This window comes from Pseudotabrizicola alkalilacus, from assembly GCF_003443995.1.
In the GTDB taxonomy this organism is placed as follows: domain Bacteria; phylum Pseudomonadota; class Alphaproteobacteria; order Rhodobacterales; family Rhodobacteraceae; genus Pseudotabrizicola; species Pseudotabrizicola alkalilacus.
Genome location: NZ_QWEY01000004.1, coordinates 222,901 through 280,155, shown reverse-complemented (window position 1 = coordinate 280,155; position 57,255 = coordinate 222,901). Strand labels below are relative to the sequence as shown.

At 62.2% G+C, this 57,255-nt stretch carries 51 protein-coding genes, 1 tRNA gene and 3 pseudogenes (2 of these 55 cut by a window edge); 30 read left to right on the top strand and 25 right to left on the bottom strand.

Translation table 11 applies throughout. The features are described from left to right. The 7 genes from D1012_RS10145 to D1012_RS10115 all read right to left on the bottom strand — a co-directional run. Window positions 1-73 carry the 5' portion of an ABC transporter substrate-binding protein gene (locus D1012_RS10145; protein WP_118151718.1) on the bottom strand. 1,208 nt of this gene lie to the left of the window's left edge, so only the first 73 of its 1,281 coding nucleotides appear in the window; it begins with the start codon at window positions 71-73; its stop codon lies off the left edge, out of view. 85 nt (window positions 74-158) lie between these two features. Further along, window positions 159-1,505 (bottom strand): hypothetical protein, encoded by a 1,347-nt coding sequence (locus D1012_RS10140; protein ID WP_118151716.1) that lies wholly within the window; start codon window positions 1,503-1,505, stop codon window positions 159-161. After that, on the bottom strand, window positions 1,502-2,098 hold the full coding sequence (locus D1012_RS10135) for an amino acid synthesis family protein (RefSeq protein ID WP_118151714.1): 597 nt from the start codon (window positions 2,096-2,098) through the stop codon (window positions 1,502-1,504). The genes D1012_RS10140 and D1012_RS10135 overlap by 4 nt, the downstream gene beginning before the upstream one ends. Then, window positions 2,091-2,927 (bottom strand): UPF0280 family protein, encoded by an 837-nt coding sequence (locus D1012_RS10130; RefSeq protein WP_118151712.1) that lies wholly within the window; start codon window positions 2,925-2,927, stop codon window positions 2,091-2,093. Before D1012_RS10130 ends, D1012_RS10135 begins: the two co-directional genes overlap by 8 nt. Then, the gene (locus tag D1012_RS10125) at window positions 2,924-4,366 is read right to left on the bottom strand and encodes a 6-hydroxynicotinate reductase (protein ID WP_118151710.1); all 1,443 of its coding nucleotides are present in this window, start codon (window positions 4,364-4,366) and stop codon (window positions 2,924-2,926) included. The genes D1012_RS10130 and D1012_RS10125 overlap by 4 nt, the downstream gene beginning before the upstream one ends. An 88-nt stretch (window positions 4,367-4,454) precedes the next feature. Beyond that, window positions 4,455-7,109: a molybdopterin-dependent oxidoreductase gene (locus tag D1012_RS10120; RefSeq protein WP_118151708.1), complete on the bottom strand. Its 2,655-nt coding sequence runs from the start codon at window positions 7,107-7,109 to the stop codon at window positions 4,455-4,457. Then, entirely contained in the window at window positions 7,106-7,933 is an 828-nt protein-coding gene (locus tag D1012_RS10115) for an FAD binding domain-containing protein (RefSeq protein ID WP_118151706.1), read from the bottom strand. The genes D1012_RS10120 and D1012_RS10115 overlap by 4 nt, the downstream gene beginning before the upstream one ends. 155 nt (window positions 7,934-8,088) lie before the next feature. Between D1012_RS10115 and D1012_RS10110 the strand changes: the two genes are divergently transcribed. The 5 genes from D1012_RS10110 (at window position 8,089) to purU (ending at window position 16,347) form a co-directional block, all read left to right on the top strand. After that, window positions 8,089-10,122, top strand: a complete 2,034-nt coding sequence (locus D1012_RS10110) for an NADH:flavin oxidoreductase (protein WP_118151703.1) — start codon at window positions 8,089-8,091, stop codon at window positions 10,120-10,122. 128 nt (window positions 10,123-10,250) lie between these two features. Next, complete coding sequence (locus D1012_RS10105) at window positions 10,251-10,868, top strand: TetR/AcrR family transcriptional regulator (protein ID WP_118151701.1); 618 nt, start codon at window positions 10,251-10,253, stop codon at window positions 10,866-10,868. Between the two features lie 4 nt (window positions 10,869-10,872). After that, window positions 10,873-12,048: an efflux RND transporter periplasmic adaptor subunit gene (locus tag D1012_RS10100; RefSeq protein WP_118151699.1), complete on the top strand. Its 1,176-nt coding sequence runs from the start codon at window positions 10,873-10,875 to the stop codon at window positions 12,046-12,048. A gap of 11 nt (window positions 12,049-12,059) precedes the next feature. Beyond that, window positions 12,060-15,332 carry an efflux RND transporter permease subunit gene (locus D1012_RS10095; protein WP_118151697.1) on the top strand — a complete coding sequence of 1,091 codons (3,273 nt, stop codon included), beginning with the start codon at window positions 12,060-12,062 and terminating at the stop codon, window positions 15,330-15,332. 130 nt (window positions 15,333-15,462) lie between these two features. Then, window positions 15,463-16,347 carry a formyltetrahydrofolate deformylase gene (gene purU / locus D1012_RS10090; RefSeq protein WP_118151695.1) on the top strand — a complete coding sequence of 295 codons (885 nt, stop codon included), beginning with the start codon at window positions 15,463-15,465 and terminating at the stop codon, window positions 16,345-16,347. A gap of 3 nt (window positions 16,348-16,350) precedes the next feature. Here the strand turns inward: purU and D1012_RS10085 are convergent, their stop codons facing one another. From D1012_RS10085 to ubiG, 3 genes are all read right to left on the bottom strand, one after another. Further along, complete coding sequence (locus D1012_RS10085; protein WP_118151693.1) at window positions 16,351-17,658, bottom strand: HlyD family type I secretion periplasmic adaptor subunit; 1,308 nt, start codon at window positions 17,656-17,658, stop codon at window positions 16,351-16,353. Next, complete coding sequence (locus D1012_RS10080; RefSeq protein WP_118151691.1) at window positions 17,655-19,406, bottom strand: type I secretion system permease/ATPase; 1,752 nt, start codon at window positions 19,404-19,406, stop codon at window positions 17,655-17,657. Before D1012_RS10080 ends, D1012_RS10085 begins: the two co-directional genes overlap by 4 nt. Before the next feature lie 99 nt (window positions 19,407-19,505). Then, window positions 19,506-20,246: a bifunctional 2-polyprenyl-6-hydroxyphenol methylase/3-demethylubiquinol 3-O-methyltransferase UbiG gene (gene ubiG / locus D1012_RS10075; RefSeq protein ID WP_118151689.1), complete on the bottom strand. Its 741-nt coding sequence runs from the start codon at window positions 20,244-20,246 to the stop codon at window positions 19,506-19,508. Between the two features lie 60 nt (window positions 20,247-20,306). Here ubiG and pip point away from each other — a divergent pair, with 60 nt between their 5' ends. Together pip and D1012_RS10065 are read left to right on the top strand one after the other, a co-directional pair. Continuing rightward, entirely contained in the window at window positions 20,307-21,275 is a 969-nt protein-coding gene (gene pip / locus D1012_RS10070; protein WP_118151844.1) for a prolyl aminopeptidase, read from the top strand. Next, on the top strand, window positions 21,275-22,252 hold the full coding sequence (locus D1012_RS10065) for a LysR family transcriptional regulator (protein WP_118151687.1): 978 nt from the start codon (window positions 21,275-21,277) through the stop codon (window positions 22,250-22,252). Before pip ends, D1012_RS10065 begins: the two co-directional genes overlap by 1 nt. 4 nt (window positions 22,253-22,256) lie before the next feature. On the opposite strand, the gene cuyB is transcribed toward D1012_RS10065, so the two are convergent. The 3 genes from cuyB to hisD are packed head-to-tail and all read right to left on the bottom strand — an operon-like array spanning window position 22,257 to window position 25,239. Next, a complete protein-coding gene (cuyB, locus tag D1012_RS10060) occupies window positions 22,257-22,919 on the bottom strand; it encodes a cysteate racemase (protein WP_118151685.1) in 663 nt (220 codons plus the stop codon). Then, window positions 22,916-23,917: a D-cysteate sulfo-lyase gene (gene cuyA, locus D1012_RS10055; RefSeq protein ID WP_118151683.1), complete on the bottom strand. Its 1,002-nt coding sequence runs from the start codon at window positions 23,915-23,917 to the stop codon at window positions 22,916-22,918. The genes cuyB and cuyA overlap by 4 nt, the downstream gene beginning before the upstream one ends. A gap of 32 nt (window positions 23,918-23,949) precedes the next feature. Next, window positions 23,950-25,239 carry a histidinol dehydrogenase gene (hisD, locus tag D1012_RS10050; RefSeq protein WP_118151681.1) on the bottom strand — a complete coding sequence of 430 codons (1,290 nt, stop codon included), beginning with the start codon at window positions 25,237-25,239 and terminating at the stop codon, window positions 23,950-23,952. A 278-nt stretch (window positions 25,240-25,517) separates the two neighbouring features. Between hisD and D1012_RS10045 the strand changes: the two genes are divergently transcribed. After that, window positions 25,518-27,809, top strand: a complete 2,292-nt coding sequence (locus D1012_RS10045; protein WP_118151679.1) for a DEAD/DEAH box helicase — start codon at window positions 25,518-25,520, stop codon at window positions 27,807-27,809. 55 nt (window positions 27,810-27,864) lie between these two features. Here the strand turns inward: D1012_RS10045 and D1012_RS10040 are convergent, their stop codons facing one another. The 3 genes from D1012_RS10040 to D1012_RS10030 form a co-directional block, all read right to left on the bottom strand. Beyond that, entirely contained in the window at window positions 27,865-28,635 is a 771-nt protein-coding gene (locus tag D1012_RS10040) for a 3'(2'),5'-bisphosphate nucleotidase CysQ (protein ID WP_118151677.1), read from the bottom strand. Continuing rightward, a complete protein-coding gene (locus tag D1012_RS10035) occupies window positions 28,622-29,962 on the bottom strand; it encodes a TldD/PmbA family protein (RefSeq protein WP_118151675.1) in 1,341 nt (446 codons plus the stop codon). Before D1012_RS10035 ends, D1012_RS10040 begins: the two co-directional genes overlap by 14 nt. A gap of 114 nt (window positions 29,963-30,076) precedes the next feature. Continuing rightward, window positions 30,077-31,510: a DUF2125 domain-containing protein gene (locus D1012_RS10030; RefSeq protein WP_158569303.1), complete on the bottom strand. Its 1,434-nt coding sequence runs from the start codon at window positions 31,508-31,510 to the stop codon at window positions 30,077-30,079. Between the two features lie 188 nt (window positions 31,511-31,698). Here D1012_RS10030 and D1012_RS10025 point away from each other — a divergent pair, with 188 nt between their 5' ends. After that, the gene (locus D1012_RS10025) at window positions 31,699-32,445 is read left to right on the top strand and encodes an SDR family oxidoreductase (RefSeq protein WP_118151671.1); all 747 of its coding nucleotides are present in this window, start codon (window positions 31,699-31,701) and stop codon (window positions 32,443-32,445) included. Further along, window positions 32,442-33,062 (top strand): enoyl-CoA hydratase/isomerase family protein, encoded by a 621-nt coding sequence (locus D1012_RS10020; protein WP_118151669.1) that lies wholly within the window; start codon window positions 32,442-32,444, stop codon window positions 33,060-33,062. The genes D1012_RS10025 and D1012_RS10020 overlap by 4 nt, the downstream gene beginning before the upstream one ends. On the opposite strand, the gene D1012_RS10015 is transcribed toward D1012_RS10020, so the two are convergent. Further along, a complete protein-coding gene (locus D1012_RS10015) occupies window positions 33,059-34,093 on the bottom strand; it encodes a LacI family DNA-binding transcriptional regulator (protein WP_267897827.1) in 1,035 nt (344 codons plus the stop codon). The two genes, D1012_RS10020 and D1012_RS10015, sit on opposite strands and share 4 nt — an antisense overlap. 274 nt (window positions 34,094-34,367) lie before the next feature. Between D1012_RS10015 and D1012_RS10010 the strand changes: the two genes are divergently transcribed. From D1012_RS10010 to D1012_RS10000, 3 genes are all read left to right on the top strand, one after another. Then, window positions 34,368-34,444, top strand: a tRNA-Arg gene (locus D1012_RS10010). A gap of 155 nt (window positions 34,445-34,599) precedes the next feature. Beyond that, the gene (locus tag D1012_RS10005) at window positions 34,600-35,460 is read left to right on the top strand and encodes a hypothetical protein (RefSeq protein ID WP_118151667.1); all 861 of its coding nucleotides are present in this window, start codon (window positions 34,600-34,602) and stop codon (window positions 35,458-35,460) included. 288 nt (window positions 35,461-35,748) lie between these two features. Then, entirely contained in the window at window positions 35,749-36,339 is a 591-nt protein-coding gene (locus D1012_RS10000) for a helix-turn-helix domain-containing protein (RefSeq protein WP_118151665.1), read from the top strand. Here D1012_RS10000 and D1012_RS09995 read toward each other — a convergent pair. Further along, the gene (locus tag D1012_RS09995) at window positions 36,336-36,485 is read right to left on the bottom strand and encodes a hypothetical protein (RefSeq protein ID WP_199489471.1); all 150 of its coding nucleotides are present in this window, start codon (window positions 36,483-36,485) and stop codon (window positions 36,336-36,338) included. The genes D1012_RS10000 and D1012_RS09995 overlap by 4 nt on opposite strands. Window positions 36,486-36,634: 149 nt before the next feature. On the opposite strand from D1012_RS09995, the gene D1012_RS09990 reads away from it, so the two are divergent. Further along, a protein-coding gene (locus D1012_RS09990) for an IS5 family transposase (protein WP_267897826.1) occupies window positions 36,635-37,404 on the top strand; the annotation gives its coding sequence in 2 pieces (ribosomal slippage) (window positions 36,635-36,971 and window positions 36,971-37,404; 771 coding nt in all). A gap of 262 nt (window positions 37,405-37,666) precedes the next feature. On the opposite strand, the gene D1012_RS09985 is transcribed toward D1012_RS09990, so the two are convergent. Together D1012_RS09985 and D1012_RS09980 are read right to left on the bottom strand one after the other, a co-directional pair. Beyond that, on the bottom strand, window positions 37,667-38,146 hold the full coding sequence (locus D1012_RS09985; protein ID WP_147335664.1) for a hypothetical protein: 480 nt from the start codon (window positions 38,144-38,146) through the stop codon (window positions 37,667-37,669). A gap of 90 nt (window positions 38,147-38,236) precedes the next feature. Beyond that, window positions 38,237-39,208 carry an IS481 family transposase gene (locus tag D1012_RS09980; RefSeq protein WP_118151661.1) on the bottom strand — a complete coding sequence of 324 codons (972 nt, stop codon included), beginning with the start codon at window positions 39,206-39,208 and terminating at the stop codon, window positions 38,237-38,239. Between the two features lie 213 nt (window positions 39,209-39,421). On the opposite strand from D1012_RS09980, the gene D1012_RS09975 reads away from it, so the two are divergent. The 6 genes from D1012_RS09975 (at window position 39,422) to D1012_RS09950 (ending at window position 46,041) form a co-directional block, all read left to right on the top strand. After that, entirely contained in the window at window positions 39,422-40,189 is a 768-nt protein-coding gene (locus tag D1012_RS09975) for a hypothetical protein (RefSeq protein ID WP_147335663.1), read from the top strand. 311 nt (window positions 40,190-40,500) lie between these two features. Beyond that, complete coding sequence (locus D1012_RS09970) at window positions 40,501-42,276, top strand: alginate export family protein (protein WP_118151657.1); 1,776 nt, start codon at window positions 40,501-40,503, stop codon at window positions 42,274-42,276. 29 nt (window positions 42,277-42,305) lie between these two features. Continuing rightward, the gene (locus tag D1012_RS09965) at window positions 42,306-43,343 is read left to right on the top strand and encodes an SDR family NAD(P)-dependent oxidoreductase (RefSeq protein ID WP_118151655.1); all 1,038 of its coding nucleotides are present in this window, start codon (window positions 42,306-42,308) and stop codon (window positions 43,341-43,343) included. Window positions 43,344-43,417: 74 nt separating this feature from the next. Then, window positions 43,418-43,813, top strand: a complete 396-nt coding sequence (locus D1012_RS09960; protein ID WP_158569301.1) for a DUF2541 family protein — start codon at window positions 43,418-43,420, stop codon at window positions 43,811-43,813. Continuing rightward, window positions 43,797-45,494 carry an alpha/beta hydrolase gene (locus D1012_RS09955; RefSeq protein ID WP_199489470.1) on the top strand — a complete coding sequence of 566 codons (1,698 nt, stop codon included), beginning with the start codon at window positions 43,797-43,799 and terminating at the stop codon, window positions 45,492-45,494. The genes D1012_RS09960 and D1012_RS09955 overlap by 17 nt, the downstream gene beginning before the upstream one ends. 31 nt (window positions 45,495-45,525) lie before the next feature. Next, window positions 45,526-46,041 carry an HdeD family acid-resistance protein gene (locus D1012_RS09950; protein ID WP_118151649.1) on the top strand — a complete coding sequence of 172 codons (516 nt, stop codon included), beginning with the start codon at window positions 45,526-45,528 and terminating at the stop codon, window positions 46,039-46,041. A gap of 33 nt (window positions 46,042-46,074) precedes the next feature. On the opposite strand, the gene D1012_RS22415 is transcribed toward D1012_RS09950, so the two are convergent. Next, window positions 46,075-46,383 carry a hypothetical protein gene (locus tag D1012_RS22415; RefSeq protein ID WP_147335661.1) on the bottom strand — a complete coding sequence of 103 codons (309 nt, stop codon included), beginning with the start codon at window positions 46,381-46,383 and terminating at the stop codon, window positions 46,075-46,077. A gap of 69 nt (window positions 46,384-46,452) precedes the next feature. Between D1012_RS22415 and D1012_RS09945 the strand changes: the two genes are divergently transcribed. From D1012_RS09945 to D1012_RS23215, 6 genes and pseudogenes are all read left to right on the top strand, one after another. After that, entirely contained in the window at window positions 46,453-48,075 is a 1,623-nt protein-coding gene (locus D1012_RS09945) for a hypothetical protein (RefSeq protein WP_147335660.1), read from the top strand. A 10-nt stretch (window positions 48,076-48,085) separates the two neighbouring features. Continuing rightward, entirely contained in the window at window positions 48,086-48,316 is a 231-nt protein-coding gene (locus D1012_RS09940; RefSeq protein WP_199489469.1) for a potassium channel family protein, read from the top strand. A 256-nt stretch (window positions 48,317-48,572) separates the two neighbouring features. Continuing rightward, window positions 48,573-49,352 (top strand): YbaY family lipoprotein, encoded by a 780-nt coding sequence (locus D1012_RS09935; protein WP_158569299.1) that lies wholly within the window; start codon window positions 48,573-48,575, stop codon window positions 49,350-49,352. A 130-nt stretch (window positions 49,353-49,482) separates the two neighbouring features. Continuing rightward, window positions 49,483-50,328 (top strand): annotated as a pseudogene (locus tag D1012_RS09930) (IS256 family transposase); the annotation flags it as partial. A gap of 177 nt (window positions 50,329-50,505) precedes the next feature. Then, window positions 50,506-51,561 carry an alpha/beta hydrolase gene (locus tag D1012_RS09925; protein ID WP_233517080.1) on the top strand — a complete coding sequence of 352 codons (1,056 nt, stop codon included), beginning with the start codon at window positions 50,506-50,508 and terminating at the stop codon, window positions 51,559-51,561. A gap of 119 nt (window positions 51,562-51,680) precedes the next feature. After that, on the top strand, window positions 51,681-52,136 hold the full coding sequence (locus tag D1012_RS23215; protein WP_354002033.1) for a DUF4399 domain-containing protein: 456 nt from the start codon (window positions 51,681-51,683) through the stop codon (window positions 52,134-52,136). Window positions 52,137-52,355: 219 nt separating this feature from the next. On the opposite strand, the gene D1012_RS09915 is transcribed toward D1012_RS23215, so the two are convergent. Genes D1012_RS09915 through D1012_RS09900 form a run of 4 tightly spaced genes read right to left on the bottom strand, consistent with a single transcriptional unit; the run spans window position 52,356 to window position 53,974 of the window. Further along, window positions 52,356-52,655 (bottom strand): HigA family addiction module antitoxin, encoded by a 300-nt coding sequence (locus D1012_RS09915; RefSeq protein ID WP_118151641.1) that lies wholly within the window; start codon window positions 52,653-52,655, stop codon window positions 52,356-52,358. 9 nt (window positions 52,656-52,664) lie between these two features. Beyond that, window positions 52,665-52,940, bottom strand: coding sequence for a type II toxin-antitoxin system RelE/ParE family toxin (locus D1012_RS09910; protein ID WP_118151639.1), 276 nt, complete (start codon window positions 52,938-52,940; stop codon window positions 52,665-52,667). Window positions 52,941-52,982: 42 nt separating this feature from the next. Next, the gene (locus tag D1012_RS09905) at window positions 52,983-53,540 is read right to left on the bottom strand and encodes a hypothetical protein (RefSeq protein WP_118151637.1); all 558 of its coding nucleotides are present in this window, start codon (window positions 53,538-53,540) and stop codon (window positions 52,983-52,985) included. Continuing rightward, window positions 53,540-53,974 carry a helix-turn-helix domain-containing protein gene (locus tag D1012_RS09900; protein WP_147335659.1) on the bottom strand — a complete coding sequence of 145 codons (435 nt, stop codon included), beginning with the start codon at window positions 53,972-53,974 and terminating at the stop codon, window positions 53,540-53,542. The genes D1012_RS09905 and D1012_RS09900 overlap by 1 nt, the downstream gene beginning before the upstream one ends. A gap of 175 nt (window positions 53,975-54,149) precedes the next feature. Here D1012_RS09900 and D1012_RS09895 point away from each other — a divergent pair, with 175 nt between their 5' ends. The 4 genes and pseudogenes from D1012_RS09895 to D1012_RS09880 all read left to right on the top strand — a co-directional run. Further along, the gene (locus D1012_RS09895; protein ID WP_118151633.1) at window positions 54,150-54,368 is read left to right on the top strand and encodes a hypothetical protein; all 219 of its coding nucleotides are present in this window, start codon (window positions 54,150-54,152) and stop codon (window positions 54,366-54,368) included. A 215-nt stretch (window positions 54,369-54,583) separates the two neighbouring features. Beyond that, window positions 54,584-55,690 carry a tyrosine-type recombinase/integrase gene (locus D1012_RS09890; RefSeq protein WP_118151630.1) on the top strand — a complete coding sequence of 369 codons (1,107 nt, stop codon included), beginning with the start codon at window positions 54,584-54,586 and terminating at the stop codon, window positions 55,688-55,690. A 113-nt stretch (window positions 55,691-55,803) separates the two neighbouring features. Then, window positions 55,804-57,032, top strand: a pseudogene (locus D1012_RS09885) (ABC transporter permease). Beyond that, window positions 57,020-57,255: pseudogene (locus tag D1012_RS09880) on the top strand (ABC transporter ATP-binding protein); it runs 222 nt beyond the window's last position. Before D1012_RS09885 ends, D1012_RS09880 begins: the two co-directional pseudogenes overlap by 13 nt.

Genomic DNA, 57,255 nt, shown 5'->3' with positions numbered 1-57,255 from the left:
TCAGCAGCCCGGCACCTGCACCCTTCAACAGCGCGCGCCGCGAGGGGGTCAGCCCGATCAGATCCTGTGCCATCAAATCTCTCCTCTGTGCCGGGCGTCATGCCAGGTTGCCTTTGCGTCACATTCTCCCCTGCAAGGCAGGTTTGTAAATGATTTTCTCAGCCGGTCCGGGCGGTTGACAGCAACCACAGGCCCAATACCGTATATCCCACCATCAGCACGGTCATCGGCAGATGCGCCATTGCCCGCATATCCCCCACCAGACGCAGCGACAGCAGCACCGCCAGCAGATGCGCGCCCAGAATGGCGGCAAATTGCGCGGCATAAATCATCGGCATGATGGTCTGATCGGTCAGAAAGCCAAATGACACATAAAACGGCGGCAGGCCCAGATAAGCATCACCGCGAAACCATGGGTCATTCAGCGCGGCCAGCGTGTATTGCCCCGCAGTCAGCAAGGTCACCAGATAATGCGCCGCATGATAGCCGGCCGCTATGGCCAGAAAGGACAGCATCACCGGCCCTGTCGCAAAGCGCGCGCCGCCAATCGCCCGGCCCATCCGGATCACCACCCAAAGCGCCACAATCGTCAGCGCCCATACCGCCAGCAAGCCCAGCGAATTGACCCCCATCACCGCTGACCGGCCGGTCGGTTCCAGCGGGTTTTCCCCGATCAGAGCGTGCCACCAGAACGTCTCCATCAGCCCGTCAAAGGTGAGCGCGGACAGCGCCAGCGTGATAAACGCCATCGCAGAGACGGAAAGCGGGGCCATACGCACCACCTGCGCCCCCGGCCAGCCGCGCATCAGCCGGGCACGACCGCCTTCCAGTTCCAGCCAGACCGGCGCAACCTTTGCCAGATAGCCCATCAGCACGGTCAGAAACTCACCCCGCTGTAACCAGTCTTCGCCTTCGGCCACGGCCAGCGAAAAAATGGCCAGCCAATAGATCAGCGCCGCCGTGGCCAGAACCGCCGGATCGTCGGGCGACATCGACACCAGTTGAAACCAGACAAACCCGGCGTAAAACATCACCGCAGGCCAATGCCCCAGCCGTGACAGACCGACCGACCCGGTCCGGCCCAGCAGTGTGCGAGTGATACGCACCGGGGCTGTCCACGGGTTGATCGAGCGCCACAGATTGCCCAGCAGCATCGACCCCAGCGGCACCGCAATCCACACGCCGGTCCAGAACACCAGTGTCATCAGGTTGTGCATCGGGTCACGAGCGCCGAACAACCCGACCAGCACCAAACCCAGAAAGCACAGAAACGACAGGTAGGACGAGACCGAAACCGGCACCCAGATCCGCCGTTCCAGCACCTGCACCGCCTCCAGTCGCGGCAGGCTGCGCGCCATCGCACCCATGAGCGCTGTCAAGGCCACGGTCACCGCCGCCCCGGCGATGTAATGCCCGGTTGGCAGCGTCAGGATCACCGAAGGCGGCAAAGCGCAGGCAAATGCCGCGCCGGGCAGGAGCGTAAGGGCCCCCGCAAGCGCCCTCATCTCAAGCCGTCCTCGCCTTTGACCTGATCCATCTCCAGCCCGCCGGACCGGCTGTGAACCCGTCCGCCGCGCGCCATGGCAAGGGCGAACAGCACCTCTCCGCTGCGCGGGGCATCCTCACAGGCGACGGTGATCACATCGAACCGCGACCGCACATAAGCGGCGTTCAGATGGCCCAGCGGAATATCCAGCGTGCTGCCCATGCCGCCCACTTTCATCGCCGAGGGCACGATGGCGCGGCATTCGCCCAGCCGTTCGCGCATGCCGTAGCCGCCCGCGACATGCCAGATCGCGCCATGCTCACTTTCCCCGGCCTCGCCCACGATGGCCCCTTTGCCATAGGCATCAATCCCGTCGCGCCCGCCCATCGCCGTGACCAGTCGGTCGGTCAGCAACAACGCCAGCGGCTTCAGTGCATCCGTCGCGGGCCCCAGATTTTCCTCATACCGCCCGGCAAAAGGATTGGCGCAAATGGCATAAACCGCGCCGCGCAGCACAGGCGTCGCAGCAAGGGGGCCGCCTTCGTGCAGGATTTCTTCGATCTGAATGGTGATCTTGCGGATGGTAAACTCAGGTGCGGCAACGTCAGACAAGGGCGGGCTCCTTCAGGGTCAGCGGGCCAAGTATCCGCATCTCAGGGTGCAGGAAAAGTGCTGCGGCTTCAATATGCCCGCGCGACCGAAAGCCCTGCGCCGCGCTTTCACCCGCCCGCAGGGCACGGTCAATGTCATCGGCGCTCAGCCCGGCAACCCCCACGGTCACCCGCCGCGTGCCCAGATCACTGTCGGCCTGCATGTCCACTGCCGGTCGGCGCATGATCCCCGGATGATCCGGCAGGTCTACAGCATTGGCAATCATTGTCGCCGCTGCATCTGCCATTGCCGCCGTTTTCGCCAGTACAGTGACTGAATCCGCAATCCCCAGTGACCAGCTCCGCCCGCGCCAGCCCGAGGTGGCGATCCCCCGCACCCTATCCTCTGCCCGCACCGTCACACGGTCTGGCAGTCCGGGCCGCGCGGCAATCGCGCAGGTCAGGCTTTGCTCCGGCATCAGATGCAGCGCAATGTCACCACCATTGTTGACATAAGCCCGTGTCACGCCGGGCACTGCCAGTTCGGCAAGCAGCGCATCGGCCACCGCCCCCGCCACTGCTGCCATCGGCGTGATGAAGCGGGGGGCAAAGGGTGCAACCGCCTGCGCCATCACCCGCCCGATTGCACCAATAGGCCGCCCGCCTTCGCCGCGCAAAACAGGCAGCTCCGCCGCCAATTCCGCCAGAACAGAGCCGAATCTGCACGCCGCGCGCCGCTCGCCCTCTGCCACAGCAGCCGGGTCGCCCCAGGCTTGTGCGATTATGTCGATCGGGCCGTGGTGCAGATGCAGCCGCCTATCCGGTAGCCGCACAATCGCCGCGCCGCTCATGGCGTCGCCCTTGGGTGGGGCAACACCTGCGCCTGCATCTGATACTCGCCGCCTTGTGCCCGGGTCTGGTCCAGATCCCGGATCGCGCCCTCGTGTCCGCCCATTGCCAGATAGGCGTCACGCGGCAGGGTAAACTCCAACGGTGCCACCAGCGCCGGGGTCGGCACATAGCCAAAGGCCCCCGCAGGCAGGCGCGTGACATCTACCATAAAGGTGATGCCCCCGCCAGGCCAGATATAGCACTCCGCGCCACCGCTGGTCAGCCGGGTCTGCCCGGATTGCACCGACCGGGTCAATCGCACCGGGTTTTGCGTCACGCCAGCCCGCAGCGACCCGCCTGCCCCACCCATGAACAACACGGTGCACAGCGAGGGCTCGCAATTCTCGTCGATCAGACCAACCGTTGCCCGCAATGCCTCGGGTAATGGCTGTTCCTGCGGGATCAGAGCCTCATCCAGCACATAATAGGCAAATTCTTCCCCGGTGGTCGAAACCATCAGCAGCGTCAGCCCCGGCCTTGCGCCGCGCCGCGCCTCCCATGGCCCCAGAATTTCCAGCGGGTCCGTCAGCCGGGTGCCACCCCAGCCCAGACCCGGCTCGGACACCCGGAAATAGCGCCCCGGTGTCGAGCGATGGCCCTTGATCCGGATGCCGGTCGGCTGCCAGCCCAGCACTTTGCCCGCCTGATGCTCGCTCACCACCCCTGTAATATGGTCATCGACCACCACCACCTCGTCCACCAGCCCGACCCACTGGCTGGCAAACATGCCGATGGTGGCCGAGCCGCAACCGACCCGCATTCGCCGTTCCGCCCTGCCATCGACAATGGGCGGCTTGCCCGCCTGCACCGTCACGTCAGAACCGCCGTCGATGGTCAGATCCACCGCCGCGCCATTGCAGAGCGCCAGAAGTGCGGCACAGGTCACGCGGCCTTCGGCCTTGCTGCCGCCGGTCAGGTGATGCACACCGCCCAGGCTGAGCATCTGGCTGCCATATTCTGCCGTGCTCACATGGCCCACCGGTTCCCCTTCGGCGCGGATGATGGCCCCTTCGACGCCCAGATGCCGGTCGGTGTCGATCTTAACCTTGACTCCGCAATAGGAAAAGATTGCCTCGGTTACCACAGTGACCATATCGGCCCCCTCCACGGTCGAGGACACGATAAACGGCGCAGGTTTGTAATCGGGATAGGTGGTGCCGGAGCCGATGCCGGTGATAAAGGTATCGGCCGGGAACGGCTCACCCTCCCACTCCCGCACGGCGAAGGGCACGATCCGCCCCCCCGCCTCGACCGTGCGCGACAACAGCACCACGGGATCGGTGCGCAGGATGCGCCCGTCGACATTGGCATAGCGGTCACAAGCACCGGTCTGGCCCGGTGCGATATAGCACATCACCGGGCAGGCATCGCAGCGAATCTTTTCAGCCTGCGCGGTCATGGGGTGGCCCTTGTGACAACGTGCGGACCGGGGGCCAGCCCCCGGACCCCCGGGATATTTATCGACAGAAAATGGATAAGAGGGTGCTTCATCTTAGGGCCTCCAGCAGTCTGTGCGGAAGGACTGGTACCTGTGTGAGCCTCACTCCCGTGGCGTGGCGGATCGCGTTCAGGATGGCGGGGGCGGTGGGGATCAGCACATGTTCGCCCAAACCCTTGGCCCCGAATGGTCCCTCGGGGTCGGGTACTTCGATCAGCAAGCTCTCAATCGGGGGCACATCGCCGATGGTGGGGATCAGGTAATCATGCAGGTTTTCGGTACGTCCGGGCAGGTATTCCTCCATCAGGGCCAGCCCAATGCCCTGCGCGATGCCGCCCTCGATCTGTCCGGTGGCAAGCTGCGGGTTGATGGCGCGGCCCACATCATGCGCGGCGGTGATCTTGAGCAGGCGCACCGTGCCAAGGGCTGGGTCCACCTCCAGCTCGACCATCTGCGCGCCGTAGCCATAGACCGCATAAGGCGTGCCCTGACCGTTTGCATCCAGCGCCGAGGTGGGCGGATCATAGGTTTCTTCTGCGGTCAGGGCATAGCCATGGGCATCGCGCGGAAGGGCGGCAAGATCAAGAGTGCGCCGCGTGCTGCCTTCGGTGATCGTCAGGGTCGTGCCATCAAGCGCCATATCTGCACCCTCACCCGCATTTGCCAATCGGAGCAGCCGGGCGCGCAGCGCCTCTGCCGCGGCCTTGGCCGCGCGGCCAGAGACAAAGGTTTGCCGGCTGGCCGAGGTTTTACCGGCATCCGGCGTCAGCGCGGTATCGGGGCCGATCAGGGTGAACAGCGCCAGTGGCAGGCCAAGCGCCTGCGCGGCAATCTGGGCAATCACCGTGTTTGACCCTTGGCCGATATCGGTGGCCCCCTGATGCAGCATCATCCGACCCTGATGCGACAGGCCGATCCGGATGGTGGAAGGGTTGGGCAGCGAAGTATTGCCACAGCCATACCAGCAGGAGGCCACCCCGACGCCCCGGCCCGGAACAGTCTCTGACAAGGCCCGTTTCCAATGCGGGCGCAGTGCGGTCAGACAATCATGAATGCCCACCGCCTGCATCGCCTGTCCCGTTGCGGTGGCATCGCCGTCGCGCAAAGCGTTCAGGATCCGGAATTCCAGCCGGTCAAGCCTCGCCTTTTCCGCAAGCTGGTCAAACAGCGTTTCCTGCCACAACGCGGCTTGCGGCACGCCAAAGCCGCGAAACGCCCCCGATACCGGGCCGTGGGTGTGGATAGCGCGCGCCCGTGCGGTCACATGGGGCGTGAGATAGGGGCCGGTCACATGCACCGGCACACGATTGGCCACCGTTGGCCCCCAGCTGGCATAAGCCCCGGTGTTGAACCGCCCGTCGAACACCAGACCCGTCAGACGACCCTGTGCATCGCACCCTATGCTGCCCTGCATTTCCGCAGGATGGCGTTTGGTGGTCGAAGTCATGCTGTCCCGGCGGGAATAGATCATCCGGCACGGCCGCCCGGTTTTCAGCGTGACCAGACCGATCAGCGGTTGCAGGCTGACATCCAGTTTCGAGCCAAAGCCGCCGCCCACGGCCGACGGGATGATCCGCACCCGTTCGGGAGGCAGGCCCAGAACCAGCGCGCAGTCGTCGCGGTCCATCACCGGGGCTTGCGTGCAGGCGCGGATGATCAGAGTGTCACCCTCCATCCAGGCGGCCCCGGCTTCGGGCTCGATATAGGCGTGTTCGACATAGCCGGTCTGCATGGTGCCGGTGACAACATGGGCCGATCCGGCCAGTGCTGTTGCAGCATCGCCCTTTGTCACGCGGCCCTCGATCAGCTGATTTGCGGCACGATCCGGGTGGATCAGTGGGGCGCCCGGTGCTTCGGCTTCTGCAGGAGTGGTCAGAGCCTCCAGCGGGTGCCATCTGATCGGAAAATCGGTCAGATCAGGCTCTGTTCCGGCCTCAAACGCCACCAGCGCAACACATTCGCCCCGAAACCGCGCCGGGCTTTCGGCAATGGCAGGCTGGTCGGCAAAGGCCGGGATCACACCAAAGGCGTTACGCCCCGGAATATCAGCGGCGGTAAAGATACCCGCCACACCGGGGCGCCGGGCGAACCCGGCCAGATCGCCAAAGCTGAACCGTGCATGCGCATGGGGCGCGCGCAAAGCCACAACCGTCAGCGCGCCATCTGGCCAATAATCCGCGCCGAAACTGTCGCCGCGCACCTTGGCCTGCCCATCAAGCCGTGTGACCGAGGCGCCGATGCCCTCTGCCGATGAAGTCTCTGGCGCGGCCGTATCGCAGATGGCAGCAATGATCTTGCGATAGCCGGTGCAGCGGCAAAGCACGCCGCCCAGAGCATCCTGCACCTCGCGTTCATCAGGTTCCGGCACCCGGCGTAAAAGATCCACGCCCGCCATCAGCATGCCGGGGGTGCAGATGCCGCATTGCGCAGCCCCGTGGCGCAGAAAGGCGGCGCGCAATCGGTCCAGATCCGCCGCGTCTGACTCAATCGTCTCGACCATGGCGCCAGATACGCGCGCCGCAGGCACCATGCAGGCACAGACCTGCGCGCCGTTCAGCAAAATGGTGCAGGCCCCACAATCGCCCGCGTCGCAGCCCACCTTGGTCCCCATCGCGCCGAGGTGGTCGCGCAAAACTTCGGTCAGCCGGGCCGTGGGCGCAGCGCTGGTGGTGACGGGTTGGCCGTTGAGTGTAAATCCGATCATGCCAGCGCCTCGCTTACGGCGCGGCGCACCAGTTCGGTGGCGGCGGAAAGGCGATAGGCGGCTGTAGCGCGCACGTCATCTATCGGTGACAAGGCGGCAGCAAGATCAGCGGCATGAATGCGCCCAGGCCCGTCTGAGGCAGTTGCGCCGATCAAAGCCGCCTCGACCACAGGCAATCGCTGCGCCACGCCAGAGCAGGCCCCGACAGCGACGGCAGCAGTGGTGATCTTGCCCGCTGTCACCTGCACCCGAGCGGCAACCATTGCAATCGAGATCACCAGATAGGCCCGTGCGCCCAGCTTCACAAAGGCGGATTGCCCCTGCAAGGCCGTCTGTGGAAGGATCACCGCCGTCAGCACCTCACCCGCCGCGCGCCGGGTCTGACGGGGGCCGGTCAGGAACTGCGCCAAGGGCATCTGGCGTCTGCCTGATGGCCCTGCCAGCTCCACCTCGGCATCCAATGCCAGCAGCGGCGGCACCCCGTCTGCAGCGGGGGATGCGTTGCACAGATTGCCACCGATGGTGCCCGCGTTCTGCACCTGACGCCCGCCCACCTGCCGCGCGGCTTGTTGCAGGCAGCGCAGCGCGGGAGGCAGATCAGCCTCGGCAATCGCGGTCCAGGTGGTGCAGGCCCCGATGCGAAGACCGTTGCCAGGCGTCATGCCAGAAAGCGCAGGAATGCCGGTCAGGTCCAGCACATCACCGTCAAGCTGCACACCGGCCGCCGGATAGAGATCAGTGCCGCCCGCCAGAATACGGCGCGGCGCTTGCGTGATCAGGCCGATTGCTTCGTCCAGTGTCTGTGGCCGCGCATAGCTGCGCATGTGTTTCCCCGTGTTCACTCAACGGCACAGTGCGTTTGCAGGGGCAGACCTGTCAACGCCGCTCCGACGGTCAGTTCAGACATCCAGCGGTCGCTTTCGGTTCAGCGCGCATGCCGCCGCAAACCTAGGCTGTGTGAAAACGCGAAAGGTGCCAGATGACCAACGATCCGCTGCTGCAACCCTATCAGCTGAAACATCTGACCCTGCGCAACCGGATCATGACCACCAGTCATGAACCGGCCTATCCCGAAGATGGCATGCCAAAAGACCGCTACCGGCTGTATCATCTGGAACGGGCGCGGGCGGGCGTGGCGCTGACCATGACCGCGGGATCGGCAGCGGTGTCAAAGGACAGCCCGCCGGTGTTCAACAACATCCTTGCCTACAAGGATGAGGTTGTGCCGTGGATGAAGCGTCTGACCGACGATTGCCACGAGGCGGGCGCGGCAGTGATGATTCAGCTGACCCATCTGGGCCGCCGGACAAGGTGGGACAAGGGCGACTGGCTGCCGGTGGTGGGGGCAGGGCCGTCACGTGAACCGGCGCACCGCGCCTTTCCCAAGGTGGCCGAGGATTGGGATATCGCGCGTATCATCTCTGATTACGCCGACGCGGCAGAGCGGATGCAGGCAGCCGGTCTCGATGGGGTAGAGTTCGAGTGTTACGGCCATCTGATGGACCAATTTATGTCTCCCTTTACCAACGCATTGTCTGCGCCCTATGGCGGCAGTCTGGAAAACCGGGCGCGGTTTGCGATGGATGTGCTGGCCGCCTGCCGCAAGAGGGTGGGGGAGCGGTTCCTGTTGGGGATCCGCTACACGGCAGATGAGGCGGAGCCGGGCGGGATTGACGCTGATGAGGGCATCGCCATCGGCAAGATGTTCCGCGACTCTGGGCTGGTCGATTTCCTGAACATCATCAAGGGGCGCATCCACACTGACCCGGCGATGACCGATGTGATCCCGATTCAGGGAATGAAGTCGGCACCGCACCTTGATTTTGCAGGGCGTGTGCGGGCCGAGGTTGGGTTGCCCACCTTTCACGCCGCGCGCATTCCCGATGTCGCCACGGCGCGCTATGCCGTGCAATCGGGGCAGCTGGATATGGTCGGCATGACACGGGCGCATATGGCCGACCCCCATATCGTGCGCAAGATTGTCGAAGGGCGCGAACAGGATATCCGCCCCTGTGTCGGCGCAACCTATTGCCTTGACCGGATCTATCAGGGGGGCATGGCGCTGTGTATCCACAATGCGGCAACGGGCCGTGAAGAGACAATGCCGCATGAGATTGCGCGAACCCCGACCCCGAAGCATGTGGTGATCATCGGTGCGGGCCCCGCCGGGCTGGAGGCGGCGCGGGTGGCATCAGAGCGCGGCCACCGGGTGACGGTGCTGGAGGCGGCAGATCAGCCCGGCGGTCAGGTTCGTCTGACGGCGCAGACCAAGCGCCGCGCCGAGATGATCGGCATCATCGACTGGCGTATGGCGCAATGCGCCGCGCGTGGCGTTGCGTTTCATTTCAATACGTTTGCCGATGCAGATGATGTTCTGGCCCTGTCGCCTGATGTGGTGATCGTGGCCACCGGGGGCCTGCCGGAAACAGCCGTGCTCGACTTCGGCAACGAGCTGACGGTCAGCGCCTGGGACATTCTGTCGGGCGACGTGAAGCCCGGCTCTAACGTGCTGCTTTATGACGATGCAGGCGACCACACCGCGCTGCAAGCCGCGCAGCTGCTGGCCGAATCCGGCGCCACGGTCGAGGTGATGACCCCTGACCGGAGTTTCGCGCCGGAAGTGATGGGCATGAACCTTGTGCCCTATATGCGGGCACTGCAGGACAAGCCGGTAACCTTTACGGTCACCTACCGCCTGCGCGGTGTGCAGCGCGATGGCAACCAGCTGCGCGCGGTGATCGGGTCGGATTACATTGCTGTGACAAAGGAGCGGAGCTTTGATCAGATCGTGGTCAATCACGGAACCCAGCCGCTGGATGACCTCTATTTCGAGCTGAAGCCACAGTCGCAGAACCTGGGCGCAGTCGATTACGAGGCATTGATTGCAGGGCATCCACAGCCCGCAAGCTACGGCCCCGCAGGCTTTGTGCTGTATCGAATCGGGGATGCCGTGGCGTCGCGCAATACGCATGCCGCGATCTATGATGCGCTGCGCTTGACCAAGGACATCTGATCAAGTGCCTCATTCTTGATCAGAATGTCAGGCGCAAGCCGCGTGACATTCCCAAAATGTGAACTGCGCACTTGACCTTTGCAGCAACTTGTCTACCTGATGAATGAACGTTCATTCTCTGGGTTGCCATGAATACTGTCGCCGATACCCCGCTCGCCGATCAACGCTCGGTGGAAATTCTGGAAAGTGCCCGCCGCGCCTTTGCGGAAAAGGGATTTGACGGCGCATCCATGCAAGATATCGCGCGTGAGGCGGGGATGAGTGTGGGGAATTTCTACCGCTACTTCCCGTCAAAAGCCGCCATTGTCGAAGCGCTTATCGCCTTTGACATGGAAGAAATGGAGCGGGATTTTTCCAACATCCTGATTCACCAAAGCCCATTGCAGGCATTGCGTGAAACCATTGAACGCAAGATCACTGATGCAGAGTGTCAGGGTGACGGCAAGATCTGGGCTGAGATCACTGCGGCCGCCCTGCGCAAGCCCGAAATCCGCGAGATTGCCTATCGGATGGAACAGGGGATCGTGGCGCATCTGATCACGATCTTTTCCATTGCTGCCAAACTGCCCCTTGACGAGGCGCAGGCCCGATGGACCGCCCATGCCCATCTGCTGGTCATGATGGTCAAGGCCTGCGCCATGCAGTCGCCTGAGAACCCTACGACGGCTGATCTGACGCAGCTTGTACTGCGTAATATCAACCGCACGCTTGATGACATTGCCACATCTGCCGCCGCGAAAGGCTGACCCGATGCGCCCGCTTGTTTATAGTCTTTCCATTTGTCTTGCCTTTGCACAAACCGCGCCAGCATGGGCCGAAGCGGCTGTGCCTGTAACAGAAGCCGTCGCCGCGCCGGTCGCGCCCGCCATTACCGTATCAACCACAACCAGCCGCGTGCTGCGTGACCGGGTGATCGCTTCTGGTCTGATTGCGGCCATCGAAAACGTCCAGGTCGCGCCGCTGATCGAAGGTCAGCCGATCGAGGCGCTGTTGGTGGACGTGGGTGATGTGGTGGAGGCAGGGCAGGTGCTGGCCGTGTTGTCAAAATCCACGCTTGAACTGCAAAAAAGCCAGCTCAATGCCTCGCTCGCCTCGGCCCGCGCCACTGTGGCCCAGGCCGAAGCCCAGATGCTGGAGGCGCGGAGCTCTGCCGATGAGGCGCAGCGGGTGAACGAGCGCACCGCTGCGCTGCGCAAGCAGGGCACCGCGTCGCAAGCCGCTGCCGATACCGCGCAGTCAAACGCCATCTCTGCCACCGCCCGCGTCACCGTTGCCGTACAATCGCTTGAAGCCGCCCGCGCCCAGATTGCGCTGGTCGAGGCGCAAATGGCGAACATTGATTTGCAACTCAGCCGGACCGAGGTGAAAGCCCCGGTCGCGGGCGAGATTACCGCCCGGAATGCCCGTGTCGGTTCCATCGCCTCTGCGGCGGGCGAGCCGATGTTTACGATCATCCGCGACAACGCGCTGGAAGTGCTGGCAGATGTGGCCGAAGCCGATGTGATGCGCCTTGCCCCCGGTCAGACCGCACATCTGCGGCTGGTCGGGGCCAAGACCCCGCTCAAAGGCACGCTGCGGTTGGTTGAACCAACCATTGGCACCACGTCGCGTCTTGGCCGCGCCCGGATTGCGGTGGAGGACGAGACCGGCGTGCGCGCGGGCATGTATGTCGAGGCTGAAATTCTGGTCGCTGAACATGATGTCATCGCGGTGCCTGTCACCGCCGTCGGCTCTGGCCCGGATGGGACATCGGTGATGAAGGTTACCGGCGACTCGGTTCAGCGCGTCGCGGTGCAGACCGGCATCCGCGATGGCGGGTGGGTTGAAATCCTGTCGGGGCTGAGTGCAGGCGATCAGGTGGTGACCAAGGCCGGGGCCTTTGTGCGTGATGGCGACCGGATCAATCCGATCCCGGCAACGAACTGACGGGGGCTGTCATGAACTTTTCCTCCTGGTCCATCAAGAACCCGATTGCCCCGATTCTGGCGTTTTTCATGCTGATGGTGCTGGGCTGGAACAGCTTTAACACCCTGCCCATCACCCGTTTCCCCAACATCGACGTGCCGCTCGTCGGTATCACTGTGGTTCAGCCCGGCGCGGCCCCGGCCGAGCTGGAAAGTCAGGTGACCAAGGAAATCGAAGATGCCGTGGCGGGCGTTAATGGGGTAAAGAACGTCACCTCTACTGTGAATGACGGGATTTCGACCAGCGTTGTCGAATTCCGTATGGAGGTGCCGACCGAAAAGGCCGTGCAGGATACCAAAGACGCCATTGACCAGATCCGCGGCGATCTGCCCGCCTCGATTGAGGCGCCGATCGTCAGCCGGATCGACGTTGAAGGTCAGGCGATCATGACCTTTGCCGTGACCGCCCCCGACAAGACGCTGGAAGAACTGTCGTGGTTTGTCGATGATGTCGTGACCCGTGGCCTGCAAGGCCGCCCCGGTATTGGCCGCGTTTCACGCTTTGGCGGCGCAGACCGAGAAATCCGGGTAGAGCTTGACCCGGTGCGGCTGGACAGTTTTGGCATCAGCGCTTCGGCCGTGAACCAGCAACTGCGCGCCACCAACGCCAACCTTGGCTCCGGCCGGTCCGAACTCGGTTCGGGCGAACAGGCGATCCGCACGCTGGGCGATGCCGCCACGGTGGAGCGTCTGGCAGAGACCACCATCGCGCTGCCATCGGGGCGCAAGGTTCGGCTGACCGATCTGGGCGAGGTGATCGACAGCTATGAAGAGTTGCGCAGCTTTTCCAGCCTGAACGGTGACCGCGTTGTCAGCTTTGCCGTCTACCGCGCCAGCGGTGCGTCAGAGGTATCGGTGGCCGAAACCGTCAACGCACAGCTGGAAGTGATCCGCGCAGCGCATCCTGATGTCGGCATCGAACTGGTCGATGAGACGGTGTTTTATACCTACGGCAACTACGAATCCGCCCTGCACACCCTGATCGAAGGCGCAATCCTGGCGGTTCTGGTCGTGCTGGCCTTTCTGAAAAACTGGCGCGCGACACTTATTGCCGCCGTTGCCTTGCCGCTTTCCGCTGTACCCACCTTTTTCATCATGGACCTGCTGGGGTTTTCGCTCAACCTCGTGTCGTTTCTTGCCCTCACTCTCGCGACCGGCATCCTTGTCGATGATGCCATCGTCGAGATAGAAAACATCGCCCGACACATCCGCATGGGCAAGACCCCGTTCCGCGCGGCAATCGAGGCCGCGGATGAAATCGGTCTGGCCGTGATTGCCACCACCTTTACCATCGTCGCTGTGTTTGTGCCGGTGTCGTTCATGCCCGGCATTCCCGGCCAGTATTTCCGCCAGTTCGGCATGACCGTCGCAATTGCCGTGCTGTTCTCTCTGATCGTGGCGCGGTTGATCACCCCGATGATGGCCGCCTATCTGATGCGCGACAAAGACGGGCATGAGGACAGCCACAACGATGGCTGGATCATGACCGGCTATCTGCGCCTGATCCGCACGTCGCTGCGCTTTCGCTATGTCACGCTGCTGTCGGCTATCGGGGTTCTGGCGGTTTCGGTCTATTATATGATCCAGATCCCCGGCTCTTTCCTGCCTCCGGAAGATGTCAGCCGGATTGCCGTCTCGGTCGAACTGCCACCCGGAACCACGCTGGAAGAAACCGAGCGCACCACCAAGGCGATCTATACCGCGATTGAAGATGTAGATTGGGTGGACAATGTGTTCATCCTGGGCGGCGCATCACCGACCGGCGAGCGTGATATCCGCCGCGCCTCTGTCACCATTCTGCTGACCCGGCTCGACCATTCGCTGCTGCTCAAGCTGTCGCAGATCGGGCGGTCTATCCCGGTTATCGGCGGGCTGGTGCCCGAAGTTGCAAACAAGGGCCGCACCATTCCGCAAAATGTCATCGAAGAAGCGGTGTTCCAGCGTCTGGCATTGGTGCCCGACATGCGGGCGTTCAAGCTTAACGACCGGGGCCAACGCGACATTTCCTTTTCCGTCCTGTCCTCCAACGAGGCGGACCTGAACCTTGCGGTCAGCCGGTTGGAAACCGCACTGTCAGGTGATCCGCTGCTGGCAAATGTCGCATCCGAAGGGGCGCTGCCCCGCCCCGAAATCCAGATCACCCCGCGCATGGATGAGGCGGCACGTCTGGGCATCACCACCGCGCAGATTGCCGAAGTGGTCCGGGTGGCCACCATCGGCGATGTTGACGCAGCGCTTGCCAAACTGTCGATTGATAACCGGCTGGTTCCGGTCCGGGTGCGGCTGAACTCTGCCGCGCGTGAAGATCTGGCCCGGATTTCAGCGCTGAAACTGACTACCGCCACAGGCTCTGTTGTGCCGCTGGCCGCTGTCGCCGATGTCGCGATTGCCGAGGGCCCCTCTACCGTCAACCGCCTGAACCGTGAACGACGCGCAACCATTGGTGCCAACCTGCCCGTTGGTGTGGCGCTGGGCACCGCGACCGCGCGTTTCAACGACATCGTGGCGACGGTTGAACTGCCCCCCGGCGTCCGCGTGCAAGAGGCGGGCGATGCCGAGGTGCAGAATGAAATGGTGGCCAGCTTTGGCAACGCCATGCTGCTGGGTCTGATGCTGGTGCTGACCGTGCTGATCCTCTTGTTCAAATCGGTGATCCAGCCTTTTACCATCCTGTTTTCCTTGCCACTGGCCATCGGTGGTGTCGCTGCCGCGCTGATCCTGACCGGATCGGCGGTGTCGATGCCGGTGCTGATCGGTATTCTGATGCTGATGGGGATCGTCACCAAAAACGCCATTCTGCTGATCGACTTTGCCATCGAGATGCGCGCGCAAGGCATGGAACGCTTTGCCGCCGTGATGGAGGCCGGGCACAAACGCGCCCGCCCCATCGTCATGACCTCGATTGCCATGTCGGCGGGCATGTTGCCGTCGGCGCTGGGTGTGGGCGAGGGCGGGTCTTTCCGCGCGCCGATGGCGACGGCGGTGATCGGCGGCATCATCGTATCGACGGTTCTGTCGCTGGTGGTCGTTCCGGCGTTCTACCTGATCATGGATGACCTGAGCCGTGTGCTGGCCCGCCTGTTCAGCCGTATGGTCGGCCCGAAAGAGGCCGATGCCGAGGCTCCGGCGGCGGAAGTGCTGGCCGAACGCATCGCGCTGCTGGATGCCGAACAGCGCGCCTTGCGTGACCGGCTGGATGCCATCGCCGGGCCGCGTGCCGTTACCCCACTGGCGGCGGCGGAGTAATCCTGCCGCCGGGGCCATCGAAAGACGCGAATGGATCATGCTTGTTCGCAGCCGGTCATTCGGGTGTAAGGGCGGCTGACTATCATCCGCCCCATAGACCTTGGCCCCGCACCCACTGAAAGAACGCCACATGACCAGCTTTGCGCTTCGCGTCCAATGCCCATCGACCCGTGGGATCGTCGCGGCCATCTCGACCTTTCTGGCCGACCAGTCCTGCAACATCACCGACAGCTCGCAGTTTGACGACACTGGCACCGGCAATTTCTTCATGCGCGTCAGCTTCCGGTCAGAAGGCGGCAAGGGGCTGGAGGATCTGCGCAACGGCTTTGGCCCGATTGCCACGCAATTCGGGATGCAGGCCGAGTTCTTTGACGAGCTGGTAAAACGCCGCGTCATCATCATGGTCAGCCGCTTTGGCCATTGTCTGAATGACCTCCTGTATCGCTCGCGCATCGGCGCATTGCCGGTAGAGATTGCCGCCGTGATCTCGAACCATATGGATTACCAAAAGGTCGTGGTGAATCAGGATATTCCCTATTACTGCATCAAGGTCACGCCGCAAAACAAGGCGCAGGCCGAGGCCGAGCAGATGCGGATTGTCGAAGACACCGGGGCCGAACTGATTGTGCTGGCGCGCTATATGCAGGTGCTGTCCGACGAGATGTGCCGCAAGATGTCGGGCCGGATCATCAACATCCACCATTCCTTTTTGCCCAGCTTCAAGGGCGCGAATCCCTACAAGCAAGCCTTTGAAAAGGGTGTGAAACTGATCGGTGCGACCTCGCATTACGTCACCGCCGACCTGGACGAAGGCCCGATCATCGAGCAGGACATCATCCGCGTGACCCATGCGCAATCGAATGAAGATTACGTCTCGCTCGGCCGCGATGTCGAGGCGCAGGTGCTGTCGCGGGCGATCCACGCCCATGTTCATGGCCGCGTCTTTATCAACGGCAGCAAGACCGTGGTCTTCCCCGCATCGCCCGGCTCTTATGCGTCAGAGCGGATGGGCTGACCCTCAGCTTTCGCGAAAGGCATGGGTGAAATAGTCGGTGAACGGCTTGACCAGATAGGCCATCGGCGTGCGTGCCTCGGTCTGGATAAACGCCTCCACCGGCATGCCCGGCAACAGGGTTTGACCCAGACGACCCGCCTCTGCCGGGGTGATCGAGATTTCGGCGCGGTAATAGGGCACATTGGTGGCCGGGTCGGTGAGGGAATCGGCTGAAACGATGGTGACAAAGCCGCCCAGCTCTGGCGTGGTGCGGGCCGAAAAGGCCGGAAACATCAGCTTGACCGGCTGGCCGACATAGACCTCATCAATGTGGATCGGCGCGATCTGCGCCGCGATCACCAGCGGGCGATCCTGCGGGATGATATGGGCCACCGGATCCGCCGGGCGCAGCACCGCGCGCGGTGTGGTGACCTGCAACCCCAGCACAGTGCCCGACACCGGCGCGCGGATATCCAGCCGCGCCACCTGTTCCGAAAGGGCGCGCTGGCGCTGGATCAGTTCCAGCTCGGCGGTGCCGATGTCGCGCAGTTGCGTGTTGGCTTCTTCGCGCCGCTGCGACGACAGGCCCAGAATTTCCAGCTCGATCTCGGTGATCCGGCCTTCGGCCTGCGCGCGTGTGGCCGCCAGCTCGCCGACCTGACCGGCCAGCCGTGCCGCCTCGCGTTGCAGGGCCAGCACCCGTGGGGCCTGCGCCAGACCTTTGGCCAGTAGCGCCTGCTGATCCGCCAGTTCCTGCCCGATCAGGTTCAGCTGATCCGACAGGGCAACGGATTGCGCGTCGATGCCGTCGATCTGGGACGCGGTTTGGGCCTTGCGCTTTTCCAGCTGTTCAACCGTGCCGGCCAGCGTTTCGCGCCGGGCCACAAACAGCCGGCGCTGGCCTTCGATCTGCTCTGCCGCGTCGGGGTTTTCCGTCGCGCGCCGGGTAAGAGCTTCGGGCAAAGCCAGTTCCACGGCGTCATCCCGCTCCGCCTCCAGCCGGGCACGGCGGGCCTGCACCTCTGACAACTGGCCGTCGATGATCGTCAGTTCCGATTTCACCAGCGTGCCATCCAGCCGCAGCAGAATATCCCCCGCCATCACGCTCGCGCCTTCGCTGACCAGAATTTCGGCGACAACGCCGCCGTCAGGGTGTTGCACCACCTGACGGTTCTGCTCCACTTCCACTCGGCCGGGGGCGACGATTGCGCCCGAGATCGTTGTCGTCACCGACCACAGACCCAGGCCCCCCACCAGCGCCAGCAGGGTTATCCCGCCAACCCAAAGCGGGGCTTTTGCGCTGTACGCGGGCGGCAGGTCGGGGGTGGTCATGACATTCCTCCCGGTCCTTTGCTGCGGACCAGTTCGGTGTGGTTCTTGACCATGCCACGCAGCACCTCATCCCGCGGGCCAAAGGCGCGGCGCTGGCCATCTTCCAGAACCAGCAGCAGGTCGCATTCCTGTATCGCCGCCGGGCGATGGGCGATCACGATCACCGACCCGCCCGCCGCCTTTATCTGGCGGATCGCCGTGTTCAAGGCCACCGACCCGTCATTGTCGAGGTTGGAGTTCGGCTCATCCAGCACCAGCACCACCGGATTGCCGTACAGCGCCCGCGCCAGCCCGACCCGTTGCACCTGCCCGCCCGAAAGCTGGCCGCCGATGGATGACAGCGGCGTATCATAGCCCTTTGCCAGTTTCAGAATCATCTCATGCGCCGCCGCTGCTTTTGCCGCCGCCACCACCATTGCCGCATCGGGCTGCGGTGTCAGGCGCGCGATATTTTCGGCCACGGTCGCATCAAACAGCGACACGGTCTGCGGCAGATAGCCAAAGTAGCTGCCCAGTACATCCGGGTCATACTGCCCAAGTTCGGCACCATCCAGCCGGATCTTGCCCGCCGTGGGTCGCACAGCCCCCACGATGGCCCGGCCCAGAGTCGATTTCCCTGCACCCGACGGCCCGATGATTCCCAATGCCTGCCCCGGCTCGAGCCGAAAGCTGATGCCGCGCAGAACCGGGGCCGGATTGCCCGGCAGTATCAGCGACAGCGCCTCTGCCTCCAGTGCTGCGCGGGGGCGGGGCAGTGCGGTGCGTTGTGGTTCTGGCTGCTGGATTGACAGCAGGCGCAGAAGGTTGTCCCGCCCCTCGCGCGCGCGGGTCAGCACCGCCCATTGACCAATCGCCTGTTCGATCGGGGCCAGCGCGCGGCCCATCACGATTGACGCCGCAATCATCGCCCCGGCGGTCAGCTGATCCTGCAACACCAGCCAGGCCCCCAGCCCCAGAATCGCCGATTGCAGCAACATGCGCAGCGCACGGGTTGCGCTGGTGAACCGCCCGCCCAGATCTGCGCTAGCCAACCCGCTGGCCAGCGCATCTTGTCGCGCCACCGACCAGCGGTGAAAGGCCGACCGGATCATGCCCAGCGCGCGCAGCAGTTCGGCATCGGCCTTCAGCCGGTCGGCCATCCGCTCTGCCGCGACGGTGGCAGCACCGGCGTGCAAGACCGGAGCTTTGGCAAAATGCTGATTGGCCAGCGCCAGCACTACCAGAACCGCGCCGCCGCCCAGCGCCAGCCAGCCCAGCAGAGGATGAAAGACAAAGATCGCCACCAGAAACAGTGCCGTCCACGGCATGTCCATCACCGCTGCGGAAATCGGTGAGGTCCAGAACCGTTGCATCGCCTCCAGATCGCGCTGCGCAGAGCTGGCCAGCGGATCACCCGGTACGGCACTGGCGCGAGCCAAGGCCGCCTCAAACACCCGCCGGTCCAGCCGGGCCTGCAAGCGGACCCCGATTCGCGCGAGCAGACGCGCGCGCGCATGATCCAGCAGACCCATCGCCAGAAACAGGAACAGCACCAGAATCGACAGTGCCACAAGCGTCGCCTCTGACCGGCTGCCCAGCACCCGGTCGTAGACCTGCAGCATATAGAGCGGCCCGGTCAGCATCAGCAGGTTGACGAACACACTGAACAGGACCGCGGCCAGCAACAGGCCGCGTGTTTCACGCCGCGCCTGCGCCAGTTCGGCCCTGCCGCGGGCAGTCTGATCGGCGCTGGCGGGCACGGATGACATTATTTCAAACCCTGACTGAACCGGACCAAGTATGCGCCCCGACCAATTGTTTGCACGAGAATTGTAAAGATCGCCCAAACACCTGTGGCCTTCGTGTCTTCATCGCTTCAGGCTGGCCGTCACATAGTTCACGCTCAGATCACGCGACGACAGGCTCCATGACCAGGAGACCGGGTTGAACACCATGCCCTTGCGGTCCACCGGGTCGAGCCCTGCCTTGCGGATAAGGTCACACAGCTCATCCGGCGTGATGAACTTTTTCCAGTCATGAGTGCCCTTTGGCAGCCAGCGCATCACATGTTCAGCCCCGACAATCGCCATCAGAAAGGATTTCGGATTCCGGTTCAGGGTCGAGCAGATCATCAGCCCCCCCGGTACCAGCAATTGCTGACAGGCGGTCAGATAAGCCAGCGGGTCCGACACATGCTCCACCACCTCCATGTTCAGCACCACGTCAAACTGCTCCCCTGCCGCGGCCATGTCTTCGGCGGTGGTGTGGCGGTAGTCGATGCTCAGTCCCGATTGCGCTGCATGCACCTGCGCCACCGGAATGTTGCGGGGCGCGGCATCCGCGCCGACCACCTCTGCCCCCAGCCGTGCCATCGGCTCGGCCAGAAGCCCACCACCGCAGCCAATATCCAAAAGCCGCAACCCTTTGAACGGCAAGGGTTTCGCCAGATCGCGGTCAAATTCTGCCGCGATCTGGCCGGCGATGTAATCCAGCCGGCACGGGTTGAGCATATGCAGCGGCTTGAACTTGCCGTTCGGGTCCCACCACTCTGCCGCCATCGCCTCGAATTTCGCCACCTCTGCCGGATCGACGGTTGTTTGGCTTTCCATCACATTTCCCTTCCGAATGCCCTTTGGACGCGGGCTGCTTACACGTTATATAGGGCTATGATGGATCAGAGATCAGGCCAAAAGCGCGCAGTCGAATACCTTTACCCGCCGGTTGACCCGTTCGACCAGCGGGTGATCGACATGGGGGACGGTCACAAGATTTACGTCGAGCAATGTGGCAGGCCGGATGGCATCCCGGTTCTGGTGCTGCACGGCGGGCCGGGCGGTGGCTGTTCGCCCGCGATGCGGCGTTATTTCGACCCTTCGGTGTATCGTGTTGTGCTGTTTGACCAGCGCGGTTGCGGGCGATCCCGCCCCCATGCCAGCGTGTCAGACAACACCACCTGGCATCTTGTCCGCGATATCGAGACGATCCGGAAAGAGCTGGGCATCGAGCAGGTCATCCTGTTTGGCGGCAGTTGGGGGGCGACGCTGGTGTTGATCTACGCCATCAGCCACCCCGCCCGTGTGGTGCATCTGGTGTTGCGCGGCGTCTTTCTGATGACGCAGGCAGAGCTGGACTGGTTCTACGGCGGCGGCGCGGGCGCGTTTTTCCCCGAGCTGTGGGCCCGGTTCATCGCCCCAATCCCGCCGGATGAGCGCAGGAACATGATCTCTGCCTATCACCGCAGGCTGTTTTCCGGCAATATGATGGAAGAAATCCGCTTTGGCCGCATCTGGGCCAATTGGGAAAACGCGCTTGCATCGGTGCATCACGACGGCCCGATGGGGGAAAGTGCCGGCGAATATGCCCGCGCGTTTTCACGGCTCGAGAACCATTATTTTCACAACGGCGGCTTTCTGGAACAGGATGGCTGGATCTTGCGCGAAAAGAACCGGATCACGCATCTTCCCGCCCATATCATTCAGGGCCGCTATGACATGATCTGCCCCCCCACCTCGGCGTGGAAGCTGGCCGAAGGCTGGGATCGTTGCCACCTGACCATGGTGCCGCTGGCGGGACATGCGCTGTCAGAGCCGGGCATCTCGGCCGGACTGGTCCGCGTGATGGACAGCCTGCGCCCCTGATGGCAGAAGAGGCAAAGACCTCGCCGGAGCTTACCCTGCGCGGGCTTCGGGTCTTTGTCGCGCTGGAAGAGGCCGGGTCGGTCATCGGCGCGGCCGCCCGCATTGGCGGCTCCCCCTCCGGCGTCAGCCAGCATATCACGGCGTTGGAAGCGGCTGTTGGCGCGCGGCTGTTCGACCGCAAGGCCAAGCCCGTCACCCTGACCCCCGCCGGTCAGGTGTTGCGCCGTCACGCGCACAAACTGCTGGCCGCCTTGTCAGAGGCGCAGGCCGATCTGGCCGAGATCAGCCTGGCCAGCCTGCCGCAACTGAACCTTGCCATCATCGACGATCTGGATGCGTCGCTGACGCCGGTGCTGGTGTCTGCCCTGCAATCGCGGATGTCGCGCTGTTTTGTCCACGCGTTTTCCGGTCGTTCCGACCATGTGATCGACCGTCTGATGGCACGTGAGGCGGATATCGGTGTCTCTGCCATGGTGCCGCCCGATACATCGGCCTTTCGCGTGCTGCCGATCCTTCGCGAACCTCTTGTGCTCGTCGCGGGCAAAGGCTCGGTGCGCGGCGATGTGCGGGCCGCGCTGGAGCGATTGCCGTTTGTGCAATATTCCGAAAGCCTGCCGATTGGTCAGCGCATTGCCCGCCATCTGGCCCGGGTGCGGATGAACCCCGACCGCCGCTTTGCGCTGGAGGCGACGCGGTCGGTGCTGGCCATGGTGGTGCAGACCGGCGGCTGGACGATCACCACCCCGCTGAACCTGATGGATGCCGAACGCTTTCTGCCCGATCTGGAGGTGATGCCGCTGCCCTTTGCCGGTGACGTGCGCCGGGTGCATCTGATTGCGCGGGTCGATGAGTTGGGCCGTCTGCCCGAAGAACTGGCCCGCGATTGCCGCGCACTGATCCGCAGCCGTCTGGTGCCGAGGTTTGATGCGATTGCACCTACGCTGGCCGGGGCAATCGAGGTGGCCGAGGAAGAATAAGGCTCTAACCCTGCGAAAACCTCACAATCGCCGATACCAAACAATCAAGACTGTCGGTGAATGGTGCGGCGACAGAGCCGGTCAGCAACGAAAGCTCGGTGCAGGCGATCAACAGGTGGTCACTTTGATCTGCCATCTGCTCCGCCAACCGCGCCATTTCGGCCATCGCCCCCGGTCCGGTATCGCCCGCCTTGATCCGCCGGATCAAGGCCAACACCGGGCCGTCATCCTGCGGCCAGACAGGCTCTGTTCCGGCAGATTTCATCGCTTCATCAAAGACACCCGTTAACCGGACTGCCGGCGATGCCAGCATTCCCACACGCCCTGGCGGTAGCATAGCCACGGTTGCGGTGCGCATGTCCAGAAACGGCAAGGACGATGCAGCGATGATCTGCGGCACAAAGGCATGCGCTGTGTTGCAGGGCATCGCCAGCGCCTTGGCCCCTGCCGCCTCCAAGTCCCGCGCCATCGCCGCAAGCACCGGGCCGGGATCTTCACCCTGTCCGTCGATCAGCCGTGCAATCCGGCTCGGCACGGCGGGGTTCTGATGGACGATCAGCGGGATGTGATCAGCATCATCGCGCGCAGGAACAACCCGCAACAGTCTCTGCATCAGCAGAATCGTTGCCTCTGGCCCCATGCCGCCAAGGATGCCAACCGGTTTCATGCGTGTGGCAGCACGTGGGTATAACCGGTCAGGCCGATGGCCCCGCCAGTGTGCAGAAACACCACCCGCTCGTCCTTTTTGAAATGTCCCTTGCGGATCAGGTCAATCAGCCCGGCAGCGCCTTTGCCCGAATAGACCGGGTCGAGCAAGATCGCCTCTTGCCGCGCGAAAATATTGATGGCTTCCAGCGTGCTCTCGGCGGGGATGCCATAGCCTTGCCCGATGTAGTCGCAATTCGCGACGACATCGCCCCGCGCCACCACACCCGGCGTGCCCAGCTTTTCCTCGACTGCCTGCGCCAGACGGAAGACATTGGCCTCTTGCACATCCTTTGGCGCGCGCACGCCGATGCCCAGCAGCGGCAATTGCGCGTTCAGAGCTTTCAGCCCCACGATCAGCCCGGCATGGGTGCCTGCCGATCCGGTGGCGGTGACCATATGATCAAAGCTGATCCCGCGATCCACCATCTGCCCCAGCAGTTCCAGCGCGCAGTTGACATAACCCAGAGCGCCGGTCGCATTCGACCCGCCGCCCGGAATGGCATAGGGCCGCCGCCCCTTGGCCCGAAATGTCTCTGTCATCGCCAAAAGCTCGGCGTTCATGTCCAGCCCAGGCCCGCGATGTTCGATGGTCGCGCCGTGCAGCACGTCAAGCAGCACATTGCCGTTCAGCCGGTAATTCGGTTCATTATACCCGGTTCGGTCCTCCAGCAGGATATGGCAATCCAGCCCCAGCTTTGCCGCTGCCGCCGCCGTCTGCCGCGCGTGGTTCGACTGCGTCGCGCCTTGCGTCAGCACCATATCGGCCCCCTGTTCCATCGCCTCGGCCATCAGGAACTCCAGCTTGCGGGTCTTGTTGCCCCCCGTTGACAGCCCGGTGCAGTCGTCACGCTTGATCCACACCTCCGGCCCTCCAAGCAGGGCGGACAGGCGCGGCATTGGTTCAAGGGGCGTGGGAAGATGGGCAAGACGGACACGGGGAAAGCGGGAGAGATGCATGATGAGTGTCTTTCTGGATGATAGAAAGCGGGTCAGATCGAACGTGCGGCGTACTTTTCCAGCCGCAGATCGGCGGTGCGGGCGTGGCCCTCCATCCCCTCAAATCGGCTGATGTTGGCAGTGACAGCGGCCAGACGCGGCAGAGCCTCGGCGGTGACGCGCTGCCAGGTGACGGTTTTCAGGAACTTGTGGACCGACAAACCACCCGTGTAGCGCGCGGCACCCGATGTCGGCAGGACATGGTTGGTGCCTGCCGCCTTGTCGCCAAAGGCCACGGTGGATTCGGCCCCCAGAAACAGCGAGCCATAGGCGGTGAGGCGGCGCTTCCACCAGTCCAGATCGGCGGCCTGCACGTGCAGATGCTCGGGCGCGATGCGGTCGGCCTCTGCGGCCATCGCCTCACGGTCAGGGCACAAAATGATCTCGCCCAGACCCTGCCACGCCGCCTCGGCTGCGGCGCGGTTCGGCTGCGGCAATTCGGCCGCGCACAGCGGCGCGAGTCGGGCCACCTCGGACGCCAGCGCGGCACAGTCGGTCACCAGCCAGACCGGCGAGTTTGCGCCATGCTCCGCCTGCCCGATCAGATCCCAAGCCACGGTCAGCGGATCTGCCGTGGCATCCGCGATCACAAGTGAGTCGGTTGGCCCCGCCACCATATCAATGCCGACACGACCATAGAGCAGCCGCTTGGCCTCGGCGACATAGGGGTTGCCCGGCCCAACAAGGATATCGGCGCGGGGCAGCCCGAACAGGCCGAATGCCATGGCGGCAATTCCCTGTATCCCACCCAGCGCCAGAATCCGGTCAGCGCCGCAATGGTGCAGGGTGTAGAGGATCGCATCCGGGATGCCGCCCGCTGCCCCGGCACGTGGCGGCGAGACGGCGGCGATGTGCGGCACTCCTGCAACCCGCGCCGTGGTCACAGTCATCATGGCACTGGCGATATGGCTGTAACGCCCCCCCGGAATATAACAACCAGCCGCCTGCACCGGGATCAGCCGCTGTCCGACGGTCAGGCCGGGGCGCAGCTCCACCTCGGTTTCGGTGATGCTGTCACGCTGGGCCTGTGCAAAGCGGGCAATGTTTTCATGCGCATAGGCGATGTCGTCTTTCAGCCCTTGCGGCACGCGGGCGCAAGCCTCGGCGATGGCCTGTGCGGACAAGATGATGTCGCCGGTATAGCCATCCAACTCGCGCGCCATACGCCGCGCCGTGTCCTCTCCCCCGGCTTCCAGATCACAGAGCAGGGCGCTGACACTTGCCGAAAGGTCAGCCGCCTGCACCCTCTCAACGCTGCCCTTTTTGAAATGTGTTCCGTTCATGTCTGCCCCTGATCTTTGGGGCGACTGTCAGGCCCTTTGACCGCTTCTGACAACGCCCAAATCCCGGCTTCAAGGAAATGGACCGCAGCGTTCCAGCGCTTGAAACCAGTGGCTTTGTCAGTTTCGCTATACATCCGGCCCGGTTTGCGCTATTGGCGCTGATGTCGGCCCGAGGATTCCGGGGGCACGTCGGGCGAGGAGGCCCACGGCCAAAAGGGAAAGAAGGCGCCGCACAGGGCTTCACGGATGCAATGGCATCCTCCTTTTTGGACAGAAATATGATCGATATGAACGTGGCCGCGCCGCTGGCGCAGGCTTTGGAAGCCAAGGGCTATGAAGCCCTTACGGCAGTGCAAATGGCTGTTCTGGCCGATGGCGTCGAGGGTCGTGACCTGCTGGTTTCGGCGCAGACCGGCTCGGGCAAGACCGTGGCCTTTGGTCTGGCGATTGCGCCGGAAATTCTCGCAGGCTCTGACCGCCTGCTTTATGCCGACAAGCCGATTGCGCTGGTCGTTGCCCCGACGCGCGAACTGGCCCTGCAGGTCAAGCGCGAGCTGGACTGGCTTTATGGCGTCGCAGGCGCGCAGATTGCGTCTTGTGTCGGTGGCATGGATTACCGCACCGAAAAGCGTGTGCTGGATCGCGGCACGCATATTGTCGTCGGCACACCCGGCCGTTTGCGTGACCATATCGAACGCGGGTCGCTGGATCTGTCGTTCTGCCGCGCCACCGTGCTGGATGAAGCCGACGAGATGCTGGATCTGGGCTTTGCCGAAGATCTGGAATTCATTCTGGGCGCTGCCCCACAGGATCGCCGCACGCTGATGTTTTCGGCGACTGTGCCGAAAGAGATCGAAACGCTGGCCCGCACCTTCCAGCGCGATGCGATGCGCATCATCGCCAAGGGCGAAACCAAACAGCATGCCGATATCGAATATCGCGCCATGTCGGTTGCCGCGCGTGACCGGGAGCATGCGATTTTCAACACGCTGCGCTATTACGATGCGCCGACCGCCATCGTGTTTTGCAAAACACGGATGAACGTGACTCATCTGATGGCGCGCATGACCAATCGTGGGTTTCAGGCTGTGGCCCTGTCGGGAGAGTTGTCGCAGCAGGAGCGTACCCACGCGCTGCAATCGCTGCGTGACGGGCGCGCGCGCGTTTGTATCGCGACTGACGTGGCCGCGCGCGGCATCGACCTTCCGGGTCTGGAACTGGTGATTCACGCCGATCTGCCGTCGAACTCTGATACCCTGCTGCACCGCTCTGGCCGGACCGGCCGCGCCGGAGCCAAAGGTGTTTCCGCGCTGATCGTGCCACCGGCTGAGGCGAAAAAGGCACAGCGTCTACTGGCCGGCGCCAAAGTTGTGGCGCAATGGGTCAAAGCCCCGAGCGCCGAGGAAGTGCAGGCCAAGGATGACCAGCGCATTCTGGAACACCCGTCCCTGACCGAAGCTGTCGGCGACGAATCCGCCATGGTCGCCACCCTGATCGAGCGTTTTGGCGCAGAACAAACCACCGCCGCCTTTATTCGCCTGTGGCGCGAAGGTCGGTCCGCACCGGAAGTGCTGTCCGACAGCCTGCCGCCGCCGCCTGCCTCCGCCCCGCGCGAGCGCAGCGAATTTGGCCCGTCGGTCTGGTTTACCCTGACGGTCGGCCATTCCGGTCGGGCCGAGGCACGCTGGATCCTGCCGAAGATCTGTGATGGTGCCGGTATCTCCAAGGACGGGATCGGCGCGATCCGGGTCAAGGAAGATGTGACTTACGTTCAGATCGCCGAACCGCTGGCTGGTCGCTTTGGCCCGCAGCTGGAGCTGGAAGCTGGCCTGATCATGTCGCGCATGGAAGGCGAGCCGAGCCTTGACCGGCCTGAGCGTGCGCCGCGCCCTGTGCGCGATGATCGCCCGGCCTATAAGCCAAAGCCGTCGCGTGTGGTCGAGGATGAAGCCATCGTCGCTGCTCCGGCACCGGCGCGCAAACCTTACGTCAAGCGCGACGATGCCGAGCGCAAGCCTTATACCCCGCGTGAAGACAAGCCCTACGCACCGCGCGCCGCTGCGGAACGCACGCCCTATGCCAAACGCGATGATGCCGAGCGCAAGCCCTACGCCCCGCGTGAGGGTGCAGAGCGCAAGCCTTATGCCAAGCGCGAAGACGGCGACCGCAAGCCCTATGCTCCACGCGACGGCGCAGAGCGCAAGCCCTATGCCAAGCGCGAAGATGGCCCGGCGGGTGGTGCCAAGTTCAAATCGGCAGGCTTCAAATCCTTTGGTGGCAGCGCTGACAAACCAGCCCGCGCTGCAGGGTTCAAAAGCCATGCGTCCGAAGGCACCGGCTATAAGCCAAAGGCCGAAGGCGACCGGGCGGAAAAGCGCCCCTATGCGCCAAAGGGTGATGACGCGCGGCCTTTCACCAAAGGCAAACCGGCGGGCAAGCCCGCAGGGTTCAAGCCTGCTGGCGACGGCAAAAAACCATTTGCCCGCAAGTCTGACGCCCCGGCCCGCCCGCGGGCTGATGCAAAGGATACGTCCAAACGCTTTGTCCCGCCAAAGGGCGCAAAGCGCTGAACCGGCAAACATCTGAAACGACAAAAGGGGAAAGCTGCGGCATTCCCCTTTTTCGTTACAGCCGCGCCATGATCGCGTGATGCAGGGCAGGGTTCGTTGCAATCACCCCAGCCGTCATTGCGGCGGGAGAGTTGAACCGCAAAGCCGTTCCGACCCGGTCTGTCACCCGCGCCCCGGCACATTCGCAAATCAGGCTGCCCGCCGCGATGTCCCATTCCCAGGTGTCACGAAAGGTGATCATCCCGTCATAGCGCCCCTCGGCGGCCAGACACAGCCGATAAGCCAGCGAGGTGCGAAAGCTGCGCTTCAGCTCTGGCACACCGCCCGGCCAGTGCGACGGCTCCATATTGGCTTTGGTCGCCAGCAGATTTGATCCGACCAGATCGCTCCGCGTCCCGGCCCTGATCACATCGCTGTTGCACCGGGCAGGCCCACCGGTTTCGCCGGTGTAGAGCCTGTTCTTGGCTGGCATCATCACAGCCCCCGCAATCACGCGACCCACTTCAGCCACGGCAAGCGACACGGCAAAGTTGTCTTCCCCGGCCACAAAAGCGCGGGTGCCGTCAATCGGGTCCACTATGAACACCCGCTTTGCCGTCAGGCGATCCGTCGTGTCGGGCGTTTCCTCTGACAGCCAGCCGTAATCAGGCCGAGCTTCCAGCAAGGTTTTCTTCAGCATTCCGTTGACGGCCAGATCCGCCTCGGACACTGGACCATGTTCGCCGCCCTTGTCCCAGACTTGCGGATTTTGCCGCCAGAACCGCATGGCAATCGCGCCCGCAGCGCGGGCGGCGTCAGCCAGCAGCTCCAGATCACGCCCCGGCAAGGGTCATCCCATCAATCAACAGCGACGGAACCCGCGTCGACAGATGCGCGCGGGCGTCATTCGCGGGAATAATCCGCAGCAGCATGTCACGCAGGTTTCCCGCGATGGTGCATTCGTTGACCGGGTACTGGATCACGCCATTCTCCACCCAGAACCCCGCCGCGCCGCGCGAATAATCGCCCGTGGTCGCGCTGATGGTAGACCCGATCATCGAGGTCACCAAAAGCCCGGTGCCCATCTGCGCGACCAGTTCATCGCGGCTGACCGTTCCGGGGGTCAGGTCAATGTTGCTGGTCGAGGGTGACGGCGGCGACGAGGCCCCGCGCGCCGCATTGGCGGTCGAGGGCATCCCCAGCTTGCGTCCGGTCGCCAGATCCAGCGTCCAGCCGGTCAGCACACCGTTTTCCACGATCACGCGCCGTTGGGTCGGCAGGCCCTCGCCGTCAAACGGGCGACTGGCGCTGATCCGTACTCGGTGCGGATCCTCAACCACCGACAGCTGCGCGGGCAGCACCTGTTGGCCCAAAGCATCGCGCAGCCAGGATGCCCCCCGCGCAATTGCCGCGCCATTGGTTGCCGACAGCAAATGTCCGATCAGGCTGGACGCCACCCGTTCGTCAAACAGCACCGGATATGTGCCGGTCTTTGGCCGCACCGCCCCCGCGCGCTGCAAGGCACGCTCGCTGGCCAGACGGCCGATGCCTTCCGCGCCCGGCATATCACTGGCAAAGATCCGACCCTCGGCCGCCCAGTCCCGCTCCATCGCGGTCCCGGTCCCGGTAAAGGCCACCGCTGACAGCGAATGCGAGGTGCGCCCATAGCCGCCCGAAAACCCGTTCGACGCCGCCAGATGCATCGCCCGACGCCCATAGCTGGCCGATGCCTCGACCTGCGTGATCCCGGCCCGGTCCATTGCTGCGGCTTCGACCGCGCGCGCCGCCGCCTCCAGCGCTGCCGCCCCCGGCTCTGCCGCCGGATCGGCCAGTTCCAGTGCTGCCAGATCCCAGTCCCGCGCGATCTGCTCCGGCTCCGCCAGCCCGGCATAGGGATCAACCGGGGCCTCGCGCGCCATGGCCACAGCGCGTTCGGCCAGCGCGGCAATCGTCGCATCCGATACATCCGACGCCGAGACACAGGCCTGCCGCCCGCCGATCAGCACCCGCAGACCGATTTCGATGCCCTCTGACCGCTCTGCCTGTTCCAGCTTGCCCGCTCGGATGTCGATCGACAGCGAGGTGCCATCCATCGCCAGCGCATCGGCCTGATCCGCCCCGGCACGGCGGGCGGCTGACAAAAGGGCATCGGTCAGGCGCGAAAGATCGGTCATGTGGGAATTCCTTGCACTGTGCTCTGGCCGAGGTAGTCCGTCAGGCATCAGCCTGCAAGTCACCACCTGCAAACCACAGGGGCGGCCCCGGTGCGGGGCCTGCCGCAGTGGCGATTACTTCAACCGCTGGCCATTGGCAAAAAACCCTTTGTCGCGAAACTCCAGCGACGAGTTGAGCACATCCGGCCCGTCACCCGGCTTGGCAAACATTGCAATCATCATCCGCGCGCCCATCGCCTGATCCTGCGGGATCACGCCCATGGCAACCAGCTTGTCCAACAGCCCGTTGCCGCCCCGGATCACCAGGTCAATCTTGCCGGTCGGGGCAGGCACACCGTCAAATGTGGTGGTGTCGCTGTTGTCAAATGTCATCGCCCCGGTGCCGGTCAGTTCAGCCCCTGCGAATTTTATGGTCAGATCGGTCAGATCGAGCGCATGGATCTCTCCCGGTGCCGCCTCACCCAGCGCGGCCATCGCCTGTTCGTCCATCAGATCCGAGGTCAGGCGGACCTTGCCCTTGGTGTCGATGATAACCGTTGCCGGATCGCGCGGCAGTGCGACAGTCGGGTCAAACATGGCCCAGATCTCGTCCGACACCGCCAGATCAACGATCCGGGTCAGAAAGGTGAAATCGGTTGGTTCCTCTGTCGCCACCAGTGGCATCAGAAAATCAAACGCCGCCTCACCATAGCTCAGCTTCACCTCGGGGAAGGGAATATCCGCACCCGTCACCACCAGCGACACGCCGGTGCCACCGGCGCCATAACGCAGCGCCTCTTCCGCCATGCTGGCGCGGAAATGGCCGCTCTGGTTCGAGGCGACAATCTTGGTGGGTTTGCCCTGATCCATGGCATCAATGGTAAAATCGCCCTGACCATAGCTGAAATCGACATCGGCGGTGAAACCGTCGCGCAGCGCCTGCGCCATGTTCTCCATCGCGTCGATGCCCAGGAAATTCCCGTCCGACGCCACTTTCAGCGTGGCCAGAGTGCCGGTTACCGTTGCACCATCGGTCGGCGTTCCGGCTGTCATGGCAAACTCGACGCTGTCGATCGTCAGGGCACTTTGCAGAACGCTTGCCGCAGACTGTGTATCCAGCGTGTAGATGCCCGCCAGACCCGTCAATGTGGTATCGACATCGGCCAGCGCCTTATCATCTTCGCTGATCTGCATGTCTACCGTGATCGAGGGCGCGCTATAGGTGTACTCGGTGCGTGTCGGACTACCGCCTGCAATCAGGATCACGCCCGGTTGCTTCAGCTCCAGCGCGATCTGCTGCGTTTTGCCATCATCGCCGGGCATGGTCATGTCGATGCTGTAGGTGTCGGTCATCGTCACCTCCACCGTGCCATTGCCCAGATCGCGGAACCGCAGTTCGTCAATGCCGCCGTCAATCCGGGCACCGTCCTGATCCATACCGATCTTCATGCCGGACACGACCAGCGTATCGCCATTGCGCACCATCTGATCAGCGGTGATGGCCTGACCATAGCTGGCCCCCATTTTCTGCCAACCCTGCCAAACCTCTTCCGGAGTGACTTGTGCCATCACGGGTGCAGAGCAAAGGCCCGCAAGAATCGCCGCAGACGCTGTCCAAATTGACTGTTGCATGATGCACCTTTCAGAAAAATCCGCTGTTTGGCTGGCATCCTCCCGCCGCCGCGCGGGGAGGTCAAGGCTTTCCGAACGGCGGTCGGTGCTGCTAACTGGCGCTGATAGACAAAAGGAGACCGGCCATGAGTGCAAAGACCGTCATCATCACCGGTGCCAGCCGGGGAATCGGCGCAGCAGCCGCGCGAGAATTTGCGGCGGCAGGCTGGCGCGTGGCGCTTCTGGCCCGATCAGAGCGCGAGATTTCGGCCCTGTCCGGACAGATCGGTGCCGCGGCCATGGCACTGCCCTGTGATGTGGCAGACCAAGGCGCGATGCAGGCCGCCGTGCAGACCGTTCTGGCCCGTTGGGGGCGGCTGGATACGCTGATCAACAATGCAGGCATGATTGACCCGATCGCGCGGCTGGCCGATGCCGACGCCGATGCCTGGGGCCGGTCGGTCGATGTCAATCTCAAGGGCGTGTTCCACGGCATGCGCGCTGCAATCCCGGTGATGAAGGCCGCAGGCGGCGGCACCATCATCACCATCAGTTCGGGCGCGGCCAGTAACCCTTATGAAGGGTGGAGCGCCTATTGTGCCGCCAAGGCCGGTGCAGCAATGCTGACCCGCGCCGCCCATCTGGAGGAGGGGGAGAACGGTTTGCGCATCATGGGCCTGTCGCCGGGAACGGTCGCCACAGAAATGCAGATCAGGATAAAGGCCAGCGGGATCAACCCCGTTTCGGCCCTCGATCCCGCCGTTCACGTCCCCGCCGACTGGCCTGCCAAATGCCTGCTCTGGATGTGCGGTCCGGGCGGTGACCCCTGGCTGGGCGAAGAAGTGAAGCTGCGCGACGAAAGCATCCGCCGCGCGATAGGAGTGATTGAATGATCAATGTCGAACTCGAAGGCCGCCTGCTCACGCTGACCCTCAATCGGCCGGACAAGGCGAATTCCCTCACCCGGCTGATGCTGGAAGAGATGGACGCCGCCCTCGCCCATGCCGAACTCAAAGGCGTGCGCGCAGTGATACTCACCGGGGCCGGACATGTGTTTTCTGCCGGGGCCGATCTGGATGACGCCCGCGCGGGTCTTGCGATAGACCCGGTTTGGGAACGGCTGTCTGCCCGCGTGGCCGGTCTGCCCTGCCTGACCATTGCCGCGCTTAACGGTACGCTGGCCGGGGGCGCAATGGGCATGGTGCTGGCCTGCGATGTGCGACTGGCAGTGCCTGCAGCCAAGTTCTTTTACCCGGTGATGAAGCTGGGTTTTCTGCCGCAACCCACAGACCCGCGCCGCATGACGGCCCTGATCGGACCGGCGCGCACAAAGATGATCCTGATGGGCGGTGCCCGTATTGATGCCGCCGAGGCATTGAGTTGGGGGTTGATTGATCGAATCACGCCGCCCGAAACCCTGCTGCATGAGGCGCAGAGCCTTGCCGCAGACTCGATGGCCGCCAGTGCCGACCATGTTGCGGCGATCAAGCGGCTGGTGCCGCCCGCTTAGACCTTGCGGATCGTATCGCCCGGTTGCAGGGTCGGCGTCAGCTCGATGATCTCGCCGCCGACAATGCCGTCGGGCCGCTTGCCCGCGATGATCTCTGCGGCCAGCCGCCCGATGTCCAGCCGGCAGGCATCCATCGTCGCCAGACGTCGCGGCAGACCGTCCAGCAGCTCCACGCCGTTGAACCCGGCCAACCCTACGCGTCCTGGCACATCAATGCCCTGGTCAAGGCAATACAACAGCCCACCCGCGCCAATCATATCATTGGAGTAATACAGAAAATCCACATCCGGGCTGCGTTTCAGCACGGCTTCGGTCATTTCGCGCCCCTTGAGCAGGGCCGATCCGCCCGAGTAAAACTCCCGGTCTGCCAGCTGCAGCCCCTCACGCGCCAGGGCTTCTTCGAACCCGGCAAGCCGCTTTTTGGCGCGATGATCGTTTGGCATCTGCGTGCCCAGAAATGCGATCCGCCGGTATCCCGCCGCCACAATCGCCTCGGCCATCTGCCGTCCGGCGCGGCGATGCGAGATCCCCACGGCGGAATCCACCGGCGTGCCGTCAATATCCATGATCTCGACCACCGGCACCCCGGCCTGCGCCAGCATAGCCTGACTGGCCTCGCTATGCTCCAGCCCGGCCAGAATAAGCCCGGACGGCCGCCAGCTGAGCATTTCGTAGATCACGGATTCTTCCCGCTCCGGCAGGTAGTTCGTCACACCTACCACGGGTTGCAGCCCGGTATCCTCCAGCACATCGGAAATACCGGTCATCACCTCGGGGAAAACCATATTGGACAGGGAGGGTATGATCACCCCCACCAGATTGACCCTCTGGCTGGCCAATGCTCCGGCGATCTTGTTGGGGACATAGCCCAGCCGTCGTGCCGCCTCCAGCACCCGCTCGCGCGTGCCATCGGACACATCGCCCCGGTTGCGCAATACGCGGCTGACGGTCATTTCACTTACACCCGACGCTTCAGAGACATCGCGCAGGGTCAGGGTGCGGCGGGGATCAGGGACAACGGGCTTTGCCAATGGATACGGCCTTCTGCAGCGACTGCCTTTTCTTGTTAGCGCCAAACACAGCGCTTGTCCAAGCCCGATTCGATTGATAAGTTACCGCTAACAGCCAGTTTGATGGCCAATGATATCCTGCGCGTCCTGCAAGCTCTCAACCCAGGCGCGACGGACCCGGAGGGGGAGTGGTGGGCCAAAACTCACTCCCCCTTTTCTTTCCCCCGCTCAAACCTGCTCCGCACCAAGTCCATGCTTGAATCCACCATCGTTTTTCCGCATGAAGAACACGCGTGGTCCCGTGGCTCAACTGGATAGAGCAGCCCCCTCCTAAGGGGCAGGTTGCAGGTTCGAATCCTGCCGGGGTCACCAGAAAACCCGGTAAAATATGGCTTTTTCTCAGATGCTTGCGAAGGGCGCTGCAAAAACGCCCGTTTGATTGCCCGCGAAATTGGGCACCGAAAGCGGGATTTCTGTACAAAACCTGTACAAGTTCGGACGCGATTCCGCCCCTCTGAGGCGCCCCGATGAGCTGGCGCGTCGCGAACGAATGCGCCGACCGCCGCTTCGGCAGCGCCGCCCGCAAGCAGATCATCATGTTTCTGGCCGACAAGGCGAGCGATGACGGCTCGGGCATCTGGTGCTCCAAGGGCACGATCCAGCGGCACACCGAGCTGGGCGAAAGCACCGTGAAGCGGACGATCAGCGATTTCCTGCGCGAGGGCATCCTGATCGAGACCGGGCGCCGTCCCTGCAAGAACGGTTTCACGGTGATCTACCGGATCGTTCTGGCCCGCGTGACGGCACTGGAATCTTCCGCCGAACCCGACGAGGGGACGGGGGTCACAGTGGACCCCGTCCAGACTAAACCCGGTACGGGGTCCACAGTGGACGGGGTACGGGGTCCAGGGTGGACCCCAAACCACCCTAAAACCATCCATAAACCACCTACGCACAAGCGCGCGCAGGCGGCGGTGGAAGATGAAAGACTTGAGAAAATCTGGGCCGCCTATCCGAAGGACCGGCAGCGCGGGAAGGCGGCGTGTCTTGCCCGGATCGCCGAGGCATTGAGGGAGGGCGGTGACCCCGATGACCTGCTGCACGCTGTTCAGGCCTACGCCACTGAGAGCGCAGGGTTCACCCGGTCAAAGGTCTGTTTCGCGGACAACTGGTTCGCTGACCGTCGCTGGCGGCGGTTTCTGGAGGCGATGACCGAGGAACGGCAGGCGCAGACTGCCCTAGCAGCTGACCACCACGCACGGCTGGCCACTTGGGTGCGTGACCGCAACCCGATGTGCAAACACATCACCGCGCCGCAGGTGACGGCGCTGTTGGCGTCAGGGCTGGTCAGCGACGGCCAGCTGCGCGCAGCGAGACTGGCGGCATGAGCAGCGCGTTCTTTGCAGGCCGCATCGCGTCCCATGCTCCGCGCTTTCTGCACAACGCATCACTTACCGCGTCCTCTGCGCCGCGCCTTCCGCATTGCGCATCACGTCCTTTGCGCCGCGTCCCGTGCTTCGCGCACAATGCATCGCGTTCCCAGCATCGCGTCTCCTGTGCCCCGTCCGAACAAACAAAACCACAGAAACGGACTCCAAGCCCCTGGCCCGCCTCCGCTGACGCTGGGAGGCATGGGCTTAGAGGAATTTGGCAAGAAATAGGAACGTAAACTTCACATGCGCCACCATCGCAAACTGACCGACGAAGAGCGCCGCCAGATCATCGAGGCCCGCGCTCAGGGCACCTCTGCCGCCGTGCTGGCCCGCCGCTTCGGCGTCTCGCCTAGGACGATTTACAACACGCTGAGCAAGGCCAAAGGCACACGACCGGCCCGCACACGACCGGCCCGCACCCGAACCATCAGCACCCGCTTGAGCGCGCGCGAACTGGCCGGCCTCCAGGCCGCGCTGGCACGGCGCAGCATCACCGACCACCCTGCGGCACTGCGCCGTCTGATGGGGGCGGCCGACATCCTGCTGCGCCCGGTCGATCCGGTCGTGCTCGACCATCTGCAAGCCTGGGGCGCGCAGGTCGCCAACGAAGGCGCCGCCGTCAACCACATCGCCCGCAAGCTGAACGAGGCCAAGCTGCGCGGCCGCCCTATCCCGTTCACTGATGACGACATGACCACGATCCGCACCTTCGCCGGGGGCTTGTTCGAATTCGCTGAGGAGTTTTGCATACTGTGGGAAGAGCTGCTTGCCGCGATGGCGTGCGAGGTCGACAAAGCGCTGGCAGGGTTGGCAACAACGGGGTCTGATCCCTAAAGCAGCTCCATCATCTGAGCCGCCCGCTGCATCGCATCAGCAGCTATCGGCCCGCTGATCGCCTCCCGTACCTGATAACCGACCGCCAGCAGCGCCCTGTCCAGTGCTGGACCCAGCCGGTCCGTCATGTCTTGCAACAGTTCCAATGCACGTCCCTTGGGTAGACCTGCAGCGCGTCCCTCGGCCTCAAAATGGCGGGGCACGATCTCGTCAATGCCGTAGGGTCAGGACCCATTGATCTGCTTGAGGTGGCCTCGGCTGCGTGATTCAAACTCCCGAACTGATGGGGGTGACGATGAGCAATCTTTTCTGGCTGACGGAAACACAGATGGCCCGGCTTCGGCCTTTTTTCCCAAAGAGCCATGGCGTGCCGCGCGTCGATGACCGGCGCGTTCTGAGCGGCATAATCTTCATCAATCGCAACGGCTTGCGGTGGTGCGATGCGCCGAAGGAGTATGGTCCGCCTAAGACGCTATACAACCGCTGGAAGCGGTGGGGGGACATGGGGGTCTTCGCCCGGATCATGGAGGGCCTTGCCTCTGAGGCGGCGGTCCCGAAGACGGTAATGATCGATGCGACCTATTTGAAAGCGCACCGCACGGCGACCAGCCTGCGGACGAAAAAGGGGGGTCCGACGACCAGCGGGGCCGTCTGATCGGCCGCACCAAGGGCGGCATGAACACGAAGCTGCACGCGGTCACCGATGCCAATGGTCGCCCGATCCGTTTCTTCATGACCGCAGGCCAGGTGAGCGATTACACGGGCGCGGCGGCCCTCATGGGCAGCCTGCCAAAGGCGGAGTGGCTGCTGGCCGACCGGGGCTATGACGCTGACTGGTTCAGAGATGCGTTGAAAGACAAGGGAATAAAGCCCTGCATCCCGGGCCGGAAGTCGCGCGGCAAGCCCGTCAAATACGACAAGCGCCGCTACAAACGGCGCAACCGGATCGAGATCATGTTCGGGCGTCTGAAGGACTGGCTACGGGTCGCTACCCGCTACGACAGATGCCCGAAGGTCTTCCTATCCGCCATCGCTCTCGCAGCAACCGTCATGTTCTGGCTATGAAACGAGAACGAGTCCTGACCCTAGATTGGTGGACCCTGCAGCGTTACGCTGAGCTATAGATGTCACCAAGGGCGGTTTGTGGACTGACATCTGTGCGACATGGCATCCGAAGGATTTCGCAAAAGTCACCCTTCATGGGTAGTCGTCAACAAAGGTCCGCCAGAAACAACATTTGCTTGCTGCTGGGCAATTACCTGAAGTCGAGAGAACATATGGATTTTCGGCATAGCCGAGCCGGAAAACTGGGCCGGGCCAAATGCGTTTACAAAGACAAATGGTCGTTGATCTCGTTGCTAATTCGGCCAATCAGCCGAAATAGAAGTGTGCTCAGCGGTTCAAGATCAATGGCCGCAGCCGATAAAACCACCAGATAGCCGCGTGTGTCGCGGGCTACCCATCTGCGCGCGATGAGTTCACGGACCTTGCGCCGAACCGACTCGCGCGGGATCCCCGTGTAAAGCGAGATCGACTCGATGTTGATCGGACGCGCGTCAGCACGCTTTGCCCGGTCATCTCCAAGGTCATCATACTTGAGCGAAGAGGTGGGATGCGCCAGCACCCTCCCGTCCTGCAGCGTTGCCAAACCGATCACGGCGAGGATGATCATCTTGTCCATGTCACCGTCGAATGCAGACCGTGCCGAAATCAGATACTGAGTCCAAGGGTCGAGGATCTTCGGCCAGATTTCGACGTAGCGCTCGCGCATGAGTGTGGCTGCGTCTGCTGCACGCTTGTTGTTCATCGGCCAGTCGCCTCCCTGCGCAGTGTGCTTGTTTATCATCGGCATGATCTGAAAGCAAAAACTCTTGTTCCCAAAGCCCGGAATGGTTGGCTACGTGTCACATCCCGGAAGGTGATATGGCTGTTTCCTGAACACCTCCGGTTTCAGTTTGTGCCAGTCCCTCATCGCCTGCAAGGGCGTCTTGCTGCCCAAGGCTGACTGCGGAAGCTGCTGATTGTAGAGCAGCACGTAGCGGTGCAGCGTGGTTTCCAGTTCCTCGCCTGAATGGAAGTGGTGGGATTGAAGCACCTCCTCGATCCGGCCGTTGAAGCGTTCGACCATCCCGTTGGTTTGAGGGTGCTGCGGCGGTGCGAGGCGGTGTTCGATTCCTAGGTCTGCGCAGAGTTGGTCGAACTCGTGCTTGCCGGTGGCCTCGCGTTTGCGCAGACCAAACAGGCGGTCGGTGAATTCCTTGCCATTATCGGTCAAAACCGTCCTGATCCGGATTGGGCAGGCCCGTTCCAGGTCGCGCAAGAACCGGCGGGCGTTGGCGGCGGTCTTGGCCTTGAAGATGCGGATGAACACCCAGCGGGTTGCCCGATCAATGGCCACGAACAGGTAGCGGCGCGAGGTTTCGTCAACCATTTGAGGCAGATACTTGACGTCCACATGCAGATAGCCGGGCTCGTAGGCCTTGAATGCCTTATGCTTCGGTCTGGGGTCTTTCGCCTGAAGGTCGCGCAGATTGCCCACCCCGTGCCGACGCAGGCAGCGGTCGAGGCCCGAGCGCGAGACATCCGGATTGAGGAATTCCCGCACCACCGCGAGCAGGTCGTCGATCGACACCAGCAATGACTTGCGCAGGACAACCGCCACCGCCTCTTGCGCGGGCGTAAGTGTCGTTTGAAGCCGGTGCGGCGTGTGGCTGCGGTCATGCACCGTGTCCCGGTGCTTCCACTTGTAGACCGTCTGCTCGGTCGTGCCGAACCGCTCCGCAAGGGCGGACGCAGGCTCAACGCTGGCCTGGATCGCTGCCCGAACCTTCGGCGTCGTCGTCGCCTGCTTGTGAAGATGGATCAGCATGTCCGCACCCCGCTCCGAATGTCCCTCAGAACCGATCTTGCCATGAAAAACGCAGAGCGCCGAGGGTCTATGTGATCATCCGGGATGGAACAGCTACGGGCTTGCAACCCATTATGGGTGATTATGTCCTTTGATCCTTACAATTCTGTTTGCGTACGTTGCAGCTACAGCGTTACCGTTAACAGTCACGATCAGTATTAAAGGAGTAGCGCTTTGAGGCACTTTAAAAAAATCGGCGTGGCTGCGGCTTGCGCTATCCTTATGCCCTTTGTCGCTTTGGCGCAGGACAACAAGATCGATAACGGGACCGACCCGACGAAGCTTAGCAGCAGTTTCACTCTCTCGTACGAAAATCTTAGACTTGTTGACGGCGGTGATTTGCAGACCCTGACTCTAAAATACGGCACGACGATCGGCACTGATGGTCGAACCGGCTTAAACCTGAAACTGCCGTTTGTTTCTACCAGCTTTGGCGAAACCGGTTTTGGAGTTGGTGATTTTTCGGTCAAAATTTCAAGAGTACTGACCATCACGCCCTCTTATGGAATCATCGTCGGGGCTGAAGCCGTGTTTGACACAGCCGATGCGCCCAACCGGGGTGCAGGGGTGGATGTGCTTGAGCTGTCGGGTGCCTATGCGTTCTTCTTCAAGTCCGGGACGATCCTTGCCCCGGCGCTTCTGCATTCGATGTCGATTGGCAACCCCGATCCCGGTCGGCAAGATGTGAGCCAGACGACATTTGACCTGTACTATGTGCCAAAGCTTCGCAACCCGAAGGCTTACATGACGGTGGACCCCGCGATCATTTACGACTGGGAAACTGATAAATTTTCGGGCGCGCTTGCAGTGACCTATGGCCAGGCGGTGGATCTTGGGTTGGCGGGCAATGAGAGCTTCTTCATCAAACCTAGCATCGGAATCGGCCGCAATCGTGGCGCGGACTTCGGGATAGAGGTAGGCTTCAAGGTCGTAGGGTTTTGATCAAGCGGCTAGTGCCCGAAACAAGTTGCGCGCGGCGACTTTACTGTCCGTCGCACACACCTAATTGGTGCCAGGGGGTCAGATGAGTTCCATTCTGGTTTCTTTCACCTCTTACATGGTCAACGGTTCAGTACCCTTTTGAGGAAAGCAGCAAGTTTCGGTACAAAGCTCACCCGATCTGGCTTGAGTCCTCATGCGTGTAAAGGGTGCGTAATCCGAGGCTGCAACAGAAGCATGTCACTGTACCAGCCGTATTTTTTGTTACATTTCTAACTTATAGGCCAAACAGTAATCAGAAAAGGAGCGTTTGCATGTCGGTCGAGAGGTTCGTCGTCTGTTCATTGGACAATCTACGGCCATCGATGTTGGTGGCCATTTTGTCGTGCATGATCACAGGCGCTGCTGCACCGGTCGGTTATGCCCAAGTCGTTGCAACCGAGGATTCTGCCAGCAGGATCGAGTCGGTGGATGTCAAGATCCTGAACCCCAGCGCGGATGCCGCAGTCAACGCCAGGATCATCGACTTGATCAGAAGGGAACTCCGGGCGTTTCCGGACGGCGCCTTTTCCCGGGCGGCAGCCGAGGTCGCCTTGGCCAGCGTACGCCGAACCGCGCCGGTGGCTGAAACCAGCGTAATCGTGTCGCCAGGCGCCACGGGCGGCGTGACTGTCACAGTCGAGGCGAGCCTGACGGATACACGCTCTAAAGCCTCGGAGCGGGGCTACTTCCTGACCGGGGATCGCGCTGATCTTCCGGTGCTGTTTGATCGAAACGGCACCTATATCGTAGGCAAGCTGGAAACGCTGACGATGGCCTATGCCAACACCAACGCATGGTATGGGCGGCCGGACCTTTTCCTGAATGGAAATCCTCTTGTCTCAGGTGACACGTCCGGGGCCGGCACCGACGCCTGGGTTGAGGGCTTTGTGCACGCCGGCATCTACGGCATCACCCCCTTGGCGGGATCGGCACAGATCTACGGTGGCCTGAGCGGGATCCTTGCCGGGTCCACGGGAACCGAGCTTTTCACCGACGACACGCGCCTGCATTTCGGGATCGAGGATGCCTACATCGGCATCGTGGGCGGTAACACATCGGCCAAAGGAAACCGCCTGGTCTGGAACATATCCGCCGGGCGCAAGCGCTTTGCGATTGGCGACGGATTCCTTATTGCGAACACAGCCTCGAACGGACAGGATCGCGCGGCGCTTCAGTCCAACCCGCGTTGGGCCGCCGATATGCTGGTCCTTGGTCAGTTGCGCTATAACGACACTCTGGTCGAGGCCTTCTATCTTGATCCGGACGAACTGCCGGTCGTGGAATCCAACACCAAGATGGCCGGTCTGAACGTCGAAACGCGGCTTGACGGTGGGTGGCAGCTGGGCGGCACCTACCTTCAGGTTGTGAAAAGCGATTTCAGCTATTTCGCGACGACGCCCCCCGATCCGGCGACGGCGTCCTTGGGCCGCGACGGGCTGGAAGTTTTTGACCTGCGCTTCCGCTGGCAGCCCGAGCAGAGCGGTCTCTTCGTGGTGGGCGAAGCCGCGCTGCAAAAAAACAGGCGTTTTGACATGAAGGCCACGGCCATAATGGGTGAAGTCGGCTACAGTTTCGCCAAGGCGACGTGGCAACCGACGGCCAGCTATCGCTTTGCCCGGTTTTCCGGCGACGATCCCGATACCGCCAGGTTCGAGCGTTGGGACCCGCTACTGTCGGGCGGCAACGGCGAACAGTGGGTGCAGGGCATCAACCATTTCAAGGTGTTCCAGGACAGCAACCTGATCGCACATCGGATTCAGCTTCGTCTTCGCCCCAGCCCCAAAGTCGAGCTTGTTCCTCAGATATGGCTGTTCAAGGCCGACAGCACGACAAACCTAGGCGGCAATCCGGCCTTGTCCTTTCTCGGCGGGGCGGATCTGGCCACCGAAGTGAACCTGACAGCCAAGTGGTTCATCTCCAAAAAGGCGTTTCTGCAGGGCCATGTTGCAGCGACGTTTCCATCCTCGGACCTGAAATCAGCATCGGGTGTGACCGGTGACCTTGATCCCTGGGTCAGTGCGATGGTGTTTCTGCGTGTGGCATTTTGAAATTTACTTCCAGAAATCAGGAGAAGATCATGGACAGACGTGACGTACTTAAGGGGGTAACCCTTGCCGCAGGCGCTGTGGTCGCTGCCAAGCAGGTTTTGACCCCGACGCCAGCCGAAGCTCAGGATGCATCGGCCGAAGCGCAGGCTGCGAACCGGAATGCAGTTGGAAACGCTTTGGTCCCTATGACCCCGCCAGACCCCGACTACTTCATCCCGGGCCGTTTTGCGGGCAAGACGTTCATCGTCACCGGGATGGCCCGGGGAATGGGTGCGGCGGCCGCGATGCGGCTTGCCCGCGAGGGCGCGAATGTCGTCGGCGTCGACTGGATCAAGGATCTGGGCGAGGCGTCGCATCAGGCCATCCTCGCTGCAGGCGGTAAGTCGGTTTTCATTCATGGCGATATTGCTGATCCCGCCGTTGCACAGGCTGCCGTTGATCAAGCGGTCGCGGTTTTCGGAGGTCTTGACGGAGCTCTCAACAACGCCGGTGTGATGGACGGGGTGTTTTCGGGCGATCCAATCGACTACGCCTCGCAAAAGCCGCTGGTCTTTGCCAAAATCCACGAAGCCACGGACGACTACTGGAACAACGTGTTGCGGTCCAATGCGACTGGCATGTTCACATCATTGCGCGCCGAGTTGCGCCAGTTGGTTGCACAAAACCGCGGTGGTGCCATCGTCAACGTCGGCTCGATCGCCGGGATGACCGGGCTTGCCGGAAACCCGGCCTATGTCGCGTCCAAGCATGCCGTGAACGGGCTGACCAAGAACGCCGCGATCGACTATGCGCCCTACGGCATTCGAGTGAATTCGGTCAACATGGCGGCCACCGACACGCCGATGGTTGAACGCGCAGGGGTACTCGTAAGAGCATCGGGCGCTGATGCCACCGGCCCCAGCATGGGACGCGCCAAGATCCACAGCGTCATGTCCTACACTGACCCCAACGGTCGCTCTGCCACCGTGGGCGAACAAGTGGGGATGATGCTGTTCCTGCTGTCGCCGGAAGCGTCGAACTTCACCGGCGGCATCTATGCCACCGATGGCGGCTGGACGGCTTACTGATCTAAATGGGCGGGGCGCACGGGCTACAGCTCGGCGCCCCACCCGCACCGGACCGAACACCAGAAAGGCGAAAGATGCACACGCGACGTGGCTTCCTCGGCTTGGCCGGTGTGATCGCAGTTGCCTCGCCGGCTTTGGCGGCAAGGGGCGACTGGATCACGCTTGGGACCCGCCGTGTCAACCTGTTCAAGGACCGAGACCTGATCTACGTTGGTTTGAAGAAGGGACTTTTCACGGGACTGAAGCTTCAGATCGGAGGAAGAGGTGTTTTCATGGAGCGCCTTCGGGTCAGATTTGTGAATGACGATAGTGCCGAACTTCCGGTGCGCAACTTCATCAGGGCAGGTAGCGAGACCCGTGAGATCCTGCTGCCGTCGTTGGTCCGGGCCATCCGATTTGTAGAACTGGAGTATCGGCGCATTCCCACGGGCGGTGAGGCAACGGTGACGGTCCTTGGGCGGCAAGCCTGATCTTGGCAGCTTTGCTCTGCGTCCGGCGAGTTGGATCGCCGCGCGACTAAAGACGTTGTCCGGCCTCGGCCTCGTTATTGCTGCCCTGTTCATGGCGGCGGCACTGACCCCAAGCCTTATACCCCGCAGCCCTGCCTTGCAGGGCTTTCTGTGCGGCCTCAGCCTGACTGCGGGCTACGCGCTCGGCGGCCTGATGCGACTTATCTGGCAGACGCTGGAACTGCCCCGCTTTTCCGAGTCGGCGCAACGTCTGCTGTTGCAGGGTGCAGGCCTGCTTGCGACGGGGCTGGTTCTTGCAAGCCTTTGGCTGTCACTCGGTTGGCAGAATGAAATCCGCCAGTGGATGGGAATGGCGCCCGAACAGTCGGGGCGGCTGATCGTGGTGCTGGCCATAGCGCTTGCCGTAGCCACGGTCCTGTTGCTGCTGTCACGGCTTTTCCTGGTCGTGGCGCACCTGGTGGAAGGTCGCGCCAAACGGTTCCTGTCGCGGCCACTGGCCTGGATGCTGGGCGTGGGAAGCGCAGCCTTCCTGTTCTGGTCGATCGGTAACGGTGTCCTTTTGACGCGAGGTCTTACGCTGATGGACAGTGCATATGCTGCAGTTGACGCCGTGATCCAGACCGACATTGCCCCGCCGGCCGATCGTGCAAAGACCGGTAGCGCCGCTTCGCTGATCGGCTGGCAGGGGATCGGCCACGAGGGCCGGAACACCGTCGCAGCATGGCCAAACGCCGCCGAGATTACTGGCCTGTCCGGCGTCCCGGCGCAGGAGCCGATACGGGTCTATGTCGGCCTGAATTCGGCTTCCAGTCCCGAGGCGCGCGCAGAACTGGCGCTGGCGGAACTGCTGCGTGTAGGGGCTTTCGAGCGCAGCCTGCTGGTCATTGCCACGCCCACTGGCACCGGCTGGCTGGATCAGGCCGGAATGGCACCCCTTGAAATCCTGCATGGCGGGGATGTTGCTTCGGTTTCGGTCCAGTATTCTTATCTGCCAAGCTGGCTTTCGCTGCTTCTTGCGCCTGAATATGGAAAGGTAACAGCGCGTGCTGTTTTTCGGCAAGTCTACGGCCATTGGACCAGCCTGCCTCAGGATCAGCGCCCGCGACTTTTTTTGTTCGGGCTCAGCCTCGGCGCGCTGAATTCCATGCTGTCCTCCGACCTTTACGAGGTGATCGACGATCCGTTCGATGGGGCGCTGTGGGTTGGCCCCCCATTTGCCAGCAAGGTCTGGCGCGACGCCGTTACAGGTCGCGACCCTGAAAGCCCGATCTGGCGGCCCGTCTTCCGCGAGAGTCGCACCTTGCGGTTTGCGAACCGAGGCACGGGGTTTCTTGGGCCCGACGAACCGTCGCAAAACTGGGGGCCGCTTCGCATCGGCTTTCTTCAGTATCCCGGGGATCCAATCACCTTCTTTGATCCGGAGAGCGTGCTGCGGGCTCCGGAATGGCTCGGCGAACCACGCACGCCCGACCTGCCGCCGGGACTGCGCTGGTATCCAATCGTGACCACGCTGCAAGGTATTTTGGACTTGGTGACCGCTACGCAAGTCCCGCCCGGACATGGGCATGTTTATGCCTCAGCGGACTACCTTAGGGCCTGGACGGATCTGACTGAACCAGTCGGCTGGACCCCCGACACCCTGGCCCGTATCGAAGCCGTGCTCAGTGAGCGCGGGCTTTAGCTATGCAACAATACAATAGGGAATCGACCTAATGACAAACCGTATCGTGCTTTTCTGCACCGGGGCCATCTGCCTGCTGGGTGGCCTGCTCGCGCTGTTCAACCCGCTGGCGGCGAGCCTAACTGCCGAGCAGATCGCAGGCTGGCTGTTCCTGTTCGCGGGCGTGGTCCAGGCATTTGCTGCGTTCCGCGAAGGCTGGTCGGCCCGGGCGTGGTTGACCGGGCTGCTTGGAGCGCTGGGCATCCTCGTCGGTGTCTCGCTTTTGGCCCGGCCGCTGGAAGGCATCATCGCGCTGACCTGGTTGGTTGCAATCTTCTTCTTGGTTTCCGGAGCGGCCAAGGTCATGCTGTCGTGGCCGCTGCGCAAGATGCCATATTTCTGGCTTTTGCTTGGATCCGGCACCTTGTCAGTAATTCTAGGCATCATGATCCTGGCCGGGTTGCCCGCCACGGCGGGAATCGTGCTGGGCACGATGCTTGCGATCGACCTCATCTCCAGCGGTGTCGCGCTGATTGCGCTTGGCTTGGCAACGGCGCGCGGCTCTTGATTGGGCGGCGAAATGCGATCCAACTGCAGCCTTTCAGGCTAAACCTTCGGTCTGGTTCGCAGCCTGCGCGAGCCGGGAAATCGGATTTGCTTGCGCAACAGTAGTACCGATCGGCTGCGCCACCGTCGCCTGTAGGCTGTGGGAAGGCTGGCACTGGACCGACGGGCTGTGCGTGTCTTTTGCCAGCGCGCTGTCCTGTCGTATTTTTGAAAATGCAAGAAAAGAGAAATGCTTGGGACCGATGTCACTGATAGTATTGCCGCTTCGCCACGGAAGAGATGTGTCTGGTAGCAAGCTTTCACGACCCGGACGCAGCCTTGCAGCAAGCAGACCCACAGACATCGACACTTGTCCTTTAGGAACATCTTCCCTGGCACCCTCATCCCCTTGGATCAAAACTCGGAGACCCCCATGGCTGACCAAGTGACCCCTCTTCTGAACGACGTGGAAAGACCTATCGGATCGGTTCGCTCTTCGCCGTCCGTGGCGCTTGGCCTGCCTGAACGGAACCCTTTCTTGTCGTCCGACATTTACGGTGTGACCCATGTCAACCCGGCACAGCAGAACAGCATCCCTTACAAGATCCCCCTGCGTGTTCAGTCGGTAAACCTTGGCGCATTGACCCCGATCTGTGGAGGCCCGGTCAACAACGCGACCTATTCCTCCGTTCAGCCCGGGTACTTCTGGTCGGTTGCGACGGATCGTGTCGCCCTGATTGATGCCCGAGACGGTCGCTGGGAAAAGGTCGCGGACATCGATCTGCCGGGGGCGATCCGACGTTCACCAGAGGCGCTTCGGCAGATCGTCGACTTCACGTATCGCGACATCGCTTCGGCCGAGGCCCACCTGAAAGCGATCCTTGGCGATGCGCCCGGAAATGTGCTGCCAGCTGGGATCTATGCGCTGGTCAGCAATGAGGACTTTGTCTATTCCAATGCCGGCACCACGGTTTCAGCCATCGGTCTTGTTGACCGCTCCGATCCGTCCAAAGGGCTGGAGGTCAAGGCACGGTTCGACACAGCGACCATCATTCCGCCAACCAGCGTGATGGGCGAGGAACCTAGTGTCGGATTGGTGGGCATGAACATGACCTATGACGGCCATGTCGTGGTCGGGTCGCTGAACGGTGTCGCTTTGATCGACGCGGCCCTGACCGGCGGCCAATTCATCAGCTTCGATGACGAAAACCAGATAGCGACCAATTCGCTGGCGGTCGATGCAAGCGGAGGTATCTATGTTGCCACCGGCTCGAAGGTACCGCAGCAACCCGGCGTGATGCGCAAACTTGTTTGGACGGGCGAACGGCTATCCGATGATCCAGTCGATGGGGCCTGGACAGCCGAATATGACGGCGGTGACTGGCCTCCGGCGATCAAGGCCGGAACCGGAACCGGATCGACGCCTACGCTGATGGGCTTTCGCGAAGGAGAGGACAAGCTAGTCCTGATCACCGACGGGTCGAACCGGATGAAGCTTGTCGCGTTCTGGCGCGACGAGATCCCCGCCGAAGCTCGGGTGGTCGAGGGCGCCCTGTCGCACCGGATTGCCGATCAGAAACCGGTCCGCGCCGGGATCTCGGAGGAACGACCATGGCTGCAATCTGAACAGACAATCATTGTTCTGGGCACGGGTGCCTTCGTGGTGAACAACCTGATCGAGGAAGGCCACCCCGACCGCATCATCGATGTCTTAACGGTGGGTCCGGTCCACGCTCCCCCACACGGAGTCGAAAAGATCGTCTGGAACCAGAAAGGAAAGCGGTTCTACTCGGCCTGGGCGCGTGGTGACGTGGTGTCGATCAGCATGGTGCCCGTGGCAAGCTCCGGTGCGGGAGCCGTCTTTGTGAATGGCTACAGTGCCGAGGACGGTTGGGAGGTTACCGGGCTGGACTGGGAAACTGGCAAGACGGTCTCGCGCACCATTTTTGGCCAGGACAACAAAGGCAACGGCGCCTATGCGATCCTGCAGTTCTTTCCGGATGGTGACATGCTCTTTAACTCTGTCATTGGGCCATACCGCATTCCGCTCGGTTAGGAATCGCATCTTGCGCGGTCTTCTCGCTGCGGTCGGGGACCCTGGTGGATGCAACGATCATCACGCGCTCTACTTCTCGGTCGTGACCATCGCGATAGTGGGCTACGGTGACCTTGTCTTAAAGACAGACGGAGGAAAACTGTTCACCGTGTTCTACATCATGGTTGGCTTAGGACTTTTCGTGTCCTTCGCCAGCGCGTTGTCCCGCCAGATCATCGCGAATACAAGAAAAGAAAAATGATTGGGACCAATGGCTCTGAAGATTTGGCAGAGACGTTTGCCAGTCAAACTGGGACTACCCAGATCGGGTATAAATGCCCTTGTTCGCTCGTCACTTTAACGTTGTAGTGAAATTTCTAAGATTCTGGGAGATTGGCATGCGGACGGGGTGGATCGCGCTTACTGTGGCGTTGACAGGTTTGACTGGACCTCTTAGCGCGCTGGTATTTCCGGGACCGGCAGCGGCTCACTCGCCCTGCCTGCTCCGGAGATTTTTCTTGGACTGGCGCTCGATCATGCGAATTCCTGCCTCTACCCTTCTATTGTTCCTCGCGTTCATAGCGATGGCATCCGCAGTCGCGGCACAATCGACCACCATCGATGCGGCCGTCTCGTACCGTGAACGCATAGCGCTCCCTCCGGACGCCCAACTCGACCTCCGGTTGGTCGAGGTCTCGCAGCAGGCCGCCGGCGCAAAGCGCATCGCCTCGCAACGCTTCTCGATTTCGAGCGTGCCGAGGATCTTGAGCCTGAGCTACGACCCGGAAGTCGTCAACAGCCAGTCCCGTCTCATCCTCGTAGCCGCGATTTGGTCCGGCGACGTACAGATATTCCGTACAACGGAGCCCTACGAGGTTCTTGACGCGATGCAGTCGGGGCCTATCGAGATGTGGCTCGCAATGGTGACCGAAAGCGACTTGGCGGCCGTCCCACCCCGGACAATCACGGGCATCGCATGGAGCGTTACCGAGGTCGGGGGCGAGGCCTGGGGCACCGATGATCCTGCGACATTTGCGATCGACTATACTATGAACTTCTCGATCTTCGGCGGCTGCAATCGCTTCAGCGGGCGGCTGCTTCTTGTGGAAAGCGAAATCTTGTTCCCGGAGGACTTCGCGGGGACGCTTATGGCCTGTTCTGATGAAGCGGAGGCCGAAGAGCGGCGCCTCCTTGGCGCACTTAGACAGGTTTCCGGATACGTTCGGTATGCGGGAGGGCTGGTTCTGATCGATCCGGCTGGGAACACCTTGGTCCACTTCATAGAACGTCCGGAATAGGGAACACACACGATTCTTATATTGCTGCTATCGACATTTTTGATCGTGGTATGCATCGGTTCGGCGCAGACCCAGTCGCCCTAACCGAGGGTCGTTGTCCCGGATGTTCCCGGTGGTGCCGTCGTGTCGGGCTGCTACAGGTCTGCGGCGGGTCAAACGCGCGCTCTCTGGCCTGTTTCAGGGGGCAGTCGGCAAGGACGTGGTCAGCCGGGCCTGGCTTAAGGTGAAGGTAGACTGGGACGCGTGGTGCGCCCGCAATCTGGCCGACGAAGATATCGTCCGTCACATTCTGGACGGCGCCGTCATCAAGACCCGACTCGACCGCAAGGCCATGAGCATCTCGGTGCTGGCGGCCATCGGTGTGCGCCGGGATGGCCAGAAGGTTCTGTTATCCATCATGAATATGGGTGGAGAGAGCAAGGCCGCCTGGGGCCAGTTCCTCGCCGATCTCGATGCGCGCGGTCTGAAGCGGCCCGAGTTCGTCATCATCGACGGCGCCTCTGGTCTTGAGGCCGCACTTGTCGCGCTCTGGGGCGAGGACTTGGCCGTCCAGCGCTGCACGGTCCACAAGCATCACAACCTTCTCGGCCATGCCCGGAATACGATGCACGACGAGCTGACCGAGGACTACCGCGACATGATCTACGCCGACACCGCGGCCGAGGTCGAGAAACGCCGCAAGGCATTCCTGCGCAAATGGCGGCTGAAATACAAGGCCGTCGCTGACAGCCTCGAGGAGGCAGGCGACCGGCTGCTCACCTTCACGCGGCTCGACCCGTCACAATGGAAATCAGCGCGGACAACGAACGCGATCGAGCGGCTGAACGAGGAATTCCGCCGCCGCGTCAAGACCCAGACCGTGCCGATGCTGCTTTGGGCCCTGATGGCCTCCGGCCAGATCCAGATGCGCAAGGTCGATGGCTGGGAAGCCCTAGATCAGTCCATCGAACCAATCACCCTTGACCTCGTCGCCTGATCAGGTCCAAATCCCCACGATCGGAGATCGCCGCCAGAGAATTTCCACCACATTCGAGACACGACCCGTTCCTTCTGTTCAATAAGTCTGTTGGCGATTGCGACTTCTCCTACACAAAAACACCGTATAGTAAGTCTGCCATGGATTTGAGCGCCAAGCCTCACGTAAGCTGTAAGGGTGAAATTAGATCCTCTCACCGTTCCCCGCTTCACGGGCATCATCGTTTTCTTGATCGTTTCAACCTGGGCGTTTCCCATGTCGTCCACGGCCCAGGCGGAGATCCAGTCCTTGGAATTTCCATATTTCACGCTTCGCAACAGAACGGGCTCGCCAGAGCCTGGGGACGCCTATGGCGGCGAACGAAGTGATCTGAAAGCCGGCCTGTGCCGGGTTGAAGAACTAGATCTAGGTGTTCTTGCGCCGCTGGCGGACTTGGCCCCCAACTTCCTGCTAGAGGAGCTCCTCCGGGTTCAGGACGTGCAGGAACTGGACATTGCTACTGTCCTGGAGGGGCTCGCGGCATCGGCGGGAGAACGTGGCCCGGCGCTATATGTCCACGGCTACTATATCGGGTTTGAGAAGGGCTGCCGCCGCGCAGCGCTCTTTCAGCAGAATGCCGACCTTTCGGGGCGCTTCCTGTGGTTCAGCTGGCCCTCGGATGGTGCAGCGGCCTATTACACTCATGACGAGGCTGACCTCTACTGGAGCCTGCCGGACCTGGCGGACACGATCATCAAACTGGAGCAGCGCTTTGGGTCCAAAAATGTCGATGTGATCGGACACAGCTTGGGCGCGCGCGGCGTCATTCTTGCTCTGGCCGAAGTGGCCAACCGGGATCCCGACATCCGGCTCGGCCATGTCGTGCTGCTGGCCCCGGATGTGGATTTCGGGATCTTCGAGCGCATCCTGCCTCGCATCGCCCCAATAGCGGAGAGCATAACGATCTACGCCACGACGGGAGACAGGCCGCTGGCGCTCTCGGCGCAACTGCACGGCTATCCCAGGCTCGGAGAGGCCGGAAACGATGTGTCCGGACTAACAGGCGTAGAAGTCATCGACCTTAGTGACCTGCCCAGCGAGGGCCCTACCGGCCATCTCTATCATATCTACAGCCGTGCCGTCGGCGAAGATCTGCGTAGGCTCCTGAACGCCGGCGAACGCGCTGACGGGCGTCAGGGCCTTGTTGTACAAAGCGAAAACGTATGGCGCCTTCGACCGACGGCGCGAGAATAACTGCCCTTTGGGGTATGTGCCGACCCGGTTCTGAAGCACCGTCCAGATGGTCAAGGGGCTAGTCATGCACTACAACTCAAAAGCTTGCTTGGCTTGGCCACGCTCGGCCGCGCGTCCCGATGACATCCGGGATAGCTGCCAACACGAGCGAGAGACAGAAGGACAAAACCCGATGCTTGGGAATGCGAAATGGCTGGTATGGGCCGGGTGTGTCGGTGGTCGACCTCGAAGTGTCAGCGGGCCATGGTGCACAACCGCATGGCGGCTTGGAGCCTAAACCAACCCTGCACAGAGCGCTTTTTGTCCAAACAGACCAGCGTGCTATGTCGCTACGAGTGGGTCGATTGCCCATTTTTCTGGGAGGTAACTATGAAGAGCTTGATTTTCGCTACTACAGCAGGGCTTTCGGACTGCCCGCGACAGACGAGATAGTCCATTTCGGGGGCGGTCAGACGCAGGTGACCAAAGAGCTGCCTGCAGGCACGCATACGCTGCAACGGTTGCTTGGCGATTGGAGCCACGTACCACACAACCCGCCTGTGATGAGCGAGGTCATTACAATCACGGTGAACTAACCCGGCTGCGTCACTGCAGCCTGCAGCCTGCAGCTTAGCAAGCGAAGCGGATCAGTCCGCTTCGTCCTCATCAGCGCCTTTCGTTAGCACAAAATGCTGCACGATGCACGATTGACTGGTTCGGGAAAGCCGCGCCGCGGCATCGTGGTCGTCCTGACCGGCGACAATGGGCCGGTCGCGCCAAATGTGAACTGCAAAAGCTGGTCGGCTTGCCCCCAGCTATTCCGCAGCAAACAGCGTCGGCACGCCGGACACATCCACTTCTCGAGAGGCGTGCCAAGCGTCATAGGCACCCTGCATCCTGATCCAGAACAGCGGTTCGTTCCCGAACAGCTTTGCCAAGCGTACAGCAACCTCTGGGCTAACCGGTTTGCGCTCTGCTAGGACGTCGTGCAGATGTTGGCGGGAGATGCCCAGCATCCGCGCGATCTCGGCCTTGGACTTGCCCGTCTCGGGGATCACATCCTCCCGGAGCAATTCACCCGGATGCGTCGGGCAGCGGTCGGGGTTGCGGCTCATGTTCGCCTCCTAATGATACTGCTCGAAATCCAGCACATAGGCGTCGCCATCTCTTAACTCGAACGTGATGCACCATGGTCCGTTCACATGGACCGTGTAGCGCGTCGGGTTGTGACCTCGCAGTGCATGAAAGTCGAAACTGGGAAGGTTCATGTCCTCGGGCGCGGTGGCGGCATCCATGGCACCGAGCCGCCGCAGGATGCGCTTGTGAAACCTCGCGTCGATCTCGGACTTGCCCGTTTCCCAGATGGCCTTCAGTTGCTTGTTCGCGAACGTCTTTATCATGGTAAGATGTAGCCTGATTGCTTACATATGTCAAGCATTAGCTTACACATTGCGAACCAGAAGAAATGTTTCAAAGTCAGCGTTTTCAAGGAAGGCAGCGCTTTCGGCCTTGTGCCGCGCGATGAACTTATCTGCCAAAGCTGCGCCACCGACGATGGCAAAGCCCGGAAGCCACCAAAGGAACGTGGTGAGAGACGGTGTTGTTGAAAAGAGAGCAACAAGCAATGGTCCCAGAATGAAGGTCATGGCTACGAGCGGCAACCATCGAAGGGGCTTAACCTTGCGTTCCGCGTCGCGGGCAATGATCTCATGCATCCCGCGCAAGTCACGTTCCCAAGCCAAGTACTCATCTTCGATCTGACCGTGCAGATAGTGTCCGCAGCGGCAATAGCCGCGAGACAGGTACTCCGTCTGCCCGCATGCCGCGCAGCAGATCGAATTCTGGCCCCCGGGTTCTGGCCGCAAGGCAGGCCTTGGGTGGCACTTGTCATCCATCTGGTGAGAGGGCGCGCTTCCCAGAAACCGCTCGACATCTCGACTGAACCGCACCTTACGCGGCTTCAGCCTCTTCACCTCTTCCGGAAACTCATCATCTAACATCAGCTCACCAGCCTCAAAATGCTGTCGATTCTTGTTGTGTCCGGCCCCTCGGTCTCGGGGCCCAGGGCGTCGGAGTTCAGGGCCTCATCGAACAGAAATTCGATGGCGTCCCACTTCTTCTCGGGGGTTACGGTCAGGCCGCGCTCGATGATCCGACGCTCGACTGCGATGCCGATCCTGCGGTAGGCAATGGCAGCCTCTTCATGGTGGCGGCTCTTGCCGGTCTCCGTGTCACCCTCCAGCATCCAGAGCGGGTCCACGTCGAACTCTTCATAGATCACCCACAGCAGATGGGCCGTCAGGTCCCGCTGGCCACGTTCGTAGTTCTGATAGGCGCTCCGGCTGATGCCAAGGCGCTGCGACATCTCCTCCTGGGAGAGCCGGACCTTGTTTCGGACGGCAGCAAGGCGGTTTCCAAGGCCAACTACAGCCATGTTCAACTTTCGTTTGTATTTGTGTTGACCTCATTTGTAATCATATCTATCTGATAGTGACACGAACGATGGCGACACGCGTGATTCATCCAAGATCAGCGTAGTTTTGTTTCTTTATGAATGCAAAACGAAATCTATCGCCTTGTTTTGTGAGCAGAACAGAAGGGCGCGAAGCATGACCAAACTTCTCGAAACACCCAAGGAACTGGCGGATCGCGTGGGCATTCCGGTGACCAACATCCGCTACCTGATAAGCGAAGACATGCTGGATCACATCTTCACCGCCCCCGGCAAACGGAACCCGAAGATCCCGAGCGGGGCCTGGGAGAAGTATGTCTCGCAGTTCACCGTCACGGCTGCGCCCAAGACCGCCCGCAGCGGCCGGAAAGGGTAGGCGATGACGACCACCGAACACGCGGAGCAGTCCCAGATCCTCACCATCGGCAAGACCCCCGCCCAGTGGGTCGAGATCATGGCCGGCCATGGGATCGATATTTCGGAGCGAACACTGCGCGAGAAGGCCAACGACACCGGTGCCTTCTTCCGGCTGGGGCGGACCATGCTGATCACGCCCGCGCAGATTGACACCATCTTTGAGGAAGGACAGGCATGCCGCTCGAAATCTACAAGCGTGGCTCCGTCTTCTGGGTCAAGGGCTGGGTCGAATACAATGGCCGACCGATCGCCGGTCCATACCGCCAAAGCACGCGAGCGACTACTGAAGCTGGCGCAAGGGACTGGATAAACGACGAGACGCAGCTTCAGGTCCGCAAGTACCTGATCGGGGAAGAGCACAGCCTGCGCTTTGCCGATGTGGTCGATTTCTACCACCCCTCCGCTAAGACAGCGAAACAGCTTCTGCCGATCCTGGACGAGATCGGGGATATGCCGCTGGGGGCGATCACGGGGGCGCTTCTGAAAAGCCTTGGCCGCAAGCTGAAGCCGAACGTCTGCACCGATACCTGGTGGCGCGAGATCGTGACGCCGGCGCGGGCAGTCATCAACAACGCGCATGAGCACAAGGGCACACCACTGCTGCGCGTCAAGCGCTATGACAAGTTCGAGCGCATCGCGCAGGACCAGCGGCGACGCAAGCCCAGCCGGATCGAGCGCATCCCTGCGACACGCGACTGGATCGAGGCATTCTGTGCCGCTGCCGACCCCTACAACGCGGCCTTGGTCCGGTTCATGTTCGAAACCGCAGCGCGGATCGATCAGGCCGTGTCCATCGAACCCGATGATCTGCGACCGGCCACTTGCGAGGTCCGTGTGAAGGCGCAGAAAGGCCACCCGGAGGGCTGGATCACCGTTTCACCCCAGATGATGGCCGAGCTGGTCGCGCTGAAGCCCAAGCGGCCCAAGAACCTCAAGACGGGGCAACTGCTGTCGCCGCGCGTGTTCGGCTACGGCAGTCCGACCAGCTACAACAACCGCTGGAAGACGATCTGCAAGCGGGCGGGCATCCCTTACTTGTCCGCGCACCCCGCCGGACGGCACGGTTTCTTTACCGAACTGGTGGTGCGGCAGGGTGTCGATCCGGTCACTGCAGCGAAGGCGGGGCGCTGGTCAGACCCCAATTTGCCCATGCGCATCTATGCCCACGCAGAGACCGATGAGGCTGATGTCAGGGCGCGGTTTCGTACAAACTATGTACAGCCGACCCCTGACGAAAAGCCCAAGCACAGGAAAACAAAGAAAGATCAGGAAAATGAATGATTCTCTCCTAAGGGGCAGGTTACAGGTTCAAGTCCTGTCGGGATCACCAGATAACGCTGAATGATCTTCTGCTTTCTCACATGCTGCGTGAACACTCCGTGCCGCGGGTGTATATGCCAGGCAAATTCGGGTCGGCGGTTGAATTGCCCTTGCTGCTGCTGCCGGTGATGCTGATCGCGCTGGGGCCGGTGCTGCGGCTGCTGGCCGAAGCGTTTGGCTTTGGTACTGGCCTGACGCTGGATCATGCCGCTGCGGAGCTGACAAGGCCCAGCACGCTGACCGCGCTCCAGCATTCGCTGATCACGGCGGGGGCGGGGACGCTGATCTCGATTGTCATCGGGGCCAGCTTTGCCTTTGTCGTGGCGCTGACCGACATCCGCGCCAAGTCGGCGCTGGTGTTCTGCCTGATGATCCCGATGATGATCCCGCCACAGATCACTGCACTGGCCTGGATGCAGGTCACCGGGCCGTCATCGGTGCTGCTGAAAACGCTGAGACTGGCCCCGCCGCTGGGCAGTCCGCAGTCCCTGCACTCCGCCTGGGGCATCGCGGTGTTGCTGGGCATCCAACATGCGGCCATCGTCTTTCTGACCCTGCGCGCCGGGTTGCACATGATTCCGGGCGATCTGGTCGAGGCGGCGCGGATTTCCGGCGCGCACGGTGCGCGCGTCTGGGCGCAGATCGTGCTGCCGCTGAGCCTGCCAAGCCTTGCCGCCGGGGCCGCGATGACCTTTGTGACCGCGCTTGGCAATTTCGGGATTCCAGCGATGCTGGCATTCCCGCGCGCTATTCCACCCTGCCGACGCTGATTTATCAGCGGCTGGCGGGAATGGGGCAGGCGGTGTTGCCCGAGGTGGCGGTGCTGGCGCTGCTGATCGGAACGGTGGCCGTTCTGGGCGTGCTGGCGGGGCGGCTGATGCTGCGGCACCCGGCCTATGGTCTGGTCGGCCTATCTGTCGCGCTTTCTGGTCGTCATGCTGCGCCGGTGCAGGCGGCCATCGGCCAGCTTGACCCGGCGATGGAAGAGGCCGCCGCCAGTGCAGGCGCGCATCTGGGGCGGCGCCTACGTACCATCGTCCTGCCACTCGCCGCGCCCGCCGCAGGGGCGGGGGCGATCCTCGTGTTCCTGACCGCAGTGAACGAGCTGACGGTTTCGGCGCTGCTCTGGGCGGGCGGCACTGAGACTCTGGGCGTGGTCATTTTCAATCTGGAAGACAGCGGTGACACGGTGATGGCCTCGGCCCTTGCCGCCTCCATCGCGGGTCCTGTAATCCTTCTCATGGGGATCGTGCAGCTTGCTGCCGCCCGTCTGCCAAAAGGAGCCGTGCCATGGCAGGATTGAGCTTTTCCAACGTGTCGAAACTATTCGCAGGGACGCCCGCGCTGGATGACATCAGCGCCGACATCGCCAAAGGCGAATTCGTCGCGCTGCTCGGCCCTTCGGGCTGTGGCAAGACCACGCTTTTGCGTCTGGCCGCCGGATTCGAGGTGCCGGATCTTGGCAGCATCACCCTGAACGGCGAGCAAATGGCCGGTCCCGGCCAGTTTGTCCCGCCGAGCGCAAG

Coding starts and splice junctions, on each gene's coding strand:
- D1012_RS09915 (WP_118151641.1), bottom strand. CDS start 52,655: ATGAGCCGCAACCCCGACCGCTGCCCGACGCATCCGGGTGAATTGCTC.
- D1012_RS10140 (WP_118151716.1), bottom strand. CDS start 1,505: ATGAGGGCGCTTGCGGGGGCCCTTACGCTCCTGCCCGGCGCGGCATTT.
- D1012_RS09950 (WP_118151649.1), top strand. CDS start 45,526: ATGACAAACCGTATCGTGCTTTTCTGCACCGGGGCCATCTGCCTGCTG.
- D1012_RS10100 (WP_118151699.1), top strand. CDS start 10,873: ATGCGCCCGCTTGTTTATAGTCTTTCCATTTGTCTTGCCTTTGCACAA.
- D1012_RS10130 (WP_118151712.1), bottom strand. CDS start 2,927: ATGAGCGGCGCGGCGATTGTGCGGCTACCGGATAGGCGGCTGCATCTG.
- D1012_RS22415 (WP_147335661.1), bottom strand. CDS start 46,383: ATGTCTGTGGGTCTGCTTGCTGCAAGGCTGCGTCCGGGTCGTGAAAGC.
- D1012_RS09900 (WP_147335659.1), bottom strand. CDS start 53,974: ATGGCTGTAGTTGGCCTTGGAAACCGCCTTGCTGCCGTCCGAAACAAG.
- cuyA (WP_118151683.1), bottom strand. CDS start 23,917: ATGCATCTCTCCCGCTTTCCCCGTGTCCGTCTTGCCCATCTTCCCACG.
- D1012_RS09905 (WP_118151637.1), bottom strand. CDS start 53,540: ATGTTAGATGATGAGTTTCCGGAAGAGGTGAAGAGGCTGAAGCCGCGT.
- D1012_RS09960 (WP_158569301.1), top strand. CDS start 43,418: ATGCACACGCGACGTGGCTTCCTCGGCTTGGCCGGTGTGATCGCAGTT.
- D1012_RS10035 (WP_118151675.1), bottom strand. CDS start 29,962: ATGACCGATCTTTCGCGCCTGACCGATGCCCTTTTGTCAGCCGCCCGC.
- cuyB (WP_118151685.1), bottom strand. CDS start 22,919: ATGAAACCGGTTGGCATCCTTGGCGGCATGGGGCCAGAGGCAACGATT.
- D1012_RS10020 (WP_118151669.1), top strand. CDS start 32,442: ATGATCAATGTCGAACTCGAAGGCCGCCTGCTCACGCTGACCCTCAAT.
- pip (WP_118151844.1), top strand. CDS start 20,307: ATGGATCAGAGATCAGGCCAAAAGCGCGCAGTCGAATACCTTTACCCG.
- D1012_RS10115 (WP_118151706.1), bottom strand. CDS start 7,933: ATGCGCAGCTATGCGCGGCCACAGACACTGGACGAAGCAATCGGCCTG.
- D1012_RS09945 (WP_147335660.1), top strand. CDS start 46,453: ATGGCTGACCAAGTGACCCCTCTTCTGAACGACGTGGAAAGACCTATC.
- D1012_RS10095 (WP_118151697.1), top strand. CDS start 12,060: ATGAACTTTTCCTCCTGGTCCATCAAGAACCCGATTGCCCCGATTCTG.
- hisD (WP_118151681.1), bottom strand. CDS start 25,239: ATGAACGGAACACATTTCAAAAAGGGCAGCGTTGAGAGGGTGCAGGCG.
- D1012_RS10065 (WP_118151687.1), top strand. CDS start 21,275: ATGGCAGAAGAGGCAAAGACCTCGCCGGAGCTTACCCTGCGCGGGCTT.
- D1012_RS09895 (WP_118151633.1), top strand. CDS start 54,150: ATGACCAAACTTCTCGAAACACCCAAGGAACTGGCGGATCGCGTGGGC.
- D1012_RS10120 (WP_118151708.1), bottom strand. CDS start 7,109: ATGATCGGATTTACACTCAACGGCCAACCCGTCACCACCAGCGCTGCG.
- purU (WP_118151695.1), top strand. CDS start 15,463: ATGACCAGCTTTGCGCTTCGCGTCCAATGCCCATCGACCCGTGGGATC.
- D1012_RS10025 (WP_118151671.1), top strand. CDS start 31,699: ATGAGTGCAAAGACCGTCATCATCACCGGTGCCAGCCGGGGAATCGGC.
- D1012_RS09980 (WP_118151661.1), bottom strand. CDS start 39,208: ATGCTGATCCATCTTCACAAGCAGGCGACGACGACGCCGAAGGTTCGG.
- D1012_RS09965 (WP_118151655.1), top strand. CDS start 42,306: ATGGACAGACGTGACGTACTTAAGGGGGTAACCCTTGCCGCAGGCGCT.
- D1012_RS10005 (WP_118151667.1), top strand. CDS start 34,600: ATGAGCTGGCGCGTCGCGAACGAATGCGCCGACCGCCGCTTCGGCAGC.
- ubiG (WP_118151689.1), bottom strand. CDS start 20,246: ATGGAAAGCCAAACAACCGTCGATCCGGCAGAGGTGGCGAAATTCGAG.
- D1012_RS09985 (WP_147335664.1), bottom strand. CDS start 38,146: ATGAACAACAAGCGTGCAGCAGACGCAGCCACACTCATGCGCGAGCGC.
- D1012_RS09910 (WP_118151639.1), bottom strand. CDS start 52,940: ATGATAAAGACGTTCGCGAACAAGCAACTGAAGGCCATCTGGGAAACG.
- D1012_RS10030 (WP_158569303.1), bottom strand. CDS start 31,510: ATGGCACAAGTCACTCCGGAAGAGGTTTGGCAGGGTTGGCAGAAAATG.
- D1012_RS10110 (WP_118151703.1), top strand. CDS start 8,089: ATGACCAACGATCCGCTGCTGCAACCCTATCAGCTGAAACATCTGACC.
- D1012_RS10045 (WP_118151679.1), top strand. CDS start 25,518: ATGATCGATATGAACGTGGCCGCGCCGCTGGCGCAGGCTTTGGAAGCC.
- D1012_RS10125 (WP_118151710.1), bottom strand. CDS start 4,366: ATGACCGCGCAGGCTGAAAAGATTCGCTGCGATGCCTGCCCGGTGATG.
- D1012_RS23215 (WP_354002033.1), top strand. CDS start 51,681: ATGACATCCGGGATAGCTGCCAACACGAGCGAGAGACAGAAGGACAAA.
- D1012_RS10105 (WP_118151701.1), top strand. CDS start 10,251: ATGAATACTGTCGCCGATACCCCGCTCGCCGATCAACGCTCGGTGGAA.
- D1012_RS10000 (WP_118151665.1), top strand. CDS start 35,749: ATGCGCCACCATCGCAAACTGACCGACGAAGAGCGCCGCCAGATCATC.
- D1012_RS10080 (WP_118151691.1), bottom strand. CDS start 19,406: ATGTCATCCGTGCCCGCCAGCGCCGATCAGACTGCCCGCGGCAGGGCC.
- D1012_RS10085 (WP_118151693.1), bottom strand. CDS start 17,658: ATGACCACCCCCGACCTGCCGCCCGCGTACAGCGCAAAAGCCCCGCTT.
- D1012_RS09890 (WP_118151630.1), top strand. CDS start 54,584: ATGCCGCTCGAAATCTACAAGCGTGGCTCCGTCTTCTGGGTCAAGGGC.
- D1012_RS09970 (WP_118151657.1), top strand. CDS start 40,501: ATGTCGGTCGAGAGGTTCGTCGTCTGTTCATTGGACAATCTACGGCCA.